General features: G+C 71.7%; 39 protein-coding genes, 1 pseudogene and 1 riboswitch. Of the genes and pseudogenes, 27 read left to right on the top strand and 13 right to left on the bottom strand.

Annotated elements, in window-relative coordinates; genetic code table 11:
• The first annotated feature begins 1,205 nt into the window (after positions 1–1,205).
• On the top strand, positions 1,206–2,453 hold the full coding sequence (locus RM704_RS41490) for a hypothetical protein (RefSeq protein ID WP_157856679.1): 1,248 nt from the start codon (positions 1,206–1,208) through the stop codon (positions 2,451–2,453).
• 294 nt (positions 2,454–2,747) lie between these two features.
• On the opposite strand, the gene RM704_RS41485 is transcribed toward RM704_RS41490, so the two are convergent.
• The 4 genes from RM704_RS41485 to RM704_RS41470 all read right to left on the bottom strand — a co-directional run bounded on the left by RM704_RS41485 (position 2,748) and on the right by RM704_RS41470 (position 5,611).
• Positions 2,748–2,906, bottom strand: coding sequence for a DUF6760 family protein (locus RM704_RS41485; RefSeq protein ID WP_086786782.1), 159 nt, complete (start codon positions 2,904–2,906; stop codon positions 2,748–2,750).
• Positions 2,903–3,478: a hypothetical protein gene (locus tag RM704_RS41480; protein WP_033526821.1), complete on the bottom strand. Its 576-nt coding sequence runs from the start codon at positions 3,476–3,478 to the stop codon at positions 2,903–2,905. Before RM704_RS41480 ends, RM704_RS41485 begins: the two co-directional genes overlap by 4 nt.
• On the bottom strand, positions 3,478–3,921 hold the full coding sequence (locus tag RM704_RS41475) for a phage tail protein (protein ID WP_033526822.1): 444 nt from the start codon (positions 3,919–3,921) through the stop codon (positions 3,478–3,480). The genes RM704_RS41480 and RM704_RS41475 overlap by 1 nt, the downstream gene beginning before the upstream one ends.
• Positions 3,922–4,033: 112 nt before the next feature.
• Complete coding sequence (locus tag RM704_RS41470; protein ID WP_033526823.1) at positions 4,034–5,611, bottom strand: phage tail sheath subtilisin-like domain-containing protein; 1,578 nt, start codon at positions 5,609–5,611, stop codon at positions 4,034–4,036.
• 533 nt (positions 5,612–6,144) lie between these two features.
• Here RM704_RS41470 and RM704_RS45675 point away from each other — a divergent pair.
• From RM704_RS45675 to RM704_RS41455, 3 genes are all read left to right on the top strand, one after another.
• Positions 6,145–7,995 (top strand): eCIS core domain-containing protein, encoded by a 1,851-nt coding sequence (locus RM704_RS45675; RefSeq protein ID WP_052145980.1) that lies wholly within the window; start codon positions 6,145–6,147, stop codon positions 7,993–7,995.
• A gap of 109 nt (positions 7,996–8,104) precedes the next feature.
• Entirely contained in the window at positions 8,105–9,559 is a 1,455-nt protein-coding gene (locus tag RM704_RS41460; RefSeq protein WP_033526824.1) for a hydrolase, read from the top strand.
• 96 nt (positions 9,560–9,655) lie between these two features.
• Complete coding sequence (locus RM704_RS41455; RefSeq protein ID WP_033526825.1) at positions 9,656–11,074, top strand: ricin-type beta-trefoil lectin domain protein; 1,419 nt, start codon at positions 9,656–9,658, stop codon at positions 11,072–11,074.
• A 627-nt stretch (positions 11,075–11,701) separates the two neighbouring features.
• Here RM704_RS41455 and RM704_RS41450 read toward each other — a convergent pair.
• From RM704_RS41450 to RM704_RS41440, 3 genes are all read right to left on the bottom strand, one after another.
• Positions 11,702–13,756: an ATP-binding protein gene (locus tag RM704_RS41450; RefSeq protein ID WP_033526826.1), complete on the bottom strand. Its 2,055-nt coding sequence runs from the start codon at positions 13,754–13,756 to the stop codon at positions 11,702–11,704.
• Positions 13,753–14,409 carry a Pvc16 family protein gene (locus tag RM704_RS41445; protein WP_033526827.1) on the bottom strand — a complete coding sequence of 219 codons (657 nt, stop codon included), beginning with the start codon at positions 14,407–14,409 and terminating at the stop codon, positions 13,753–13,755. Before RM704_RS41445 ends, RM704_RS41450 begins: the two co-directional genes overlap by 4 nt.
• 240 nt (positions 14,410–14,649) lie before the next feature.
• Positions 14,650–15,363 carry a helix-turn-helix transcriptional regulator gene (locus RM704_RS41440; RefSeq protein ID WP_033526828.1) on the bottom strand — a complete coding sequence of 238 codons (714 nt, stop codon included), beginning with the start codon at positions 15,361–15,363 and terminating at the stop codon, positions 14,650–14,652.
• A gap of 271 nt (positions 15,364–15,634) precedes the next feature.
• On the opposite strand from RM704_RS41440, the gene RM704_RS41435 reads away from it, so the two are divergent.
• Together RM704_RS41435 and RM704_RS41430 are read left to right on the top strand one after the other, a co-directional pair.
• The gene (locus RM704_RS41435; RefSeq protein WP_033526829.1) at positions 15,635–18,892 is read left to right on the top strand and encodes a LuxR family transcriptional regulator; all 3,258 of its coding nucleotides are present in this window, start codon (positions 15,635–15,637) and stop codon (positions 18,890–18,892) included.
• A gap of 161 nt (positions 18,893–19,053) precedes the next feature.
• On the top strand, positions 19,054–19,491 hold the full coding sequence (locus tag RM704_RS41430; RefSeq protein WP_078937075.1) for a DoxX family protein: 438 nt from the start codon (positions 19,054–19,056) through the stop codon (positions 19,489–19,491).
• Between the two features lie 64 nt (positions 19,492–19,555).
• On the opposite strand, the gene RM704_RS41425 is transcribed toward RM704_RS41430, so the two are convergent.
• The 4 genes from RM704_RS41425 to gcvT form a co-directional block, all read right to left on the bottom strand.
• Positions 19,556–20,923, bottom strand: a complete 1,368-nt coding sequence (locus RM704_RS41425; protein ID WP_033526830.1) for an L-serine ammonia-lyase — start codon at positions 20,921–20,923, stop codon at positions 19,556–19,558.
• 109 nt (positions 20,924–21,032) lie between these two features.
• Positions 21,033–22,298, bottom strand: coding sequence for a serine hydroxymethyltransferase (glyA, locus tag RM704_RS41420; RefSeq protein WP_033526831.1), 1,266 nt, complete (start codon positions 22,296–22,298; stop codon positions 21,033–21,035).
• A gap of 18 nt (positions 22,299–22,316) precedes the next feature.
• Entirely contained in the window at positions 22,317–22,694 is a 378-nt protein-coding gene (gene gcvH / locus RM704_RS41415; RefSeq protein ID WP_033526832.1) for a glycine cleavage system protein GcvH, read from the bottom strand.
• Between the two features lie 118 nt (positions 22,695–22,812).
• On the bottom strand, positions 22,813–23,940 hold the full coding sequence (gene gcvT / locus RM704_RS41410; protein ID WP_033527011.1) for a glycine cleavage system aminomethyltransferase GcvT: 1,128 nt from the start codon (positions 23,938–23,940) through the stop codon (positions 22,813–22,815).
• A gap of 167 nt (positions 23,941–24,107) precedes the next feature.
• Positions 24,108–24,206: riboswitch (glycine riboswitch) on the bottom strand.
• Between the two features lie 218 nt (positions 24,207–24,424).
• On the opposite strand from gcvT, the gene RM704_RS41405 reads away from it, so the two are divergent.
• The 11 genes from RM704_RS41405 to RM704_RS41355 all read left to right on the top strand — a co-directional run bounded on the left by RM704_RS41405 (position 24,425) and on the right by RM704_RS41355 (position 35,635).
• Positions 24,425–25,096, top strand: a complete 672-nt coding sequence (locus RM704_RS41405; RefSeq protein ID WP_107072272.1) for an AAA family ATPase — start codon at positions 24,425–24,427, stop codon at positions 25,094–25,096.
• A 72-nt stretch (positions 25,097–25,168) separates the two neighbouring features.
• Entirely contained in the window at positions 25,169–25,945 is a 777-nt protein-coding gene (locus tag RM704_RS41400) for an enhanced serine sensitivity protein SseB (RefSeq protein ID WP_033526833.1), read from the top strand.
• A gap of 187 nt (positions 25,946–26,132) precedes the next feature.
• Positions 26,133–26,882 carry an enhanced serine sensitivity protein SseB C-terminal domain-containing protein gene (locus RM704_RS41395; RefSeq protein ID WP_052145987.1) on the top strand — a complete coding sequence of 250 codons (750 nt, stop codon included), beginning with the start codon at positions 26,133–26,135 and terminating at the stop codon, positions 26,880–26,882.
• Positions 26,883–27,199: 317 nt separating this feature from the next.
• Positions 27,200–28,198 (top strand): ABC transporter permease, encoded by a 999-nt coding sequence (locus RM704_RS41390; RefSeq protein WP_033526835.1) that lies wholly within the window; start codon positions 27,200–27,202, stop codon positions 28,196–28,198.
• A gap of 56 nt (positions 28,199–28,254) precedes the next feature.
• Positions 28,255–30,009, top strand: a complete 1,755-nt coding sequence (locus tag RM704_RS41385; RefSeq protein ID WP_192829632.1) for an ABC transporter substrate-binding protein — start codon at positions 28,255–28,257, stop codon at positions 30,007–30,009.
• Positions 30,010–30,078: 69 nt separating this feature from the next.
• Positions 30,079–31,086 carry an ABC transporter permease gene (locus RM704_RS41380; protein WP_033526837.1) on the top strand — a complete coding sequence of 336 codons (1,008 nt, stop codon included), beginning with the start codon at positions 30,079–30,081 and terminating at the stop codon, positions 31,084–31,086.
• The gene (locus RM704_RS41375; RefSeq protein ID WP_033526838.1) at positions 31,083–32,177 is read left to right on the top strand and encodes an ABC transporter ATP-binding protein; all 1,095 of its coding nucleotides are present in this window, start codon (positions 31,083–31,085) and stop codon (positions 32,175–32,177) included. The genes RM704_RS41380 and RM704_RS41375 overlap by 4 nt, the downstream gene beginning before the upstream one ends.
• Positions 32,174–33,481: an ABC transporter ATP-binding protein gene (locus RM704_RS41370; protein ID WP_033526839.1), complete on the top strand. Its 1,308-nt coding sequence runs from the start codon at positions 32,174–32,176 to the stop codon at positions 33,479–33,481. The genes RM704_RS41375 and RM704_RS41370 overlap by 4 nt, the downstream gene beginning before the upstream one ends.
• A 62-nt stretch (positions 33,482–33,543) precedes the next feature.
• Positions 33,544–34,179: a trimeric intracellular cation channel family protein gene (locus RM704_RS41365; RefSeq protein ID WP_033526840.1), complete on the top strand. Its 636-nt coding sequence runs from the start codon at positions 33,544–33,546 to the stop codon at positions 34,177–34,179.
• Between the two features lie 46 nt (positions 34,180–34,225).
• Positions 34,226–35,080, top strand: coding sequence for a thioesterase family protein (locus RM704_RS41360; RefSeq protein ID WP_033526841.1), 855 nt, complete (start codon positions 34,226–34,228; stop codon positions 35,078–35,080).
• A 174-nt stretch (positions 35,081–35,254) separates the two neighbouring features.
• On the top strand, positions 35,255–35,635 hold the full coding sequence (locus RM704_RS41355; RefSeq protein WP_078937076.1) for a hypothetical protein: 381 nt from the start codon (positions 35,255–35,257) through the stop codon (positions 35,633–35,635).
• Positions 35,636–35,733: 98 nt separating this feature from the next.
• Here RM704_RS41355 and RM704_RS41350 read toward each other — a convergent pair whose 3' ends face one another.
• Positions 35,734–36,360 (bottom strand): TetR family transcriptional regulator, encoded by a 627-nt coding sequence (locus RM704_RS41350; protein ID WP_033526842.1) that lies wholly within the window; start codon positions 36,358–36,360, stop codon positions 35,734–35,736.
• A gap of 120 nt (positions 36,361–36,480) precedes the next feature.
• Here RM704_RS41350 and RM704_RS41345 point away from each other — a divergent pair, with 120 nt between their 5' ends.
• The 3 genes from RM704_RS41345 to RM704_RS41335 all read left to right on the top strand — a co-directional run bounded on the left by RM704_RS41345 (position 36,481) and on the right by RM704_RS41335 (position 38,258).
• A complete protein-coding gene (locus RM704_RS41345) occupies positions 36,481–36,645 on the top strand; it encodes a hypothetical protein (RefSeq protein ID WP_033526843.1) in 165 nt (54 codons plus the stop codon).
• Between the two features lie 60 nt (positions 36,646–36,705).
• On the top strand, positions 36,706–36,990 hold the full coding sequence (locus RM704_RS41340; protein ID WP_033526844.1) for a hypothetical protein: 285 nt from the start codon (positions 36,706–36,708) through the stop codon (positions 36,988–36,990).
• 98 nt (positions 36,991–37,088) lie between these two features.
• Positions 37,089–38,258, top strand: a complete 1,170-nt coding sequence (locus RM704_RS41335; protein WP_033526845.1) for a cysteine desulfurase family protein — start codon at positions 37,089–37,091, stop codon at positions 38,256–38,258.
• A gap of 561 nt (positions 38,259–38,819) precedes the next feature.
• Here the strand turns inward: RM704_RS41335 and RM704_RS41330 are convergent.
• Complete coding sequence (locus RM704_RS41330; protein WP_033526846.1) at positions 38,820–39,533, bottom strand: N-acetylmuramoyl-L-alanine amidase; 714 nt, start codon at positions 39,531–39,533, stop codon at positions 38,820–38,822.
• A gap of 60 nt (positions 39,534–39,593) precedes the next feature.
• On the opposite strand from RM704_RS41330, the gene mnmA reads away from it, so the two are divergent.
• The 7 genes and pseudogenes from mnmA (at position 39,594) to RM704_RS41295 (ending at position 49,373) form a co-directional block, all read left to right on the top strand.
• Entirely contained in the window at positions 39,594–40,724 is a 1,131-nt protein-coding gene (gene mnmA, locus RM704_RS41325; RefSeq protein ID WP_033526847.1) for a tRNA 2-thiouridine(34) synthase MnmA, read from the top strand.
• Positions 40,725–41,335: 611 nt separating this feature from the next.
• Positions 41,336–42,097 (top strand): class I SAM-dependent methyltransferase, encoded by a 762-nt coding sequence (locus RM704_RS41320; protein WP_033527013.1) that lies wholly within the window; start codon positions 41,336–41,338, stop codon positions 42,095–42,097.
• Positions 42,098–42,106: 9 nt separating this feature from the next.
• The gene (locus RM704_RS41315) at positions 42,107–42,646 is read left to right on the top strand and encodes an LOG family protein (RefSeq protein WP_033526848.1); all 540 of its coding nucleotides are present in this window, start codon (positions 42,107–42,109) and stop codon (positions 42,644–42,646) included.
• 40 nt (positions 42,647–42,686) lie between these two features.
• Positions 42,687–43,374: pseudogene (locus tag RM704_RS41310) on the top strand (SDR family oxidoreductase).
• Between the two features lie 130 nt (positions 43,375–43,504).
• A complete protein-coding gene (locus RM704_RS41305) occupies positions 43,505–44,521 on the top strand; it encodes a methionine synthase (protein ID WP_033526849.1) in 1,017 nt (338 codons plus the stop codon).
• A 14-nt stretch (positions 44,522–44,535) separates the two neighbouring features.
• Complete coding sequence (gene ligA / locus RM704_RS41300) at positions 44,536–46,755, top strand: NAD-dependent DNA ligase LigA (protein WP_033527014.1); 2,220 nt, start codon at positions 44,536–44,538, stop codon at positions 46,753–46,755.
• Positions 46,756–46,982: 227 nt separating this feature from the next.
• Positions 46,983–49,373, top strand: a complete 2,391-nt coding sequence (locus tag RM704_RS41295) for a putative bifunctional diguanylate cyclase/phosphodiesterase (RefSeq protein ID WP_033526850.1) — start codon at positions 46,983–46,985, stop codon at positions 49,371–49,373.
• Positions 49,374–49,472: the final 99 nt, after the last annotated feature.

The raw sequence follows: 49,472 nt of genomic DNA, 5'->3' as shown, positions 1-49,472 counted from the left end.
CCGGGGATGCGGGTGTGGTGGGCGGCACGGGGCCGGAGGTGGGGGTGCCGAGGCCCATGCGCCGCGTGCTGGCGGAGGTGCTCCGCTGCACGGGGGGTTGGTTGGGGCTGGACGCGGTCCGCTGTGGCTGCGCGGAGCTGCCGGGGGTACCGGAGTCGGTACCCGTACCCGTACGGGCGCCGGAGCCGGGTGAGGGGTTGGTAGCGGCGTCGGCGGGGGTTGGGCTGGCGCCGTGCGTCGGGCCGGGGGGGGGGGTGGGGGCCGCGCCACGGGGGCTGGCCGTTGTCCGTTGGACGGTGTCGGCCGCGCTGCGGGTGGGCGGGGCGGCAGCGGTCGCGGAGGGTGCTACCGACGGGCCAACTGCCGTGCCGCCGAGGTCGGTTGCCGTTGCACTGCGATCGTGTGGAGCCGAGGCGCCGACTCCGGGTGGCGTGGCTGCCGTACGGCTGGGGACGGCCGTCACTGGCCGCACGCCGGAGGGCCCGGTCGCGGCGGGCCCGGAGGCGGGCGCCGTTGCCCCGGGGGCCGAACGCGGGTGGGCAGGGTTGCCGGCGCCGGGTGTGGCCGGTGCGCCCGTGGGGCCGGTCGCCGAGCGCTGAACGTCGACGGACGGGGTGCCGGGGATGGGGGCCCGTGCGGCAGGGCCGCTGGGGGTCGTGCCGGGAGTCGTCGATGTCCGGGGCGTGGCGACCGCCGGGTTGCCGAGAGCGGCCCTGGACGGTCGGGCGTCAGCCGTCGCGTCGCCGGTTCCGGGCGCCGTGCCACCGGGGATGGCGGACGCTGCGTGAGCGCCGTCCGCTGCTGCGGTGGGGTTGGTGTTCGCCGCAGTACGGCTGGAACCGGTCGCCGCCCGTTGGACGGTGAGCCCGGAAGGCCCGGGGGCGGCCGTGGTGTGGGCAGGGTCGGTACGGGTGTCCGTGGAGCCGGCTGAAGTGGGGCTGGAACCGGTCACCGTCCGTTGGAGGTCGACGTCCGCGTGCCGAGGCGTGACCGGGATGCGGGAACGGTTGGTGCGCGTGTCAGTGGGGCCGGTCGTCGTACCGGCGGGGTCGGCTGCCGCGGCGCTGTTCTCGGTCGTCGCCCGCTGGACGTGCCTCTCGCCGTGCCCGGAGCCGCGACCGGGGTCGGATTCCGTGGCGACGGGGTCGCCTGCTGCGGCGCCGACCCCGGGGACTGCCCGCCGACCGGACCTGCCCCGTTCGGGGGTGGCAGGGGCGGCGCCAGTCCGCACGGGGCTGCCTGACGCGGCGCCGGCTGACGTCGTCGCCCGCTGGACGCTGACCTCGCCCCGCCCGGAGGGGGTGGGGCCGCCCGCGGACCGGCTGCCCGTGGCGTCGGACGGGGGCGCGATCCCGGCCGTTTCGCCCGCAGCGCTACGGGGGCTCGCCGGCGCACTGGCGGAATCCGGCGCCGTAGCGGCGGAATTCGCCGTCACGCCGCCGGAGTTCGTCGGTGCCGTGGCCGAGTTCGACGTCGCGCGGGCGGGCGGCGTCGTGGTGCCGGCGGAGTTCGTCGTACGGCTGGACTTCGTCACCGCGCCGGCGGAGGGCGACGTCGTACGGTCGGGGCTCGTCGCCGCGCCCGCCGGGTTCGACACCGTACGGTCGGGGTTCGCCGACGTTCGGCCGGAGTTCGACGTCGTACGGGCGGCGGTGTCGGGCGTCGTCGTCCGCTGGATGGCCAGCCCCGCGCGGGCGGGGTCGGCGGTGGCGTTGCCGGAGGCGACGTCGGCTGAGGCGCCCGACGCGCCGGCCGGGCCCATACCCGACTTCGCGGAGCCCGCTCCGCTCCCCGCCGATGCCGTACGCGCCGGACCGGCGGCCGGCGCCGGACTCGGTGACGTGGAGCCACCGGACGTCATGTGCCCGGACGACGAGCCGTCCGCCGCGGCCCGCCCGGGCGACGTAGCCCTCGGTGTCGTCGGCCCGGGCACCGTACGCCCGGACGAGGCACCGCTCGAAGTCGTCGGCCCCGTGGCCGTGCCCTCCGGTGCCCCGGCGGGCCCGGAGGCCTGTGGCCGCGCCGTCGGCAGTGTCCGGCGCTGGACGGCCGGTGAGGCCGGGGCCTTGGTCAACGGTGCCGGCCGGGTGGCGTGGGGCGGTGCGGGGGTGACCCGGGGGCCGGTCGGACGGGTCGGCGTGACCCGGTACGGGGCTCGCTGCACGGGCCGAGGGTCGACCGACGCGGAAGTGGAGGTGGGAGGGGACGGGGACGTGGACGCGGAGGCCGGGGCCTCTGGCTCGGCGCTCGCCACCGGCAGGGTGCGCGAAGGCAGTTCCAGGCCGGCGACGGGTGCCGCCGACGTGGTGAGGACGTTCCTGACCAGCCCACCCGGCGCGCCGGGCAGGACGGCGTGGGACAGGGTCCCGGTGAAGGACGGGTTCTGCCAGGTGCTCAACCGCCCGCTGAACCCGGCGTCCGCGACAGCGGCCCGCCCCCCGGTGGCCCGCTGAATCGGACCCAGACCCTCCCAACCACCGCCGGAACCACCGCGACCGCCGGAAGCAACCCCACCGACCGAAACCGCCCCGTCGACCGAGGCACCCGAGGTACCCGAACCGGTCACGGCATCCGAACCGATCACGGGACCCGAACCGGTCAAGGCACCCGTGTCGGCCCCGGCACTCGCGTCGCCCCCGGCACCCGAACCGCCCCCGGCCCCGCCGGCCGACGCACCGCCGTCAACCCCACCCCGGCGCGCCGCCGACCCGGCGGCGCCCCGCAGGCGATCCATGAAGCCCACGTGTTCAGCCCTCCGACCCGCCCCGTGTCACGAGGGACGCGATCTGTTCGGTGTAGCGGCGGCGGTCGTGGTGTTCGAGGTCGAGGATCTCCTCGAAGCTCCAGTGGAAGTGGAAGGCGACGTACGCGATCTCCTCGTGCAGCCGGTCGGTCGCGTACGTCACGATTCCCCCAGGCGGCTCCCGCCGAGTTCGACCTCGAAGGGCTCGGAGCAGTGGGGGCACTCCACGGCCGCGCGGGTGTGGCCCTCCGCGTTGACCTGCCGGTAGAAGTCCTGGAGGAACGCGAGGTCGGACGCGAACATGTTCTCCACGATCCCGTCGTGGACCATCGGCAGATTGCCCAGCCGGGTGATGACCCGGCCGAGCAGCACGACCGACAGATACGCCGGGTTCTCCTGGACCCGGACGTCGCGGAGCGGGATCAACTCGTCCCGGGCGGTGGCGAGACGCATCACGCCCTCCCGGTGGACGTTCCCCGCCTCGTCGACGTAGCCGCGCGGCAGTTCGAACGGGAACTCCGTCCGCAGCCGCTGCGCCACCGGCGCGACAGCCGGGGCCGGGGCAGGCGCCGGGGCAGGACCAGGAGTCGGTCCCTGCCCCGGCGCGACGGGAGCGAAGGCGGCGGGCGCCGGAGCCCCCGCCCCCTCCGGTCCCGTCACCGAACCCACCGCCGGGCCCGCACCCGGTACGTCCACGATCGAGCCCGCGCCCGCCCTGCCAGCCGTGCGCCGCATTACTCGATGACCAGTTCTTCGAAGACGATGGTCACGGTCTCGGTGAGCGCGGACGCCTCGCCGGCCTTCAGGGTGCTCGCGTCGATCTTGCTGCACCAGGCGTTGCGCATGTTGTACCGCTTCACCGGGTTGTTCTGGTAATCCATCATGATGATCGACGCGTTCTTCCGCGCCGAGCCCATCTGACCGTTGATCGAGTCGTTGATCCACGTGTTGAACGCGGCCGACTGCGTCATACCGCGGACCACGGTGCACTGCCCGTTCTTCTGCACACCGGGCAGAAGATTGACCTCGGGCCGGCCCTGGGCCGAGTTCTGCTGGTACGTGATGACGTCCTGTTCGAGGGTGAGGCCGCTGACCTCCGCGAGGTACTCGACCATCACCCCGTCGATCTGCAGGCCGAAATTGTGTGAAGTAAGGGCGTCACCCGGCGCGAGACTCATCTGTTCTGTGTCCTTCTAAGGGGCGGGGGCAAGGGGCTTGCGGAACGGCTGGTGCACGGACGCGGCTGGGCGCGGTCCGTACGAACGCGGCTGGGCGCGGGCCGGGAGCGGCCTACTCCTCCAACTCGCCGCTGCCGCTGGAGAACTGGGCCAGCCGGAAGATCACGAACTCGGCGGGCTTCACCGGGGCGATACCGATCTCGCAGATGACCCGGCCGAGGTCGACCGACTCCGGCGGGTTGGTCTCCTCGTCGCACTTGACGTAGTACGCGTCCTCGGGACGCTGGCCGAACAGGGCGCCCTGGCGCCACTCGTTGACCAGGAACGCGGAGACGTTGCGCCGGATCCGGGCCCACAGCGCGTGATCGTTCGGCTCGAACACCACCCACTGGGTGCCGATCAGGATCGACTCCTCCAGGTAGTTGAAGTACCGGCGGATGTTGAGGTAGCGCCACGCCGGGTCCGAGGACATGGTGCGGGCGCCCCAGACGCGGATGCCACGGCCCGGGAAGGCGCGGATGCAGTTGACGCCGATGGGGTTGAGCAGGTCCTGCTCGCCCCGGGTGATCTGGAGTTCGAGGTCCACCGCGCCGCGTACGACCTCGTTGGCGGGCGCCTTGTGCACCCCGCGCTCGAAGTCGTTGCGGGCCCAGACACCGGCCACGTGACCGCTCGGCGGGATCACCCTCGACTGACCGCTGGCCGGGTCGAAGACCTTGATCCAGGGGTAGTACAGGGCGGCGTACTTGGAGTCGTAGCCGGCGGTCTCCTGGCGCCAGACCCGGATCTGCCGGGCGTTGAGGCCGGGCGGCGGGTCGATGACGGCGACCCGGTCGCCCATCAGCTCGCAGTGCGCGATCAGACCGAGCTGGACCGCCTTGACGGCCTCCAGGTCGATCGCGCCCCGCTGGTAGGCGGCCATCAGGTCGGGCACCGCGACCATGGAGATCTCGTCCACGGCCTCCAGGCCGCCGAAACCGGTGCGGTCGGCGGAGTCACCGAGGTACTCGGCCGGGCCGGGGTGGGCGTCGTCGTTCCCGGCGGGCGCGACGGCGGCCGGGGCGGCGGGGGCCGCCAGGGCCACGGTCTGGTTGTCGGGGCGCGCGAGCTGCGCGGCCGGCGCCGTCTCCGTGACCGTGATGAGCTTGGAGCGCTCCTTGACCTGGGTGACGACGTAGTTGCGGCCGCCCTTCTTGGCGGTCACGTCGAAGGTCTCGACCGGCTTGTCGCCGTCCTTGACGATCAGTTTGAAGCGCTCGGCGGGGCCCTCGCCCTCCGGGTCGGCGACCTCGACGCTGAGGGAACCGCCCGCGATGGCGGTCACACTGAACGTGCCCAGCTGCTTCGGCTCGCCCGGCGGGAGCGCGGCGGGCGCGGCGGCCCCCGTCACGGCGGCCGGAGAACCGGCGGACGCGCTGTCCTGGGCCGTGCCGCCCACCCGGACGACGTACGCGGCGCTGCCGCCGTTGTTGAAGAACCCGTACACCGAGTGGGCGAGGTAGTAGCCGTCGGTGAACTCGCCGAAGGCCGCGACGAACTGGGACCAGTTGGTCACCAGGGTCGGCTCGTTCAGCGGACCGGTCGGGGCCAGGCCGACGAAGGCGGCCACCGAGGTGCCCACACCCTCGATGGGACGCGAGCCGCTGGCCACCTCCTCGACGTAGACGCCCGGCGACAGGTAGGACGGCATGCTCTGCTCTCCTTGGGGTACGAGACAGGTCGCCTCTCACCCTCACGCGCGAAGCGCGTCCCTCGAAACGTCCCGGAGGGCCGGGACGGGGGCAGTGCCGTTGCCCGCAGGGGCACACATGGGGGCAACGGCGGCTCTCCCTGCCCTCAGGACTGCCCCCGAGTACCTTCCGGGGCGGGGGCCGGTCCGGTAAGCCTGGTCGCCCGGAGCAGCTGTCGTCGAGCCGAGGAGCACCGGTGCGCGCGCGGAACGGAGCGAACGACAGGGAGCTAGTGCCGCGACAGGCAACGTTCGCCCCGTCGCGACGCCCGGCACGCCCTCTCGCCGCACCGGCCGAAAACCCAAGTACGTCCAGTACGAGGGCTTTCAGCCGGCACACCGAGAGCACGCACCGGACGCCGCTCCTCAACGGGCAAACGTCGCCTGCCGCGGCACTAGGCCGGACGGGAGACGAGCGGAGGCCTGGTCGCGTCCCGCCACCGGGGCCAGCCGCCGCGCTCCTGGCCCTGCAACGCGCCGCGGGCAACGCGGCGGTGGCCCGCGCCGTCGAGGAGCAGCGCCACCGGCACAGCGCGGACCGCGGATCCGACGCCCCGGTGCAGCGCTCCGCCGTGCACCAGGTCCTGCGCACCTCGGGACAGCCGCTGGACCCGTCGCTGCGCAGGGAGATGGAGGGCCGGTTCGACGGCGAGGACTTCAGCGGCGTACGCGTCCACACCGACACCGTGGCCCAACGGTCCGCGGCGGAGATCGGGGCGCGGGCGTACACCTCCGGCTCCCATGTGGTGTGGGACGGCCGGGACAAGCACACCCTCGCCCATGAACTGGACCACGTCCGCCAGCAGCGGCGCGGCGCGGTGCCCGGTACGGACGACGGTTCCGGCCTGCGTGTCTCCGACCCCTCCGACTGGGCCGAGAAGGAGGCGGAGGCCACCGCCCGGCGGGTCATGGGCGGGCCCGGACCCGTCCAGCGCGCGACGGACGGCCCGCGGCGCGCGGGAGCACCGGGTGTGTCGGGGGCGCCGGCCGGGCCCGCGGTCCAGCGCAAGGGGCACGAGACGCTGGAGAGTGTGGCGAACGCCCCCGCGAAGTCGCTGACCGGTCGGCTCGCCGGCTGGATCAAGGACAAGCCCGTCTCCGAGGCGGTGGCACCGGTGAAGGAGGCCGTCCTCGACTACGACCGGTCCACGGTCCGCGACCCGATGCACTGCATGACCGAGCTGGCGAACCTCCAGCTGCTCGCCCTGCCGATGCGTGAGGGCGCGCTCCCCGGTGACCTGCGCTATCTGGAGCAGGTGCTCGCCGCCGTCCGCGCCGAGATGGACGTCGTGGGCAAGCAGGTCGATCGCGACGGGCGCATGCCGGAAGCGGCGGCGGCGCCGTACAAGGCCATGACCGACCGGGGCACCATGTGGAAGGACCCCCAGTTCGCCCAGAGCACGGTGAACTTCCGCATGTCCGGCTTCGGTTACGTCCGGGAGATGTCGGAGCTGAACCGCGCGGAGCTCACGAAGGAGATCGGCGGCGCGGGCGGCAAGGCGTGGGTCAAGGACGTCAGGGCCAAGCTGGAGAACGAGCTGAACAACAGCGTGCTCGCCCACTACACCCAGCAGGAGCGGGCCGACGCGATGCTCGCCTCGGAGAAGAAGCTGAAGCCCAAGTCGGAGCTGGGCGACGCCGAGAACAACACCATGAACGTCGACGAGTTGGTGCTCGGCAACGACGGCTTCGTCTTCTTCTACATCGAACCCAGGGGCAAGACGGACCGCGCTCCCCGCTTCGGCGAGATCCGGCTGGAGCTCGGCATCGACCGGCTGGTGAGCGAGGGCTGGATCATGCTGAGCGACTTCATCCAGCGCGACTACCCCAAACTCGTCGCCCCCGCGAACCGGCCGGACCTGCCGGAGCACAAGGCGAAGTCGGGTCAGCGGGAACTGGCGCAGCGGCAGGCCGGGCACAAGCCGGTGCGCGAGTTCAAGCGGGGCGAGATCGAGGGGGACGCCCTGATGGGCATGGTCACCGCCTTCTCGGACATCGAGGACTCGGAGGAGCAGCAGGCGCACATGTTCGCGCGGCAGCTCGCGCTCACGGTGCCCGGGGACGAGATGGTCTACGGCCCGGAGAAGGAGCTCAAGCGGCCCGAACTCCTGCACAAGAACATCCTCGCCGGCTCGGACATCGTCCCCGGTCTGGTCGAGCGCGCGATCGTGGAGATCATCCGCTTCGAGCAGGCCAATCCGCCGCTGGCCCAGCGACTCAAGGCCATGAGCGGCGCCGAGCTGATGGACTTCCTGCTCCGGGACCTGCTGCGCCCGCAGGCGATGCTGCCCAACTCCGTCGACATCTCCGACGCCACGGTCACGAAGGTCAAGGGCAAGGGCTGACCGCCGTCCCAGGTCCGCCGGGGAACCGGTACGGAGGCTGCCCCTTGAGGCACGGAAGGCTGCCCCGGCGTCTCTGACCCGCCGCCGGGCACTGCCGTAGCGTCCCGGTGTGAGCCTTTGGACTTCCCTCGAACCCGCCTCCGCGACCGTCGACCCGGGGAGCAGTACGACCGTACGGCTGCGCCTGCGCAACACCGGTGACGTGGTCGACGAGTACCGCTTCGAGCCGGTCGGTGACATCGCGCCGTGGACGACCGTGGAGCCGCAGACGCTCCGGTTGTACCCGGGGACCACGGGGTCGGTGGAGCTGACGTTCGCCCCTCCGCGCACCCCGGACGCGACGGCCGGCCCGAACGCGTACGCGGTGCGGATCATGCCGACCGAGCATCCGGAGGCGACGACCGTTCCCGAGGGGAACCTGACGATCACGCCGTTCACGGAGGTGCGGGCGGAACTCGTGCCGCCGACGGTCAAGGGACGGTTCCGGGGGCGGCCGAAGCTCGCCGTGGACAACCTGGGCAACACCAAGGTCACCGCGTCGGTCAGCGGCAGCGACAACGGCGATCAGCTGTCGTACGACATCCACCCGAGCAACGTGCAGATCGAGCCCGGCCGTGCCGCGTTCGTGAAGGCCACGCTGAAGCCCCGGCAGATCATCTGGTTCGGGTCGAAGGAGGAGCGGCCCTACACCTTCGCGGTGAAGCGGTCGGGGGTGACACCGCTCGACGTCGAGGGCACCTATGTGCAGCGGAGCTTCCTGCCCGGCTGGCTCGCCACCTGCCTCGGCATCCTCCTGGCGCTCGCCATCACGTTCCTGACGCTGTGGCTCGCCTACTCGCCGAGGGTCGTCAGCGCCACCACGGAGCTGCGGGAGGCCGGCGTCAGTACGCTGCCGCCCTCCCCCTCGCCGAGCCTGTCGGCCCCCGCACCGCCCACGCCCACCCCGCCGCCCGTCTCCTCGGCACCGCCGCAGACGGAGGAGCCGAAGAGCGACGGCGCCGGCGGGAGCGGAAGCGGCGACGGGGGCGGCGGCTCCGGCGGCGGGGGCGAGGAGCAGCCGAAGAAGGCGCCGACCGCCGCGACCGCCGTGCGGCAGCTCGCCGCGTCCGACCCGGGCGGCCGGCACATCTGCTACCGCGCCTTCGTGAAGGGCAAGGGCTGGACGTCCCCGGAGTGCGACGGCGACACGGCCGGCACGGTGGGCCAGGCCACGCCGCTCACGGCCCTCAACATCGCGGTGTCCGGCGTCAGCGGCACCGCCAGCGCCGCCTTCGTCCACAACCCCGACTCGACGAACGGTCAGGGGCATTACGTGGAGCCCTGGTCGGGCGCGCCCGACGGCCTGGACAACTACATCGGCGACTCCAAGAAGGACGCCCCGGCCATGCTGGGCTTCACCATCAACGTCGACGACGGCGCCCGAGGGGTCTGCCAGTCGGTCCACCAGAAGGACAGGGGCTGGCAGAACCTGGCCTGCGACAAGCCCGGCGAAGGAGAGCACTACATCTTCGGCGGCACCCTGGACAACGGCATCTGGCTCGAAGCCGTCAAGTTCACCGTGTGACAAGGCCGTTGGGGCCGGGACCAGGTGGCCGTCGGGGCAGCCGGTCCTGCCCCGACGACTCCTGACCGCACACGTCCGGTCGCGTAGCGTCCCTCTGTGAGCCTTTGGACTTCGCTCGAACCCGCCTCCGCGACCGTGGACCCGGGGAGCAGTACGACCGTTCGACTGCGGCTGCGCAACACCGGTGACGTGGTCGATGAGTACCGGTTCGAGCCCGTCGGTGACATCGCGCCGTGGACGACCGTGGAGCCGCAGACCCTGCGGCTCTACCCGGGGACGACGGGCACGGTCGAGCTGACGTTCGCCCCGCCGCGCACCCCGGACGCGACGGCCGGGCCCAACCCGTACGCGGTACGGATCACGCCGACACAGCACCCCGAGGCGACCACCGTCCCCGAGGGCAACCTGACGATCACGCCGTTCACGGAGGTGCGGGCGGAACTCGTCCCGCCGACCGTGAAGGGACGCCTGCGGGGCCGGCCGCAGCTCGCCATCGACAACCTGGGCAACACGAAGGTCACCGCGTCGGTCAGCGGCAGCGACAACGGCGATCAGCTGTCGTACGACATCCACCCGAGCAACGTGCAGATCGAGCCCGGCCGTGCCGCGTTCGTGAAGGCCACGCTGAAGCCCCGGCAGATCATCTGGTTCGGGTCCAAGGAGGAGAGACCGTACGCGCTCGCCGTCCAACGGTCGGGCGTGGCACCGCAGTCCGTCGACGGCACCTACGTCCAGCGGGGGTTCCTGCCGGGCTGGCTCGCCACCTGCCTCGGGGTGGCCGTGGCGTTGGCGATCACCTTCGTGACCCTGTGGTTCGCCTACCAGCCCAAGGTCGTCAGCGCCGCGAGCGACCTCCAGCAGGCCGGTACGACCGCCCTGCCGAGCGCCAGCCCGTCCGCGATGGCCCCGGCGCCCACCGTCTCCGCGGCGCCCCTGCCCTCCGAGACGCCCGAGGCGCCCCAGCAGGAGGAGCAGCCCGAGAAGGAGGATCCACGTCCCGACTCCGGTTCGGATGCGGACTCCGGCTCGGGTTCCGGTTCCGGTTCCGGTTCCGGCGGATCGGGCTCCGGGTCGGACCAGGAACCGGACACCAAGGAGACGACGAAGAAGCCGTCCGCCGCCAAGGGGTTCTCGATCATCGGCCGGGGCTCGAACCGCTGCGTCGACGTCACGGACGCGGAGAACGGCAAGGGCAAGGACGGCACCCCGCTCCAGATCTGGGACTGCGCCGGCTCGGCCAACCAGAAGTGGGACTTCCGGGGAGACGGCACCGTGCGCTCCCTCGGCCTGTGCATGGACGTGGCGTGGGGCTCCCGGGACGACGGCGCGGTCATCCAGCTGGCCAGGTGCAGCGGCAACCCCGCCCAGCAGTTCGTGCTCAGCACCGAGGGCGACCTGGTCAACCCGCAGGCCGACAAGTGCGTCGACGTGAAGGACAACGCCACCCGCAACGGCGCCGACCTCCAGCTGTGGACGTGCGCGGGCACACCGAACCAGAAGTGGCGCGTGAAGTAGGCAGGGGCTGTCAGGTGGGGGGCGCAGCCGGGGGGCCGCCCCCCACTGGTCTCCGCCGGGCCGCTGCCCGCTGCCTTCGCCGGGTATCAGCCGTCCGGCGGGGCGGCGTAGGCGGCGGTGATGACGGTATTGCGGATGGAACCGTGGGTCGGCTCGAGGTCGCGGGTGACCGCCGCCGGGGCCGTTGTGGGCTGTCAGGGCGCCTTTGATGGATCTCCGCGGCGTCGCGACGCCCGGCACGCCGAGAGCACGCACCGGACGCCGCTCCGTCTCCCGCGGAGATCCATCAGAAGCGCCCCAGCGGGGACACCGGCCGGAAGCGGCGCGTGACGTAGGCGCGGGCCGTCCGGCAGGGGCGCAACCGGGGGGCGCCCCCAAGGGCCTCCACCGGGCGCTACCCGTTGCCTTCACCAGGTGCCAGCCGTCCGGCGGCGGCGTAGGCGGCTGTGACGAGCGCGCTGTGGATGGAACCGTGGGTCGGCTCGAAGTCGTGGGTGACCACCGTCGGGGCCGTTGTGGGGGTGGGCGGGGGCACCGGCCAGTAGTGGCGCGTGACGTAGGCGCGGGCCGTCCGGTAGGCGCCCCCACCGGACGGTCCGCGCCCACCGGTCTCCGCCGGGCCGCCCGCTACCAGTTGCCCTCGCCCGGCACCAGCCGTCCGGCCTTGCGGTACTCGCGTTCCGCGCCTTCCCGCAGGTCGGCGGTGGTGACGAGCCCGTCGCGTCCGGCGGCGGCGTAGGCGGCGGTGACGACCGCGCTGCGGATGGAACCGCCGGCCAGCTCGAAGTCGCGGGCGACCGCCGCCGGGTCCGTGTCGTCGGCGCGGGGCACGGCGGCCAGGCTGTGCCGCCACAGGGCCAGCCGCTGGGCGGTGTCCGGGAACGGGAAGTCGACCACCAGATCCAGCCGCCGGGTGAACGCCTCGTCGATGTTGGCCCGCAGATTCGTGGTCAGCAGGGCGATCCCGTCGAAGGACTCCAGTCGCTGGAGCAGATAGGCGCTCTCCATGTTGGCGTACTTGTCGTGCGAGTCCTTGACCTCCGAGCGCTTGCCGAACACGGCGTCGGCCTCGTCGAAGAGCAGCACGGCGTCGGTGCGGTCGGCCTCGGTGAAGATCCGTTCCAGGTTCTTCTCGGTCTCGCCGACGTACTTGTCGACCACCGAGGAGAGCTGCACGACATAGAGGTCCAGGCCGAGTTCCGCCGCCACGACCTCCGCCGACAGCGTCTTGCCGGTGCCCGACTCGCCCGCGAAGAGCCCGAGCACCCCACGGCCCCGGCCGCCCCCGGCACTCAGCCGCCAGTCGCCGAGCACCCGGTCGCGATGCCGGGCGCGCAGGGCGAGCTCCCGCAGCTGGGCGAGGGGCTTGTCGGGCAGCACGAGGTCGCCCCAGCCGACGTCGGGACGGATCCGGCGGGCGTGCCGCTCCAGACCGGAGGCGGACTGCAGGCGCGCCGCGAGCCGCAGATGGGCCGCGGTCACCTCGGTGCCGTCGAACGCCGCGAGGTCCACGGCCGCACGGGCCGCCCGCTCGATCCGGTCACCGCCGAGCCGGTACGGGGCGACCGTGGCCGCCAGGTCGAACCCCGGCCCGTCCACCCCGGCGTCGAGCGCCGCCGACCAGGCCTCCACCGCGCCCGCGGGCGGCCGGGGCACGTCGAGGACCAGCGGATCCCGGTCACACCACTGCGGGTCGTACGGTTGCGGCCCCGCGAACAGCACGGACACGTCGGCCGCCGTCAACGCCCGGAACAGCGGCCCCGGCTTCTCCGGCAACGGCGACACCACGACCGCGCACCCGCGCAGCCGGGCCTCGCGCAGCAGGCGGGGCAGGAGCGCGGAGAGCTCGTCCTCGGCCGCCGGGGGTGTGAAGTGCAGCGCCCGCGTCCCGGCGGCGCGCAGGGCGGCACCCGCGCGCAGCAGGCCGTCGCCCTCGCGGTGCTCCCGCAGATGCACGGTGACCGGAGCGGCGGCGAGCCGGGCGGCCAGCCGGGCCGTGAACCCGCCATCCTCCACGGACGAGGGCGCGGCCGGAGCCACCGCCGACGGCGACGCGAGCGGACGGACATGTCCGACGAGCGCCGCGTCCATCGTGTCGTCGCCGAGCAGATGCGCGACCAGCCGGTCCGGCACCCGCAAACCCCGCCCGAGGAACGGGCGTTCGGGGTCCTCGACGGTCAGCAGTCCGAGCGCGCTCAGCGGTGCCGAGGGCGTGAACCGGGCCCGCGCCCGCGACAGATGCACGGGCAGCCCGCACAGATCGAGCGCGAGCCCGACCGTGGCCCGACGCCTGCTCACGTCGTCGTTCAGATACCCGTACAACTGCTCGTAGGAGCGGTCGAGCTCGGGGGCCAGGGCGATGAGCAGGATCCGTGTGTCCAGTTCGGTCAGCCCCAGCCGCCCCGCGAGCCGCTCCAACGGACCGTCCACGGCGGTCTCCCGGTCCGGTTCCGGTTCCGGTTCCGGAGCCGGTTCCAGGTCGGGGAAGACGGACGGGTACGGCTCCGCCGACGGCTCCAGCAGACGCCGTACGCCCTCCTCGGACAGGTACAGCCCCCGCAGCGGATCACTCGCCGTCGGATCCCCGGCACCGCGCTCGGCCACCAACTCGGCCACGCGCTCGCGCAGCCGGGCGAGCCGGAGCAGGAGCGCATCGGTGTCCCCGGTGACGTGCACGGTCACCGCTGCCGCTCCCCGGTGATCGGCCCGGACGCCAACTGCCCCGGCCGGTGGGCGCGTTCCTCCGAGCCTTCCAGGGAGCCGTCGATGCCGCGCACCCGGATGGCGGCACCCTCGGTGACCGGGGGACCGGCGTCGTACTCGGGGTAGGCCGGGAAGGGCGCGGTGACCACGAGGTCGAGGGACGGCTTCAGTTCGCCGCCCAGCGCGGACCAGATCTCGGCGAGGGACCGCGACTCGGTGTGCAGCCCCGCGACGGAGACCGGCACGGAAAGACCCAGTGCGCCGAGCGCCCCCGGGAGTTCGCTCGGGGGCAGCAGTTCGCGCGGCAGCAGATTGGCCAGCACCGCGGAGAGCAGCCGGTGTTCGTCCTGGGGCTGCTTGGTCCAGGCGGTCACCAGGTACGACAGCCGGAACCAGCGGGGCGGCTGCCGGCGGCGCACGACGATGTCGCGCTCGTCGCGGACCGGCATGTGGCCGCGCTGGCGGCGCGAGACGTCCTCACGGATGTCGTACAGGTAGGTGTTGACGGCGGGCGCGTTGCGCCGGGCCGCCCAGTCGCGGGTCGGGGCCTCGAAGGAGACGTCGATGCCGGAGCCGGCCAGGGCACCACCGCCGATCAGTCCCTTGAGGACCTCGTCCACCTCGTGGATCACGGTCGTGCTCCTGCTGTGATGCGGTCGGATGTCTGTCCGCTGCCGTGGCGGATGTCTGTCGGCTGTCTGTCGGCTGCCGTGGCGGATGTCTGTCGGCGCAGTGTCGGACGCCGGTCCGCCGTCGTGTCGGACGTCTGTCCGTCGATCCTGCCCGGCGCGGACGCCGCACCCGTAGACGCGTCGGGGACGACCCCCGGGCAGAGTGGGTGCCCAAGTAGCCGGATGCGACTGCCCGTTCGATCAGATGTAGCCTTCACGGAGGGCATAGGCCACCGCGTGTGCCCGGTTGCGGAGATGCAGCCGGGTGGTGAGCCCGTGCATCACGTTCTTGACGGTGCGTTCGGAGTAGGAGAGCTTGCTCGCGATCTCACCGGTGTCCATCCCCTCGGCCACCAGCCGGAGGACGTCGATCTCCCTCGGCACCAGGCCGGACAGTGGCGCCCCGGTGCGCCCGGCCACCGAACGCTGCAACGTCCCCACCTGGTTGATCAGCCGGCCGAGCAGATCGGCGGGCAGGTCGCCGTCCCCGCGCGAGGCCGCGAGCACCGCCTGCGCCAGCCGGTGCGCGGTCGCCTCGTGGCGCCACACGATGGCCCCGACCCCGCATTCGATGACATCGAGCAGCTCAGTCTCGCGGATCATGCTCACCACCAGCACGGCCCGCGCCCCCTCGCTGCGCACCAGACGGCGCAGCGCGGAGAGCAGCGGCTCGTCCGGGGAGTCACCGACGAGCACGGCCACGGTGCCCGTCCGTACCTCGGTGTCGTCCACGAGGTCGATCACCGGGTGCCCCCGCAGCTGGCTGAGCACGCCGGCGCGGGAGAGCGGGTCGAGGGTGTGGACCAGGACCGGGATGCGACGCCGGGTCTCCTGGGGCTCGGACGCGACGGTGGCCGCGACCGGGGCGGTGGCCGTGGCCGTCACCGTGTCCGTGGTCCGGAATGTGCTGCGCAACCGTTTCTCCCGTATGCACGAAATCGCCGCTCCCGTGAGGGGAGTGGCCGATGGGCTCGATTCACACTTCTGTGTGTCGTGTGCGCTGCGCAATCGTGGAGGACCACGAGATACACCACGAGATCACCGCGGGACCGACCACGGGACCGACCGCGGTACCACCGAGGATCGGCCACGGCGTTTTCACGCCGACCGTCCGCGAACGGTGCACCCCGGCGGGCCCTGCCCCGTCTACGGAAGCGGAAAACCACCTTCCACGAAGGAGACAGCGATGTGCCCGCCGGAACCGCTTCTCGAACGCCGTGAGGCCCTGGAGCTGCTGACCGCGGAGGCAGCTCGCGCCCGGTCCGGCTCGGGCCGCCTGGTGCTGCTCCGGGGCGCCACCGGCACCGGCCGCACCGCACTCCTGGAGTCCGCGGCCGACCACGCGGCGGCGAGCGGCATGCGGGTCCTGCGGGCCCGCTGCTCGCCCGAGCACACCTCCGTACCGTTCGACACGGTCTTCCAACTCCTGGCCAACGGACCGGAGTTCGACCTGGTCGCAGGCGAGGCGCCGGACCCGCCGGGCACTCCGCCGCACCGGGGCAGGCCCGCCCGGCTGTGGCGCCTGCTGCGTTCCTACGCGGCCGAGTCCCCCCTCCTCGTCGCCGTGGACGACGCGCACTTCGCCGACCCCGCGTCCCGCCGCTGGCTCGTCGAGGCCGTCCGCCGCATCGACCGTCTGCCGGTCCTCCTGGTGGTCACCGAGCGCGCCCAGTACGACATAGAGCCCCCGGCGGACGGTCTCGCGCACGCCCTCTCGCCTGCCCTCGTGCACACCCGCACCCTTGCCCCACTGAGCCCGGACGCCGCCGCACGCCTGGTCCGTTCCGTCCACGCCGATGCCCCGCCGGAATGGGTCGACGCCTGCTTACGCGCGGGCGCGGGCAACCCGCTGTTGCTGCGCGCCCTGCTGTCCGACCTCCGCAACACCCACCCCGGGGCCTTCCCGGCTGCCCTTCCGGACACCTGCGCGGCGCTCTATCCGGGCAACTACGCCGCCGCGGTGTCCTGGTGGCTGGACAGCGCCGGGCCCGCGACCGTCGCGGTCACCCGCGCACTCGCCGCGCTCGACGACGAGCACGCACCCGTACCGGTCGACGCCGACCTGCTCGCCCGCACGGCCGACGTCGACCCCGCCCGCGTCCCCGGCTGGCTCACCGCGATGACCGGACTCGGCCTGCTGCGCCCCGACGCCGAGGGCCGGCCGCGCTACGCCCACCCGCTGCTGCGGGACGCCGTGCTCGGCGGCTGGGCCGGCGCCGACCGGCAGACCGCCCACCGCCGGGCCGCCGAGGCGATGCTGCACCGCGGTGACAGCGCGGCGGCCGTGGCCGGACAACTGCTGCGCTGCGGCCCCGTGGGCGAGGCCTGGGCGACCGGTGCCCTGCTCGACGCCGCCGACCTCGCCGTCCGCGACGACCGCAGCGACGACGCGCTCGCCCTGCTGCGCCGCGCCCTCGACGAACCGATGCCGGCCGCCCGCCGCACGGTGGTCCTCACCGAACTGGGCTCCCTGGAGTACGCCACCGTGCGGTCCGGCGCGGGCATCCCCCGGCTCGTCGAGGCGATGCGCCGGCCGGGCCCACCGCGCGAGCGCGTCCAGGCGGCGGTCGCCCTCGGCACCGCCCTGGCGCGGCGCGGCGAGGCCCGCGCCGCCGTCGACGTGCTGCGCGGGCTGCGCGACGAGCACCTGACGGGCCATCCGGACCTGATCCGCACGGTGCAGACGGCCTCGGCGCTGCTCTCCGACCACGACCAGGGCGTACGGCAGGAGGTCTACCGCTGGCTGCGGGAGACCGCCGAGGAGACCCCCCACCTGGTCGGCTCGGCGGGACAGGCCCTGCTGGTGCGCCACGAGGCAACCGCCGGTCTGACCTCGGCGGCCACCGCGATGGACCGCGTCCGGGCCCTGCTCTCCCAGCCGGCCGACCCGACGGACGAGGTCTTCCTGCTGGGCACGGCGGCCGCGGTCGCCCAGTGGGCCGACCAGCTCGACGAGGCCGAACGGCTGGTCCACCGCGGCCTCAGCGGCCGGCGGACCTCCCTGCTGCACCCCATGTATCTGGCCCTCCGTAACGTCCGCGTCGACATCATCGCCGCGCGCGGCGCGCACGAGGACGTCCTCGCCGACCCCGAGGTCACGCGCGCGGTCGCCGGCCGTCCCGAGTCCGCCAACGCGCTGGCCCACGCGGTCATCGCCCTCGTGGAGACCGACCGCGCGGACGAGGCGGAGCGCCTGGCCGACGCCTTCGACCTCCAGAACGCCCATGACTCCTGGGAGTTGAACCGCTTCCTCTACGCCCGTGGCCTCCTCCGTGCCGCCACCGGCGACCCGGCGGCCGCCCTCGACGACTTCCTGGAATGCGGCCGACGCCAGTCGGCACGGGACGTGACGAGCCCCGTCGTCACCCCCTGGCGCACCGCCGCCGCGGAGTGCCACCTCGCCCTCGGCCGCCCTCACGAGGCCCTCGCCCTGGCCGAACAGGAACTCGCGCTGGCCACCGTCTGGAACACCCCCCGAGTCGTCGGCCGCGCCCTCACCACCCTGGCCACGGCCACCCGCGGCCGCCGCGGCCTGCACCTGGCCGACCGGGCGGTACACCTCCTGCGCCGGGGCATCGACGACGACACACGTGAGGTGTCCGAAACCCCGGAGGAGGCCGGGGCCGTGGTCGCGGCCGCCGGGCGAGCCGCCTCGAACGCGTGGCCGACGGTCTGGGGTGCCGAGTCGGCGGGCGGCGGTTCGACGATGTGGGCTGCCGGAGCCGTGAGCGGAGGAGCGTGGCTCTGGGGTGCCACGGCGTCGGGAGGCGCGCCCGCGAGGGTGACGGCGATGCGGGGCTGGGCGCTGGGCGGGGGCCCCGGGCGAGCGGTGAGCTCCTGGACGGCGGAGGGAGCGTCCACGGCCTCGTCGATCGGTGGCCGGGCCGCGTCGTCGGCCGGAGACGGGTCCGCACTGCCGGACGGTGGCCGGACCGGGGCGCCGGGCGGAGGCAGGACCGTATGGCCGGTCGGCGACCGGAAGGCGCAGGGCGGTGGCGGGCCGGCGTCCGTCGGGCGGCGCGGCACGGAGTCGGGCGGTGGTGCGCCGGTCGAGGCGGAGTTGATACCGGCGCTCCTGGCACAGGGGCGGGGGCTCGCCGCCGCCGGGGAGCGGGCGCGGGCCCGGGAAGCCTTCCGGGAGGCGGCCGAACGCGCCGAACGCCTGGGCGCGCACCGCCTGCGCGCGATCGCGGAGTCGGCGCTGCGCGAGGGCGGTGCCCGCCGCACGGCGACCGCCCTCACCGGCCCCGCCGCCCTGACCGCAGGAGAGCGCCGCATCGCCGAACTCGCCGCCCAGAACCGCACGAACGCCGAGATAGGAGAACTCCTCCACCTGGCCCGCCGCACCGTCGAGACCCATCTCACCAGCACCTACCGCAAGCTCGGCATCCGCCGCAGGTCGGAGCTGGGCGCGGCCCTCGCGAACACCGGCGAGACCCCCTGACCCACCTCGAACGGACGCCCCGTCACGGCCGCCGAAGCCTGTGTCGGAGTCCGTGTCGGAGTCTGTGCCGGATTCCGCACCGGATTCCGTGAACCGGAGGCCGGGCGGACGCGTACGAAACGGGAGCACCCACACGTAGCCGACACACCCGAGGAGTACCCGTGAGCAGCCCTTCGCGCCTGGACGACTGGCTGACGACCCGCCGGCCCCTCGTCCTGGGCCTGTTCCGCATCGTCCTGGGCCTGCTGTTCACCAGCGAGGGCGCGGCCACGGTCTTCGGCATCCTGGACCGCAAGGCGAGCCCGGTCGGCGACTGGCCCTTCTGGTACGCCGGAGTCATCGAACTGACCTGCGGCGTCCTCGTCCTCCTCGGCGCGGCGACGCGCGGTGCCGCGTTCCTCAGCTCGGGCATCATGGCCTTCGCGTACTTCACGGAACACCAGAAGGACGGCCTGTTCCCCCTCCAGAACGGCGGCCTCGCCCCCGTCCTCTTCTGCTGGGGCTTCCTCCTCCTGGTCTTCACCGGCCCGGGCGCCCTGGCCCTGTCGGGCCTCACCGGCCGCGAGGCCGGCACCCGCCCTCTGCGTGAGACCGCGTAACCGGCCACGGAGCCTCACCGAGCGATGACCCGCCGAGGCACCGGTCAGGCCGGGAACGTCCGGTTCAGCACTCGATGATGTTGACCGCCAGCCCGCCCCGGGCCGTCTCCTTGTACTTGACGCTCATGTCCGCGCCGGTCTCCTTCATCGTCTTGATCACCTTGTCGAGGGACACCTTGTGGGTGCCGTCGCCGCGCATCGCCATACGGGCCGCGGTGACGGCCTTCACCGCGGCCATGCCGTTGCGTTCGATGCAGGGGATCTGGACGAGGCCGCCCACGGGGTCGCAGGTGAGGCCGAGGTTGTGTTCCATACCGATCTCGGCCGCGTTCTCGACCTGTTCGGGGGAGCCGCCCAACACCTCCGCGAGCGCGCCCGCCGCCATGGAGCAGGCCGAGCCGACCTCGCCCTGGCAGCCGACCTCGGCGCCGGAGATGGAGGCGTTCTCCTTGAAGAGCATGCCGATGGCGCCGGCCGCGAGCAGGAACCGCACGACACCGTCCTCGTCCGCGCCCGGCACGAAGTTGATGTAGTAGTGCAGGACGGCGGGGATGATGCCGGCCGCGCCGTTCGTCGGGGCCGTGACGACCCGGCCCCCGGCGGCGTTCTCCTCGTTCACGGCCATCGCGTAGAGCGTGATCCACTCCATGGCATGGGCCAACGGGTCGCCCTCGGCACGCAGTTGACGTGCGGAGACGGCCGCCCGGCGACGGACCTTCAGACCGCCGGGGAGGATGCCCTCACGGGTCATGCCCCGGGAGACGCAGGCCTGCATCACCCCCCAGATGTCCAGGAGTCCGGAGCGGATCTCCTCCTCCGTGCGCCAGGCCCGTTCGTTCTCCAGCATCAGCGCGGAGATGGACAGGCCGGTCTCCCTGGTCAGGCGCAGCAGCTCGTCGCCCGTGCGGAAGGGGTACTTCAGGACCGTGTCGTCGAGTTTGATGCGGTCCGCCCCCACCGCCTCCTCGTCGACGACGAAGCCGCCGCCGACCGAGTAGTACGTCTTCGACAACAGCTCGGCGCCGTCGGCGTCGTGGGCCCAGATCGTCATGCCGTTGGCGTGGTAGGGCAACGTCTTGCGGCGGTGGAGGACCAGGTTCTTGTCGAAGTCGAAGGGGATCTCGTGGTCACCGAGGAGACGGATTCGGCCCGACTCCTTGATCGACTCCACCCGGTCGTCGGCCGACTCGACGTCCACCGTGCGCGGTGAGGCGCCCTCCAGACCCAGGAGCACCGCCTTGGGGGTGCCGTGGCCGTGGCCGGTCGCGCCCAGTGAGCCGTACAGCTCGACTCGTACCGACGCGACGCCCGCGAGCAGTTCCTCGTTGCGCAGCCGGCGGGCGAACATCCGGGCGGCCCGCATCGGGCCGACCGTGTGGGAGCTGGACGGGCCGATGCCGATCGAGAACAGGTCGAAGACCGAGATGGCCACGGTGACTCCTCAGAACGGGGGAGGTTGTGCAGGGGGTGGGGCACCGCGCTCACTGCCCAGTGTGCGCGGTACCCCGGACAAGCGGGACTACGGACCGGTGAACCCCGGGTTACTTCCCCAGCCCCGGGTAGAGCGGGTGCTTGTCGGCGAGTGCCTTGACGCGGGTCTTCAGCGCCTCCGCGTCGTAGGCGGGCTTCAGTGCCTCGGCGATGACGTCCGCGACCTCGGTGAAGTCCTCGGCGGTGAAACCGCGCGTGGCCAGGGCGGGCGTGCCGATGCGCAGGCCGGAGGTGACCATCGGCGGGCGCGGGTCGTTGGGGACGGCGTTGCGGTTGACCGTGATGCCGACCTCGTGGAGGCGGTCCTCGGCCTGCTGCCCGTCCAGTTCGGAGTTGCGCAGGTCGACGAGGATGAGGTGCACGTCGGTGCCGCCGGACAGGACGTCGACGCCGGCCGCGCGGGCGTCCGGTGCGGTCAGCCGCTCGGCGAGGATCCGCGCGCCCTCGACGGTGCGCCGCTGGCGCTCCTTGAACTCCTCGCTCGCCGCGACCTTGAAGGACACCGCCTTGGCCGCGATGACGTGCTCCAGCGGACCGCCCTGGAAGCCCGGGAAGACGGACGAGTTCAGCTTCTTCGCGAACTCCTTCTTCGCCAGGATGATGCCGCCGCGCGGCCCGCCGAGCGTCTTGTGGGTGGTGGAGGTGACGACGTCGGCGTACGGCACCGGGTTGGGGTGCAGCCCGGCCGCGACCAGACCCGCGAAGTGCGCCATGTCCACCCACAGGCGGGCGCCGACCTCGTCGGCGATCCGGCGGAACTCCGCGAAGTCCAGCTGACGCGGGTACGCCGACCAGCCCGCGATGATCACCTTGGGCCGGTGCTCCTTGGCGAGGCTCTCCAGCTCCGCCATGTCGACCAGACCGGTCGCGGTGTCCACGTGGTAGGCGACGACCTCGAACTGCTTGCCGGAGAAGTTCAGCCGCATCCCGTGGGTGAGGTGGCCGCCGTGCGCCAGGTCCAGGCCGAGGATGGTGTCGCCGGGCTGGGCCAGGGCGAACAGGGCCGCCTGGTTGGCGGAGGCGCCGGAGTGCGGCTGGACGTTGGCGTACTCGGCGCCGAACAGGTCCTTGACCCGGTCGATGGCGATCTGCTCGGCGACGTCGACGTGCTCACAGCCGCCGTAGTAGCGGCGGCCCGGGTAGCCCTCGGCGTACTTGTTGGTCAGCACCGAGCCCTGGGCCTCCATGACCGCCACCGGAGCGAAGTTCTCCGAGGCGATCATCTCCAGGGTGGACTGCTGACGGTGCAGCTCGGCGTCGACGGCGGCGGCGACGTCCGGGTCCAGCTCGTGCAGGGGCGTGTTCAGAAGCGACATGCGTACGACCTCGTCTTCTCAGCCGGCGGTGTGGGCGACGTACTCGTCGGCGGAGAGCAGGTCGTCCGGCTCCTCCGCGACGCGTACCTTGAACAGCCACCCGCCCTCGAACGGGGCGGTGTTCACCAGCGACGGGTCGTTGACGACGTCCTCGTTGATCTCGGTGATCTCACCGGAGACCGGCGAGTACAGGTCGCTGACCGACTTCGTGGACTCCAGTTCGCCACAGGTCTCGCCCGCGGTCACGGTGGAGCCCACCTCGGGGAGCTGGGCGTAGACGACATCGCCGAGCGCGTTCGCCGCGAACTCCGTGATGCCGACCGTCGAGACGCCGTCCTCGGCGACCGACAGCCACTCGTGCTCCTTGCTGTAGCGCAGCTGCTGGGGGTTGCTCATGGCCTGAATTCTCCTGTACGCGAGGGAGTGGTGATGAATGGGGGACTGCTGAAACCGCTGTTGAGCAGCGCGGATGTGCCCAGTGTCACGTCGGGGCGGGCGACCTCGCGCCCAGTGTCTACTTCTGCCGCTTGTAGAACGGCAGCGCCACGACCTCGTACGGCTCGTGACTGCCCCGGATGTCCACGCCCACACCGGCGGTGCCCGGCGCCGAGTGCTCGGCGTCGACGTACGCCATCGCGAGGGGCTTCCCGAGGGTGGGGGAGGGGGCGCCCGAGGTGACCTCGCCGATCACCTTGCCGTCGGCGACCACCGGGTACCCGGCGCGCGGGACCCGGCGGCCCTCGGCGATCAGGCCGACGAGGACGCGCGGCGGGGCGGAGGCAGCGCGCTCGGCGGCCTCGGCGAGCGCCGCACGCCCGACGAAGTCGCCCTCCTTCTCGAACTTCACGACCCGGCCGAGGCCGGCGTCGAAGGGCGTCAGCGCGGTCGACAGCTCGTGCCCGTACAGCGGCATGCCCGCCTCCAGGCGCAGCGTGTCCCGGCAGGACAGCCCGCAGGGCACCAGCCCGGCGCCCTCGCCCGCCTTGGTCAGCGCCTGCCACAGCTCGACGGCGTGCTCCGGCTTCACGAACAGCTCGAAGCCGTCCTCACCGGTGTACCCGGTGCGCGCGATCAGCGCGGGAACCCCGGCGACCGTGCCCGGCAGCCCCGCGTAGTACTTCAGACCGTCGAGATCGGCGTCGGTGAGCGAGGCCAGGATCCCGGGCGACTGCGGGCCCTGCACGGCCAGCAGCGCGTAGGCGTCCCGGTCGTCCCGCACCTCGGCGTCGAACCCGGCGGAACGCTCCACGAGCGCGTCCAGCACCACCTGGGCGTTGGAGGCGTTCGCGACGACCAGGTACTCCGTGTCCGCCAGCCGGTAGACGATCAGGTCGTCGAGAATGCCGCCGTCCTCGCGGCAGATCATGGTGTAGCGGGCGCGGGCGGTCTTCACGCCGCCGATGTTGCCGACGAGCGCGTGGTCCAGCAGCGCGGCGGCCTGCGGGCCGGTGACGGTGATCTCACCCATGTGGGACAGGTCGAAGAGGCCGGCCCTGGTGCGGACGGCGAGGTGCTCGTCCCGCTCGGAGCCGTAGCGCAGGGGCATGTCCCAGCCCGCGAAGTCGGTCATCGTCGCACCGAGCGAGCGGTGCAGGGCATCGAGCGCGGTCCGGCGCGGTCCGGTGGTGGGGCTGCTGCTCATCGGATTCTGCTCCCAGGGCATGACAGGCGACAGGCGAGGTAAGTCCTCCCCATCTGTCATCGGAACCTGAGAGGTTCACCACGACCGTACGTACCGGTGGTCGTGACTTGCACCGTGGGTGGAGCCGCCCCCGCGGAAGGGGGGTACGGCCCGCTTTTCAGATGTGCCTCGCCCACGCGGTATCTGGGCCTGAGAGATTCAAGGGAGGGACTTGCTCCTTCGGCGCCCCAGCGATCGACTGCTGGGAGCTCTCCCGCGCGGATTCAAGCGGCCGGTATGCAGTTGGCGGGCTCATCATTGCACGCATCGACGCGGGGCGGCAGGGGGACCTTTCAGAGGTGGGGAACGACGGAGCACAGGCAGACACAGCGGTCCGTAGCACTCTTGTGGCAGTACGAGGACTGAATCAGGAGGGATCGGGCATTACCTTTTCTTTACGGTCTGTGGGGATGGGACCTCCATGCCCCTGGGGAGGACGATCACGGTGAACAGGACCACGGCGTACGCGACGACCTCGGGCATCGCGATGCCCAAGCAGCCCGTCGCACCGGCCGGTGCGACGTGCGGCCCGTTCCCGAGGGCGGTCGTCCGCGACCTCCGGGCGCGTTCCGGGCGCAGTCCCCACGAGCTGTCCTTCGGGCCGGACGACTTGGTGGTCGTCACCGGGCTGCCGGGCAGCGGCAAGTCGACACTGATGCGGCGGGCCGTGCCCGGCGTCCGCATCGACTCCCAGGACACGCGCGACCGCTTCGACGCCCGCTTCGCCCGTCATCTGCCGTACGCGATGTACCGCCCCTTCGTGCGCCTCGCGCACTACGCGGGGCTGCGACGCGCCCTCCGCTCGGGGGAGGGTGTCGTCGTGCACGACTGCGGGACGCAGGCGTGGGTACGAAGTTGGCTCGCCCGCGAAGCCCGCCGCCGGGGCGGCACCCTTCACCTGCTGTTGCTCGACGTCACTCCCGGTGAGGCCCGCGACGGGCAGCGGGAGCGCGGCCGGGGCGTCTCCCGCTACGCGTTCGCGCGGCACCGGGGGGCCATGACCCGGTTGCTGAGTGCGGTGGAGAAGGGGAGGCTGCCGCAGGGGTGCGGGGCGGCCGTGCTCATCGACCGGTCCGCCGCCGACGTCCTGAAGCGGATCGACTTCCCGCGCTCCTGAAGGGCGCGCCCGCCCCGGGAGCAATTAAGGTGCAGGGACAACAGCATCACGGAGCAAAGCGGTAGGCAGCAGATGGACTTCCCGGCGGACTTCCCGGCACAGGCGTATCCCCATGGGCACGGCGGATGGCCCGGCAACGAGCTGGAGGAGGTGCTGTCCGCCTCGCTCGGGGTGCCCCAGGCCGGGGCGCGGATCGTGGAGGTGCTGGCCCGCAGCTTCGTCTGGGTGCCGCTGCCGGAGGGCGGCAGCCCGCAGAGCGGTCAGCTCGACCTGCCGACGATGGAGTTCGACGGGCAGGCGTACGTGCCGGTCTTCAGCTCCGAGGAGCAGTTCCGTCAGGTCGTCGGCAACCACATGTCGTACACGATCGCCCCCGCCGTCGAGTTCGCGCGGGGCCTGCCCCCGCAGATCGGGCTCGCCCTGAACCCCGACGGCGTCGTGGGCATCCCGCTGCCGCCGCCCGCGGTGGCCGAGCTGTGCCGGGCCGGCCGGACCCCGCTGGACGGATCGGCGAGCGGTGCCCGCGTGCGCCTCTTCGAACCGGACTGGCAGGACGACCCGGTGGACTTCCTGGCCGCGGCCTCCGCCGAGTTCGCCGGAACCGGAGTCGTCCTCTCGGCCCGTCGTTGCCTCGCCATCATCGAGACCGCCGACCCCGTCATGTTCATCGGCGTCGAACTGGCCTCCTGGGAGGCCGACCGCGCCCTCCCCCTCGCCGCCCTCGGCCGGGCCCTCGCCAAGGCCCCCGTCCCCTGGCCGGTCAACATGGTCTTCCTGGACGTGGCCCAGGACCCGGTCGGCGACTGGCTCCGCGAAAAGGTCCGGCCCTTCTACCAACAGGGCTACTGACCGGCCCCGACAGGGGCGCGGGGAGCTGCGCGACCAACCACACACGACCCGTAGTCCGCAGATCACCGCACCCCCGAGCCCTGACCGGCTCGACCGGCACACCACCTAAGCTGTCTCCTATAACCAGGGTCCAACACGAAGGACGGCCAACGTGAGCGGCAGCATCGCCACCGGGCAGGTCGAGCACATGCTGCGCCAGGTGACGCCCGGGCGTTACGACGCCTACGAGGCGCTGCTGCGTGCCCTGGCCACCCCGTCCTCCGGCCAGATCTGGATGCTGCTCTGGCACGGCCAGGCAGGCTCCCCGGACGCCCAGTACGGGAACATGGAGGTCGACGGGTTCAACTACGCCCCGTGCGTGACCTCGGCCCAGGAGCTCTCCGCCAGTGGCTGGAACCGCAGTTACGAGGTGGTCGACGGCCTCGACGTGGCCCGCACCCTCTACCCCGACCACTACGGCCTCTGGCTCAACCCGCACGCGCCGGGCGGCGGCGTCGGCATCCCCTGGCTCGACCTGCGCCGTATCGCCACCGGCCTGGAACGACAGCCCGCGGGGCCGCTCAGGCTGTCCGAGCCGGCCATCGAGATCCCGCAGTTCTACGCCCTGCTGACGCAGAACGCCCACCGGACGCCCGCCGTGCGCTCACTGCGCCGCGCCTGGGTGCAGCCCGCGCTCGGCGCACCGTACCTGGCCATCGGCCTCGACGTGTACGACACCTCGCCGCCGGCGGTCGACTCGGTGCGGGCGATGATGCAGCAGTCCATCGGCGCGGTCCCGGACGGTCTGCCCGTCTCCACCGTCGCCATGTCCGACGAGTACGACCCGGTCGCCATGTGGCTGCGCGCGGGCGCCCGCCCCTTCTACGACCGCGAGGCCCACGCGGCGCCCGCCCAGGCGCCGGCGGCGGGCGGATACGGCTACCCGGGCGGCTACTGAGCCGGGTGAGCGTGGTTTCCACCGCTCAACAGAGCGTCACGTCCGCATAGCGGAACCCTGCTGGCCACATCACGGTTGCGCATACATTCGCCGCCAAGTCTGGTGCCTGATCGCGCGACCGTTGAAGACTCCCCCAGAGCAGTGGGGGGATCCGGCGAACACGCTGTTCATGCGGTGAAGTTCGGTGCCGTACCTCCCTCTCGTACCCAGCAGTAGTCACAGAGCAAGAGAGCAGCAGTGGTGACGGACCGCACCGCAGACCCGGGCGGCCGCCAGGCACAGTCGGCAACCACCGGCACGGGCAAGCACGAGGGACGATGACCGCACCCATTGAGACGACCGGATCGCAGGCAGAGGCACAGCCCGAGGCCGTGCTGAAAGGTGTCGAGGCCAAGAAGATCGAGGGCCGTTCGCTCGGCCAGATCGCCTGGACCCGCTTCAAGCGCGACAAGGTGGCGGTCGCCGGCGGCATCATCGTCGTCCTGCTGATCCTGATCGCGGCCCTCTCCCGGCCGCTGCAGTCGATGCTGGGGCTCGACCCCAACACCTTCAACCAGGATCTGATCGACGCCAACACCTCCCTGCCCAAAGGCGACTTCGGCGGGATGAGCTGGGACCACCCGCTCGGGGTCGACCCCAAGTTCGGCCGCGACATCCTCGCCCGCATTCTCGAGGGCTCCTGGGTCTCCCTGGTCGTGGCCTTCGGCGCGACGATCCTGTCCAACGCCATCGGCGTGGTGCTCGGGCTGGTCGCCGGTTACTACGGCGGCCGAGTGGACACGATCGTGAGCCGGCTGATGGACACCTTCCTGGCGTTCCCGCTGCTGCTCTTCGCCATCGCCATCTCCGCGACGCTCCAGGGCGGCGCCTTCGGTCTCAAAGGGCTGCCGCTGCACATCACGGTGCTCATCTTCGTCATCGGTTTCTTCAACTGGCCGTACATGGGACGCATCGTGCGCGGTCAGACCCTGGCGCTGCGCGAGCGGGAGTTCATCGACGCCTCGCGCGGGATGGGGGCGGGCGGCCCGTACGTCCTGTTCAAGGAACTGCTGCCCAACCTCGTCGCGCCGATCATCGTCTACTCGACCCTGCTCATCCCGACCAACATCATCTTCGAGGCGTCGCTCAGCTTCCTCGGGGTCGGGATCCAGCCGCCGCAGGCCTCCTGGGGCGGAATGCTCAACGACGCGGTCGACTTCTTCCAGGTCGACCCGCAGTACATGATCGTTCCCGGCCTCGCGATCTTCATCACGGTGCTGGCCTTCAACCTCCTCGGTGACGGCCTCCGGGACGCCCTCGACCCCCGCAGCCGCTGACGTCTGCGGCCGTCGTCCCACACAACTGTCCAACTACGAAGGGGAAACCGACCATCATGCGAAGGTCAGCAATGGCCGCTGTCGCGGTTGTGAGCAGCGCCGGCCTGCTCCTGTCCGCCTGCAGCAAGGCGGAAGACGGTACGGACACCCCCAAGGGCGCCGGCGCCAACGCCGCGACCAAGGGTGTCGTCAACGAGTCGACCCACAAGGGCGGCACGGTCACGTACGCCAGCTCCGACGCCCCGGAGTCCCTCGACCCGGGCAACATGTACTACGCGTACGGCTTCAACTTCAGCCGCCTCTACGCGCGTCCGCTGATGACGTTCAAGCCCGGTGCGGGCGAGGCGGGCAACGAGCTCGTCCCCGACCTGGCGGAGAGCGCGGGCACGCCCAGCGACGGCGGCAAGACCTGGACGTACAAGATCCGTCAGGGCGTGAAGTACGAGGACGGCACCCCGGTCACGTCCAAGGACGTCAAGTACGCCGTGGAGCGTTCGAACTTCGCGCGTGACGTGCTCTCGCTCGGTCCGAACTACTTCCAGCAGATGCTGGACGACCCGAAGAAGTACAAGGGCCCCTACGCCGACAAGAGCGACAAGGGCATCTCCTCCATAGAGACGCCGGACGACCACACGATCGTCTTCAAGCTGAACAAGGCGTTCTCGGAGTTCGACTACCTGGCGAGCATGCCGCAGACGGCTCCGGTGCCGAAGGCCAAGGACACCGGCGTCGACTACACCAAGAAGGTCGTCTCCACCGGCTCGTACAAGTTCGAGAAGTACGAAGAGGGCAAGCAGATCGTCCTCGTCCGCAACACGGAGTGGGACGCCAAGACGGACCCGCTGCGCAAGCAGTACCCGGACAAGATCGTGGTGAACCTGAAGGTCAACAAGGCCACCATCGACAAGGACGTCATGGCCGGCGACACCATGATCGACATCCAGGGCACCGGTGTCGACGCCCAGACCCAGGCCCAGGTCCTCAAGGACAAGGACCAGATGGCCAACACCGACAACGCGCTCGGTGGCCGTCTCGTCTACACGGCGATCAACACCAAGGTGGCGCCGTTCGACAACGTCGAGTGCCGCAAGGCCGTCGAGTACGCGATCGACAAGACCGCCGTGCAGACCGCCATGGGCGGCCCGATCCGCGGTGACATCGCCTCCACCGTCCTGCCCACCGACGTCTCGGGCTACGCCAAGGACGACCTGTACGCCACCGAGGGCAACAAGGGTGACGTCGCCAAGGCCAAGGAGCACCTGAAGGCCTGCGGCAAGGAGGGCGGCTTCAAGACCTCCATCTCCGCCCGCACCGACCGTCAGGGCGAGGTCGACGCGGCCACCGCGATCGTCGAGGCGCTGAAGAAGGTCGGCATCGAGGCCGACATCAAGCAGTACCCGTCGGGCAAGTACTTCTCCGACTACGCGGGTGTGCCGTCGTTCAACAAGAAGAACAACATCGGCCTGATCATGATGCAGTGGGGTGCCGACTGGCCCACCGGCTACGGCTTCCTGCAGCAGATCGTGCACGGCAAGGCCATCGGCCAGTCCGGCAACACCAACCTGTCCGAGCTGGACGACCCCGCGATCAACAAGCTGCTCGACGAGGCGATCGGCAACACCGACGAGGCCGCCCGCACCGCCGCGTACACCGAGGTCGACAAGAAGGTCATGGAGCAGGCCGCCATCGTGCCGCTGACCTACTTCAAGGTCCTGCTGTACCGCTCGCCGTACGCCACCAACCTGGTGTCGTCCTCGGCCTTCAGCGGTCAGTACGACTACCTCAACATCGGTACCACGGAAAAGAAGTAGCCCCGGAAGGCAGGTGAAGGCATTGGCGCCCGCGGGTGAGCACACCCGCGGGCGCCGGCGCCGGTCCTCGTGATCTCGTACATCATCCGCCGGACGATCGCGGCGGTGATCCTGCTGCTCGTCGTCACCGCGGTCACCTTCGGCATCTTCTTCATCCTGCCGAAGCTCGCCGGACAGAGCGTCGACCAGCTGGCACAGCAGTACATCGGCAAGAACCCCACGCCCGAGGACATCGCGGCGGTCAAGCGGAACCTCGGTCTGGACCAGCCGGTCTACGAGCAGTACTGGAACTTCCTCAAGGGGATCGTCTCCGGTGCCACGTACGACCTCGGACCCACCACGGTCCGCTGCGACGCGCCCTGCTTCGGCTACTCCTTCAAGGACCACCTGGAGGTCTGGCCGCAGCTCACCAGCCGCCTGCCGGTGACCATCTCGCTCGCCGCCGGCGCCGCAGTGCTGTGGCTGGTCGGCGGTATCACGGCCGGTGTCATCTCGGCCCTGAAGCCCGGGTCGATCTTCGACCGGTCCGCGATGGGCGTGGCGCTCGCGGGCGTCTCCCTGCCCATGTTCTTCACCGGTCAGCTGGCCCTGCTGCTGTTCAGCTACCAGCTGGAGATCTTCGGCAGGACCTACGTCCCCTTCACCGAGAACCCCTCGCAGTGGGCCAACACCCTCTTCCTGCCCTGGTGTTCGCTGGCACTCCTCTACTCGGCCATCTACGCCCGGCTCACCCGCTCGGGCATGCTGGAGACGATGAACGAGGACTACATCCGCACCGCGCGGGCCAAGGGTCTACGGGAGCGCAAGGTCGTCGTCAAGCACGGCCTGCGGGCCGCGCTGACCCCGCTGGTGACCGTCTTCGGCATGGACGTCGGTCTGCTCCTCGGCGGCGCCCTCATCACCGAGACCGTGTTCTCCCTGCACGGCATCGGCGAGTACGCGGTCCAGTCGATCACCACCAACGACCTGCCCCCGATTCTCGGGGTGACCCTGCTCGCGGCGTTCTTCGTCGTCTTCATGAACCTTGTGGTGGACCTGCTGTACGCCACGATCGACCCGCGGGTGAGGCTCTCGTGACCGAACTGTCCAAGACCGGTGCCGCCGTCGGCGAGCCCGCACGCGCCGGGGACGCCCCCGAGGCGTTCCTCGAAGTGCGCGACCTCAAGGTCCACTTCCCCACCGACGACGGTCTGGTCAAGTCCGTCGACGGCCTCTCCTTCCAACTGGAGAAGGGCAAGACCCTCGGCATCGTGGGCGAGTCCGGCTCCGGCAAGTCGGTCACCTCGCTGGCGATCATGGGCCTGCACCGGCTCGGGGCACGCGGCAAGAACGTCCGGATGTCCGGCGAGATCTGGCTCGACGGAAAGGAACTCGTCGGGGCGAGCCCCGACGAGGTGCGCCGGCTGCGCGGCCGCGACATGGCGATGATCTTCCAGGACCCGCTGTCCGCCATGCACCCGTACTACAAGGTCGGCAGCCAGATCGTGGAGGCCTACCGGGTCCACCACGACGTCAGCAAGAAGGTCGCCCGCAAGCGGGCCATCGAGCTGCTCGACCGTGTCGGCATCCCGGAGCCCCACAAGCGGGTCGACGGCTACCCGCACGAGTTCTCCGGCGGTATGCGCCAGCGCGCCATGATCGCCATGGCCCTGGTCAACAACCCGGAACTGCTGATCGCCGACGAGCCCACCACCGCGCTCGACGTGACCGTGCAGGCGCAGATCCTGGACCTGATCCGGAACCTGCAGAAGGAGTTCGGCTCCGCGGTCATCATCATCACGCACGACCTCGGCGTGGTCGCCGAGATCGCCGACGACATCCTCGTGATGTACGGCGGCCGTTGCGTGGAGCGTGGCCCGGTCGACGACATCTTCCACCAGCCGCAGCACCCCTACACCTGGGGCCTGCTCGGCTCGATGCCGCGCATCGACCGCGCCCAGACCGACCGGCTCATCCCGGTCAAGGGCCAGCCGCCGAGCCTCATCAACGTCCCCTCGGGCTGCGCCTTCAACCCGCGCTGCCCCTACGCGGACGTCCCCAAGGACAACATCACCCGCACCGAGCGCCCCGAACTGCGCGAGGTCGGCGGCCGGCACTTCACCGCCTGCCACCTGTCGCAGGAGGACCGTACGCGGATCTGGACCGAAGAGATTGCGCCGAAGCTGTGAGCGAGACTGAGACCAGGGCCGCCGTGCCGGCCCCGCGCGCCGACGCCGACGAGAAACCGCTGCTCAGGGTCGAGGGCCTGGTCAAGCACTTCCCCATCAAGAAGGGCCTGCTCCAGCGGCAGGTCGGGGCGGTCAAGGCCGTCGACGGCATCGACTTCGAGGTCCGCCGCGGCGAGACCCTCGGCGTCGTCGGCGAGTCCGGCTGCGGCAAGTCGACCATGGGCCGGCTCATCACCCGCCTCCTCGAACCCTCCGGTGGGAAGGTCGAGTTCGACGGCACGGACATCACGCACCTGAAGACCGCCGGCATGCGCCCGCTGCGCCGCGACATCCAGATGATCTTCCAGGACCCGTACGGTTCGCTGAACCCCCGGCACACCATCGGCACCATCGTCTCGGCGCCCTTCAAGCTCCAGGGCGTGGAGCCCGAGGGCGGGGTGAAGAAGGAGGTCCAGCGCCTCCTGGAGCTCGTGGGCCTGAGCCCCGAGCACTACAACCGCTACCCGCACGAATTCTCCGGCGGCCAGCGCCAGCGCATCGGCATCGCCCGCGCGCTCGCCCTCAAGCCCCGGATGGTCGTCGCGGACGAGCCGGTCTCCGCGCTCGACGTGTCGATCCAGGCCCAGGTCGTCAACCTGATGGACGACCTCCAGGACGAGCTCGGCCTGACGTACGTGATCATCGCGCACGACCTCTCCGTCGTCCGCCACGTCTCCGACCGCATCGCCGTGATGTACCTCGGCAAGATCGTCGAGCTGGCCGACCGGGACTCGCTGTACGCGGCGCCGATGCACCCGTACACCAAGGCGCTGCTGTCGGCGGTGCCGATCCCGGACCCGTCGCGCCGGGGGGCCAAGAGCGAGCGCATCCTGCTCAAGGGCGACGTGCCCTCGCCGATATCACCGCCGAGCGGCTGCCGCTTCCACACCCGGTGCTGGAAGGCCACCCAGGTCTGCAAGACCACCGAGCCGCCGCTCGCCGAGTTGAGGCCCGGCCAGCGGGTCGCCTGCCACCACCCGGAGAACTTCGAGGACCAGCAGCCGCAGGACGTCGTCCTGCTGACGGCCGCGAAGGAAGCGGGCGAACTGGTGCCGGACACGGTGAAGAAGGCGGAGACGCCCCAGGAGCCCGAAGCACCTGAGGTGCCCGAAGCGCCTGAGGTGCCCGAAACACCTGAGGTGCCCGAAACGCCTGAGGTGCCCGCAGAGCCTGAGGCGCCGGAGGTGCCCGAACAGCCCGGGGTCCCCGAGGAGCCGGAGGCGCCCAAGAAGCCTGAGGCCCCCGAGAAGCCCGGAAAGGACTGACGTCAGACGATGTGCGCCTTGCATTGCAAGGCGCACATCTGTTTGCGAGGCAGAATGTACGGGTGTCCCCCTACCCGCTCGACCTGATCGGCATCTTCGTCTTCGCCATCTCCGGCGCGCTGCTGGCCGTCCGCAAGAACTTCGACATCTTCGGCATCGCCGTCCTCGCCGAGGTCACCGCACTCGGCGGCGGGCTGTTCCGCGACCTGATCATCGGTGCCGTACCGCCGGCCGCCTTCACCGACCTCGGCTACTTCCTCACCCCGCTGCTGGCCGCCCTCCTGGTCTTCTTCCTCCATCCGCACGTGGAGCGCATCCAGACCGGCGTGAACGTCTTCGACGCGGCCGGCCTCGGCCTCTTCTGCGTCGCGGGCACGACGAAGGCGTACGAGTACGGGCTCGGCCTGACCGCCTCCGCCACCTTGGGCCTCGCCACGGCGGTCGGCGGCGGTGTGCTGCGGGACGTCCTCGCCAACGAGGTCCCCTCGCTGCTGCGCTGGGACCGCGACCTGTACGCCGTGCCCGCGATGGTCGGCAGCGGCCTGGTGGTCCTGTGCATCAGCCAGGAGGCACTCAACCCCGTCACCTCGGCCCTCGCCGCGGTCACCGCCTTCGTCCTGCGGCTGCTGGCGATGCGGTACCACTGGCGGGCGCCGCGCGCGTGGAACCGGCGGTCCGCCGCTGTCGAGGAGGCCTGAAGACATAAAGCTACCGCTTAGTAATTACCTGTTGTACCGTTCACCCATGCCCGAAGCAGCTTCCGTACAGGCCACCGTCGGCGACAGCGAGTTCGACCGGGACACCGCGCTCACCCGGCGGGCGCCCGGCGTCTACGACATCGACCTCTCCGCCGGCTGGACGATCATCGGCGCCGTCAACGGCGGGTATCTGCTGGCCGTCCTCGGCCGCGCCCTCGCCGACGCGCTCCCGCACGACGACCCGTTCACGATCTCCGCGTACTACCTGACCGCGTCCCAGCCCGGCCCCGCGGTCGTCCGCACGGACGTCGTCCGCACCGGCCGGACCCTCTCGACCGGCCAGGCCTCCCTCTTCCAGTACGACGACGAGGGCCGCGAGATCGAGCGGATCCGCGTCCTCGCCTCCTACGGCGACCTGGACTCCCTCCCGGACGACGTCCGGACGACGGCGAAGCCGCCCGCGATCCCGCCGATCGACCAGTGCTTCGGCCCTCAGGACGCTCCCGGCCCCGTACCCGGCGGCTCCGCCATCGCCGACCGGCTGTTCCTGAAGCTCGACCCCGCGACGCTGGGCTGGGCCCTCGGGGCGCCCTCCGGCAACGGCGAGATGCGGTCCTGGTTCGGGCTCGCCGACGGCCGTGACGCCGACCCGTTCTCCCTGCTTCTCGCGGTGGACGCACTGCCGCCCACCGCGTTCGAGATGGGCCTGAAGGGCTGGGTCCCGACGGTCGAGCTGACGGTGCACATCCGGTGCCGGCCGGCACCGGGACCACTCCGGGTCGCCATCACCACCCGCAATCTCGCCGGGGGCTTCCTGGAGGAGGACGCCGAGGTCTGGGACAGCGCCGACCGCCTGGTCGCCCAGTCGCGGCAGCTGGCGAGGGCCAGGCTGTCGGACTGAGACGCCGAGTGCCGGACACCGAGGGGCAGACGCCGAGGTCTGTGCGCCGAGGGGCCGTTGGTGATCGCTTTGCCGTTCACACAGGGAGGGCACAGCGCGAACCCGCGAGAGGGACAAGCCGCGCTGATTCGATGCGGCTCACGAACTCCCTCAGCGTTCTTGGAGTTGTCTCTCATGAAGCGTGCACGTCTCGTCCCCGCCGTCGCCCTGCTGGCGGCCGCACCCCTCTTCCTGGTGGCGTGCGGCTCCGGCGACTCGTCGTCGTCCACCTCGGACAACGGCAACTCGGGTCAGCCGCAGAGCTGTCAGCCACCCTCGGGCGCCCCCTCCGGCGCTCCCTCGGCCACCGGGCAGGCACCGTCCGGCGTTCCCTCGGGCGCCCCCTCCGGACAGCCGTCCGGCGCGCCCAGCGGTGCCCCGGGCGGCGGCGGTCAGGACGGCGGCCCCGGCGGCGGCTGCGGCGGTCCCGGTGGCGGTCAGCCCGGCCAAGGTGGCCAGGCGCCGAGCGGAGCGCCCAGTCAGGAGGCCTCGGCTTCGGCGTCCGAAGACGGCTGACCATCTGACCATCTGACCGGCTGAGTGGCTGAGTGGACGACAGGGGGGCGCGCCCGGACATCGGGCGCGCCCCCCCCTGTCGTGTGCGCGAAGGCTGTTCAGTCCAGCCAGTGGCGACAGCCGATGCTGATCAGCCGCATCCGGCGGCTCGCCAGCCGGGTCACCCGCAGGCGTTCCTCCTCCGACTCGTCCTGGGCCTTCAGGAAGAGCGAGGCGGTCATCAGCATCTGATCGACGTACAGGCCCGCGAGCATCAGCCGGTCGTCGTCGGTCCACCCCTCGGTCTCGGGCCGCTTGGCCAGCTCCCCGCGCACCTCTTCGGCGAACCGGGTCAGTTGCCCCTGGATGGCGTCCCGCACCGGCTGGACCCCGCTGTGCCGTTCGCGTGCGATGAACCGGACGTGTGCGGGGTACCCGTCGACATGGCGGGCGATCAGCTCGACGGCACGCTCGACGAGTTCGTCACTGTCGCCCACCGCCGACATCAGATCCCCGAGCACGGGGTGCAGACTGCCGAGCGCCTCCTCGACCAGCGCGACGCCGAGGTCCGCGGTCGACCGGAAGTGCCGGTAGAACGCGGTGGGAGCGACCCCCACGGCCCGGGTGACCTCGCGAAGTCCCAGGCTGCTGAGGCTCTGCTCCTCCAGCAGGGCCAGGGCGGCGTCCATGAGCGCCCGCCGGGTCTTCTGCTTCTGCACCTGCCGGACGCCGAAAGTGTGACTCATGCCATGCAGTTAACAACTGTTCTCCGTAATTGCAAAGCCGGGTGTCGCGCTAGACTTGGCAGTCAGTGAACAATTGTAACTACAACCGTTCACCCAACCGTAACGAGAGGGATTCCCGCGATGTTGTTCCTCGTCGCCGCACTTCTGCTGCTGGGCATCGTCCTGGGCACCGTGGCCCATGTGCCGCCGGCCGTCTCGACCGTCCTGGCCGTCGGTATCGCCCTCTGGCTGGCGATCTTCGCCTACCGCGAGCGCCACGCCCGCCGCGGCCGCGGCACGCACTGACCGTTCGCCGCGACCGTTCGAACGACCGTCACCCGATCGCACGTTGGGAGCAGACCGACCATGCAGCTCACCGCCGCACGTCAGCAGAACGGAACGACCGCCGCCCGCCCCCGAGGTCGTGACGCCGACGGCATGGCCGTCGCCTCCTTCGTCCTCGGCCTGCTGGGACTTCTCGTCCTCAACCTCTTCCTCGGCCCGATCGCGATCGTCCTCGCGGCGGTGGCCCTCAAGCGCGGGACGGCGCGACGGGGCCGCGCCTTCCTGGGCCTCGGTCTGGGCATCGCCGACCTGGTCGTCCTCGCCGCACTGATGCAGACGACGAACACGGTGTCCTGGAGCATCTGAGGGAACACGGTGTCCTGGAGCATCCGAGGCCGGAAATCCCTGCTCGCCCGGGAGCACCCCGAGGTCGCCCGAACACGGCCCCGTAGAATCGGCTCACCATGGCTTACCTCGACCACGCGGCGACCACCCCGATGCTCCCCGAGGCGGCAGAGGTCCTGACCGCCCAGCTGGGCGTCACCGGCAACGCCTCCTCGCTGCACGCCTCCGGCCGCCGAGCGCGGCGCACCGTCGAGGAGGCCCGCGAGACCCTCGCCGAGGCCCTCGGTGCCCGTCCCAGCGAGGTGGTTCTCACCTCGGGCGGCACCGAGGCCGACAACCTCGCCGTGAAGGGGCTGTACTGGTCCCGCCGCGACGCCGACCCGGCCCGCACCCGGGTCCTCGCCAGCCCCGTCGAACACCACGCGGTCCTCGACGCCGTCCACTGGCTCGGCGAACACGAGGGCGCCACCGTCGAGTACCTCCCGGTCGACCCGTACGGCCGAGTCCACCCCGAAGCCCTCCGCGAGGCCGTCGCCCGCAATCCCGACGACGTCGCCCTGGCCACCGTGATGTGGGCCAACAACGAGATCGGCACGATCATGCCGGTCCGTGAACTCGCGGACGTGGCAGCGGAGTTCGACATCCCGCTGCACGCCGACGCGGTCCAGGCCTTCGGTCAGGTTCCGGTCGACTTCGAGGCCTCCGGGCTCGCGGCGATGACCGTCTCCGGCCACAAGATCGGCGGCCCGTACGGCATCGGCGCGCTGCTGCTGGGCCGCGAGTACAGCCCCGTGCCCGTGCTGCACGGCGGAGGTCAGGAGCGCCATGTCCGCTCCGGCACCCTCGACGTCCCGGCCATCGCCTCCTTCGCGGTCGCCGGGCGGCTCGCCGCCGAGCAGCACGAGTGGTTCGCCCGGGAGATCGGCGCCCTGCGTGACGCCCTCGTCGAGGCGGTCCGTACGGCGGTGCCGGACGCCGTCCTGGGCGGTGATCCGTCCCCGGCGGGGCGCCTCCCGGCCAACGCGCACTTCACGTTCCCCGGTTGCGAGGGCGACTCCCTGCTGCTGCTGCTCGACGCCCAGGGCATCGAGTGCTCCACGGGTTCGGCCTGCACGGCCGGCGTCGCCCAGCCGAGCCACGTCCTGCTCGCCACCGGCACCGACCCCGACCTGGCCCGCGGCACTCTGCGCTTCTCCCTCGGCCACACCTCCACGGAGGCGGACGTCGAGGCGGTCGCGAAGGCGATCGGCCCGGTGGTGGAGCGCGCCCGCAACGCCGGCCTGACCTGAAGAGCGCTGTCCGTCCGGCAGCCGGGTCGACGGGCAGCGCGGCGGACGCCTCGGTCTCGTTCTCCACGATGATCAGACCGGCCAGTCCGTGCACGACCCGCTCGGCCGTGGTGCCGAGGGCGTGCGGGTGGTACCGGAGCGTCTTGGCCTCGTCGAGGATCTCGAAGGCGGGGCGCGCGGTGGCAGCGAGAACGTCGCCCAGGCCGCCGCCGGCCCGGCGCCCGCCATCACGCCGAGGAACGTGCCGCGATGCAGCCCCTTGCCCGTCCTGCTCCCCGTCTTGCTGACCTGCGGCTGCGCTTGCGCTCCGTGTTGTTCGTCATGAGCGGGGATGCTCGACCTGAGGGCTGTGCGAGCACCGGGGCGAAGACGGGAGCGGGCCGAGGGCGCTGTGAGCCGGCCGTGCGCGCCGAGCCGTCTCAACTTCCCTTCAGGGAAGAGGCGTTGAGGGACAGGCGACACTGGTACGCGCCGGCGTGATGCCGGTCACATATTCGACGGTCTGTGGGGCGCTGCCCCCGGCCCCTCGCACTCCTGCTCCTGTGGCCCGGCTGTCGCGACTCAGGCGGGCGTCGACGTCCCGGCCTTCGCCGCCGCGCGCACCAGCTTCATGTAGCGGTCCCAGTCCCAGCCCTCGCCGGGATCCGTGTGGTCCGTCCCGGGGACCTCGACATGGCCGAGGATGTGCTCGCGGTCGAGAGGAATGTCGTACCGGGCGCAGACCCGGGCCGTCAGCCTCGCGGAGGCCTCGTACATCTCGTCCGTGAAGTCCTCGGGCTTCTCGACGAAACCCTCGTGCTCGATGCCGACACTGCGCTCGTTGTAGTCGCGGTTGCCCGCGTGGTACGCCACGTCCAACTCGCGGATCATCTGCGTGACATGGCCGTCCTTGCGGACGATGTAGTGCGCGGCCGCGCCGTGCGCCGGGTCCTGGAAGACCTGCACCGCGCTGTCGAAGCTGCCCTGCGTGACATGGATGATCACCATGTCTATGCCGAAGTCGTCCGGCCGGTCCGCCAGCCGCCAGTTCGCGTCCGACGCCGCGACCCACTTCGCGCCCGTGTAGTCGACCTCACCGTCCTTGCGCGGCTTCGTGACCCCCGGCACCCGCCACCACGCGCGCGTCAGCTCGTCCCGCGCCACCACGGCCGTACCGACGGCGGCCACGGCCGTACCGATGAGCAGTGCCCGGCGGCCGACGCGGCGGCCCGCGTCGCTGCCGCCGGAGGCACTCGCGCCGTCGGAGCCGTTCTTCGAAGCCCTTCTCGTTCCCACGAGACCGTCAACGGATACTCGCGGGCTCCGGTTCCCGGCGACCCGTACCCTTGAAGGGTTATGACTGAGATCTCGCAGCGTTCCCGCCCCCTCCGTGTCCTCGCCGCCATGTCCGGCGGGGTCGACTCCGCCGTGGCCGCCGCCCGCGCGGCGGAAGCCGGGCACGACGTGACGGGCGTCCATCTGGCGCTGTCCGCGAACCCCCAGTCCTTCCGGACCGGGGCCCGCGGCTGCTGCACCATCGAGGACTCCCGGGACGCCCGCCGTGCCGCGGACGTCATCGGCATCCCCTTCTACGTCTGGGACCTCGCCGAGCGCTTCCGCGAGGACGTCGTCGAGGACTTCATCGCCGAGTACGAGGCCGGGCGCACCCCGAACCCCTGCCTGCGCTGCAACGAGAAGATCAAGTTCGCGGCCCTGCTCGACAAGGCCCTCGCCCTGGGCTTCGACGCGGTCTGCACCGGCCACTACGCCCAGGTGATCGTGCGCGAGGACGGCACCCGGGAGCTGCACCGCGCCTCCGACATGGCCAAGGACCAGTCGTACGTCCTGGGCGTCCTGGACGACAGGCAGCTCGCGCACGCGATGTTCCCGCTGGGCGACACGGTGACGACGAAGGACGAGATCCGCGCGGAGGCCGAGCGCAGGGGGCTGGCCGTCGCGAAGAAGCCCGACTCCCACGACATCTGCTTCATCGCCGACGGCGACACCCAGGGCTTCCTCGCCCACCGGCTGGGCCGCTCCGAGGGCGACATCCTCGACGAGTCCGGCAACGTCCTGGGCACCCACGAGGGCGCCTACGGCTACACCATCGGCCAGCGCAAGGGCCTGCGCATCGGCACGCCGGCACCCGACGGCAAGCCGCGCTACGTCCTCGACATCTCCCCGGTGGACAACACGGTGACGGTCGGCCCCGCCGCCGCCCTCGACGTCGACGCCCTCACCGCGATCCGCCCCCGCTGGTGCGGCGCGGCCCCCACCGGCCCCGGCACCTACACGGCCCAGCTGCGCGCCCACGGCGGCGAGACGGAGGCCCGGGCGGAGCTGGTCGACGGTGCCCTCCAGGTCCGCTTCACCGAGCCGGTCCGGGGTGTGGCCCCCGGGCAGGCGATCGTCCTGTACGACGGCACGCGCGTCGTGGGGTCGGCGACGATCGCTTCGACCACGCGCGCGCGGGCGGGCGTGGCGTAGGGCCACGGCCACGATCGTCCCTCCCTGGGTCCCCCCGGGTAGCCGTCCGCGCGTGCGCGGCGCAGGCTGCTTGGTGGGTTCTTCGAGCCCAGCCGGAGGCCCTGGCGGGCCGCACGGGGAATTGGGAGGCCGTGATGACAGCCATAGATCCGTCCGGGCAGGCCGACATACCGCCCGAGCAGCCCGGAAAGCCGCCCGAGCAGCCCGGCGTACCGTCCGGGCAGCTCGGCGAAGCGGCTGGGCAGGCCGCGGGCCCTTGGGGGCCGGGCGGGAGCATGTCCGAGCAGCCTGGCGAACCGGCCGGGCACGCCGGGAGATCATCCGAGCAGGCCGCGCATTCGTCCGGCCGAGCGTGGGACGGGGCTGAGCGGGCCGCGAACCCGTCGGGGCCGGGCGGAATGCCCTCGGGTGCGGGCGGGGGTGTGTCGGGGCCGGGCGGAAACCCCTCTGCCGGAGATCCCTCAGGTGCGGGCGGAGGCAGGTCCGGGCAGGGCGGAGACACAGCGGGACCGGGCGCGGCCAGGTCCAGGCGGGGTGGCAAGCGGGCGGGGAGGGAAACCGGCGCCGCTTCCCGGAACCGGCGGAGCCTCACCCACCGGGTCCGTTACGCGCTGCGCCACCCCCGGCGCGTGCCCGCGCACGCCCGGCGCGTGGCGCGGGACACCTGGCTGCAGCTCAAGCACCGCGACCACATCTCCTACTACCGCGCCGTCATGGCCGCCGACACGGCGCGCAGCCCGGAGGCCGCCGTCGGGCACAACCCGTCGGTCGAGAAGTGGGAACGCTTGGGCCGGATGCAGTTCGAGTACCTCCTGCGGCACGGCCTGGAGCCACGGCACCGGATGCTGGAGATCGGCTGCGGGAACCTGAGGGCCGGGCGGCTGTTCATCGACCACCTGGACACGGGGAACTACTACGGCATCGACATCTCCCCGGCCATCCTCATGGAGGCCCAGCGCACCCTCGCCCGGGAGGGCCTGCAGGCCAAACTCCCGCATCTGGCGCTCGTGGCCGACCTCACCTTCTCGTTCCTGCCCGCCGGGTACTTCGACGTCGTCCACGCGCACAGCGTGTTCTCCCACTCGCCGCCGCACGTCATCGAGCAGTGCCTCGCCCATGTGGGCCGCGTCCTCGCCCCCGGCGGCTTCTTCGACTTCACCTTCGGCCGCACCGAGGGTGCCGAACACCAGGTACTGCACGAGGACTTCTACTACCGGACCGAGACCCTCGTCGAACTCGCCCGGAAACACGGCTTGTCCGCCCGCCTCATGGACGACTGGGAGGATCTGCCGCACCGGCAGTCGAAGATCCGTGCGACGGTGGCCGAGGAAGCCGGTGGAGGAGCGGACCCCGATGTCGGTGCCGCCCCCTAACGTGAACCCATGAACATCTGTGTCTTCCTCTCCGCCGCCGACCTCGCCGACCGTTACACGCGCCCCGCGAAGGACTTCGCCAAGCTGATCGGCAAGGGCGGGCACACCCTGGTGTGGGGCGGTTCGGACGTCGGGCTGATGAAGGTGGTCGCCGACGGGGTGCAGGAGGCGGGCGGCAGACTGCTCGGTGTGTCGGTCGAGTTCCTGGCGGCCAAGGCCCGGCCCGGCACCGACGAGATGCTGGTCGCGCGGGACCTCGCCGAGCGCAAGCGGCTGCTCCTGGAGAAGGCCGACGCGGTCGTCATCATGGTCGGCGGCACCGGCACGCTCGACGAGGCCACGGAGATCCTGGAGCTGAAGAAGCACGGCCACACCGAGATGCCGGTGGTCCTGCTGAACACCGCCGGCTTCTACGACGGGCTGAAGGAACAGTTCCGGCGCATGGAGGACGAGGGCTTCCTGCCCCGCCCCCTGACCGACCTGGTCTTCTTCGCGGAGGAGCCGGTGGGGGCGATGGCGTATCTGGAGGAGAGCAGGGGCGTCGCCTGAGCCGTTTTCCGTCCCGCTCCGGTGATGCGAGCATGACCGCATGGCTACTCATGTGATCACCGGGGCGGGTTCCGGCATCGGCGCGGCCGTCGCCCGACGGCTGCACGAACGCGGGGACGAGCTCGTGCTCCACGCGCGACGCGGGGCGGGCGAAGGAACTGGCGGCGGAGTTCCCGGGGGCGAAGACGCTGGTCGGCGATCTGGCTGACCCGGACAAGCTGTCCTGGGCCTTCTCCCACCAGACGCTGCCCGACCGGGTGGACTCGCTGCTGCACATCGCGGGCGTGGTGGATCTCGGCTCGGTGGGCGACCTGACGCCGAAGTCGTGGCGACACCAGCTCAACGTCAACCTCGTCTCTCCCGCCGAGCTGACCCGTCACTTCCTGCCCCAACTGCGGGCCGCGCGAGGGCATGTGGTCTTCGTCAACTCGGGTGCGGGGCTCAACGCGCATGCCGACTGGTCGGCGTACGCGGCGTCGAAGCACGGGCTGAAGGCGCTGGCGGACTCCCTGCGCTGGGAGGAGCACGACAACGGGGTCCGGGTGACCACCGTCTACCCCGGGCGCACCGCCAGTCCCATGCAGGCGAAGGTCCACCAGCAGGAGGGCAAGGAGTACGACGCCTCGCGGTGGATCGCCCCCGAGTCGGTCGCCACGACGATCCTCATGGCGCTGGACCTGCCCCGCGACGCGGAGGTGAACGACCTGACGGTGCGGCCGGGTATCTGACCGGAGGGGACGCGGGTGCGTTGTCGGGCGCGAGAAGCCCCCATCGGACGGACGCCCGGGGGTCGAAGGGGCGCAGCCCCCGGGATGGGACGGTAGGGGCGGCGGGGGCGGGAAACGTAGGCTTCAGGGCGTGAGCGAAGACTTCAGTTTCGGCCCGGCCACCGGCGTGGGCTCCCTGCCGGGCGGGGACGCCCGAGAGGCCGCCAAGACCGTCACCGGCACCTTCGAGTGGCCGGCGACAGGAATGGCCCATCTCCCCGAACTCCCCGCCAGAGGCCCGGGCGCCGACATGATCGGCAGAACCGCCGGTCTGCTCGTCGAGCTGTACGCCCGCGTGGAACCCAGCGGCTGGCGCATCGGCGACCGACCGGGCCGGGACACCAAGCGGGCCAGGTCGTGGCTGGGCGAGGACCTGGACGCGCTGGAGGAGTTCACCCAGGGGTACGAGGGCCCGCTGAAGGTCCAGGCCGTCGGCCCCTGGACCCTCGCCGCCGCGCTGGAGCTGCGGAACGGAGAGGCCGCCCTCTCCGACCCCGGGGCCTGCCGCGACCTCGCCGGCTCGCTCGCCGAGGGCCTGCGCCAGCACCTCGCCGAGATCCAGCGGCGTATCCCGAGCGCCCGGATCGTGCTCCAGCTCGACGAGCCGTCCCTCATCGCCGTCCTGCGCGGCCAGGTCAAGAGCGCCAGCGGCTACCGCACGCACCGTGCCGTGGACCGCCAGCTCGTCGAGGCCACCCTCAGGGACGTCATCGGCGTGCACGCGGAGCACGGGGCGGTCGTCGTGCACTCCTGCGCCCCCGACGTACCCTTCGCCCTCCTGCGCCGCGCCGGTGCCACCGGTATCTCCTTCGACTTCACCTTGCTCACCGAGCGTGACGACGACACGATCGGGGAAGCGGTGGAGGCGGGCACGAAACTGCTCGCCGGCGTCGTGCCGACCACGGAGGGGGCATTGTCGGACCCTGCCGGTAGCGTCATGGGGGTCAGGACGTTGTGGCGCAGGCTGGGGCTGCATCCGGGGCTGCTCGCGGAGGCGGTCACGGTCACTCCGACGTGCGGGCTCGCGGGGGTCTCCCCGGCCTACGCACGCCGGGCGCTCGCCCACTGCGTCGAGGCGGCGAGATCCCTCGCGGACAACCCAGAGTGACGGAGGACAACACGGTGGCCGGCGACAAGGACGCACAGCCCACATCGGTACCCGCCGCGACAGCGGTGCCCGCCGAAGCACGCGAGAAGCACGCGCGGCTCGCCGAACAGATCGAGGAGCACCGCTTCCGGTACTACGTGAAGGACGACCCGATCGTCAGCGACGCGGAGTTCGACGAACTCCTTCGCACGCTGGAGGCGTTGGAGGACGAGTACAGCGAGCTGCGCACCCCGGACTCGCCGACGCAGAAGGTGGCCGTCGAGTACGAGACCGACCTCGCCGAGGTGGAGCACCGCGAGCGCATGCTCTCCCTCGACAACGTCTTCGACGACGAGGGCCTCGCCGCCTGGGCCGAGCGCGTCGCCAAGGAGGTCGGCACCTCGGACTACCACCTGCTGTGCGAGCTCAAGATCGACGGACTCGCGGTCAACCTGACGTACGAGGACGGCAGGCTCACCCGAGCCGCCACCCGGGGCACCGGTCGGACCGGCGAGGACATCACGCCCAACGTCATGACGATCGCCGAGATCCCGCACCGGCTGAAGGGCGACCGCGTCCCCCGGCTCGTCGAGATCCGGGGCGAGGTCTACTTCCCGATGGAGGCCTTCCAGGGCCTCAACGAACGCCGTGTGGCGGCCGGCGAGAAGCCCTACGCCAACCCCCGTAACTCCGCGTCGGGTTCACTGCGCCAGAAGGACCCCAAGGTCACCGCCACCCTGCCGCTGCACATGGTCGTCCACGGCATCGGCGCCCTGGAGGGCTTCGACGGCGGTTTCACGCGCCTGTCCCAGGCCTACGACCTCCTCAAGTCGTGGGGCCTGCCCACCGCCGAGCACAACAGGGTGGTCGACGACCTCGACGGAGTACGGGAGTTCATCGCCTACTACGGCGAACACCGCCACTCCGTGGCGCACGAGATCGACGGCGCGGTCGTCAAGCTCGACGAGATCCGGCTGCAGGGCCGCCTCGGATCGACGGCCCGCGCACCCCGCTGGGCGATCGCCTACAAGTACGCGCCGGAAGAGGTCAACACCAAGCTCATCGACATCAAGGTGGGCGTCGGCCGCACCGGCCGGGTCACGCCGTACGCCCAGGTCGAGCCGGTCACGGTGGCCGGCTCCGAGGTCGAGTTCGCCACCCTGCACAACCAGGAGGTCGTCAAGGCGAAGAACGTCCTCATCGGCGACACGGTCGTCATCCGCAAGGCCGGTGACGTCATCCCCGAGATCCTCGGGCCGGTCGTGGCGCTGCGCGACGAGAACGAGACGCGCCCCTTCGTGATGCCGACCGAGTGCCCGGAGTGCGGTGAGCCCCTGGCGCCCGCCAAGGAGGGCGACATCGACGTACGGTGCCTCAACTCCCGCAGTTGCCCCGCCCAGTTGCGCGAGCGGCTCTTCTACCTCGCCGGACGCAAGTGCCTCGACATCGAGCACTTCGGATACGTCGCCGCCGCCGCGCTCACCAAGCCGCTGGAGCCGTCCGAGCCGCCCCTCCATGACGAGGGCGACCTGTTCGACCTCACCATCGAGCAGCTGCTGCCCATCAAGGCCTACGTCCTCGACCAGGACAGCGGCCTGCCCAAGCGGGACCCGGAGACCGGCGAGGAGAAGGTCGCCATGGTCTTCGCCAACAAGGAGGGCGGGCCCAGGAAGAACGCGGTCGCGATGCTGGAGAACATCCAGGCGGCCAAGAACCGGCCGCTCGCCCGCATCCTGACCGGTCTGTCGATCCGGCACGTCGGCCCGGTGGCCGCCGAGGCGCTCGCGCGTGAATTCCGCTCCATCGACAGCATCAGGGAGGCGACCGAGGAACAGCTCGCCGCGACCGAGGGCGTCGGCCCGACCATCGCCGCTTCCCTGAAGGAGTGGTTCGCGGTGGGGTGGCATCAGGAGATTCTCCGCAAGTGGAAGGCCGCCGGTGTCCGCCTGGAGGAGGAGCGCTCCGGCGAGGACGAAGGCCCCAGGCCCCTCGAAGGACTGACGGTCGTCGTGACCGGGACACTCGAACACCACACGCGTGACGGGGCCAAGGAGGCGCTGCAGAGCCGGGGCGCCAAGGTCACCGGGTCGGTGTCGAAGAAGACCTCCTTCGTCGTGGTCGGCGAGAATCCGGGCTCCAAGTTCGACAAGGCGATGCAGCTCAAGGTGCCCGTCCTGAACGAGGACGGCTTCGCCGTCCTGCTCGAACAGGGGCCGGACGCAGCCGCGGAAGTCGCGCTCCCGATCGAGGAGTAGGGGTTGAAGGCCACCCGTTCGGCGCATACCAGATGCATACGGGTGGCCGGTCGCATTCGGGCAACCGACACCGACCGCTGCCCGTGGAAGCCTTGTGCGGCCTACTGTTGAGGTGGGCGCCTGCCGTGCCCGGACGCGTGGTGGGTTCTCGGACGCGGTGCCGCCCCGGTTGTTCGGGAGCAACGGGCCGCGTGGCGTGGGCACCGCCGGCTGTGAGAGGGACGGGAATGGAACCGACCGAGAGCGTCGCCCCGGACTCGCGGCTGCGCCTGCGCCGGGTCTCCGGGGCCTGGCGACGGGGACGCTCCCTGCTCATGGGAGGACGCCCGTTCGAGGGAAGCCGGGAGCCGGAGAACCAGGGGCCCGGAAGCCGGGAGCGGGACCCCGGTCGGACGACCGCCGCGGAGTCCAGGGCAGGGGCCGCCTGGCCGCCGGGCCGTGCGGGCGCGAGCGCACGCGGCCCGCTCGTACCGGGCCCGGCCCCGCTCACCTCCGCCACCGTGGTCGGCACGGGGGCGCCCGCCCTCACCGGCGCGCTCAGTGAGAGCCGCGGCCACGAACTCTCGGGCCACGACGCCGAACGGCACCTGACCTGGCCCGCGCTGCCCGCCATGATCGTCGGCCTCGCCGGTGCCATCCTGGGCGCCGGGTTCTACCGGGCGTTCGTCGGGCAGCACGCCCTCTTCCCGGCCGGAGCGGTCGGCTGGTCCCTCGCCCTGCTCACCGGCATCATCGTCGGCCACCTCGTCGCCATGGGCCGCGCCCGCTGGTGGGGCGGCACGGGCTCCGGCGCCGCCCTCACCCTCGCCGTCCTGCTGCTCTACGGCTGGGTGGCCGCCGGGATGGTCAGCCTCACGGTCGTGGTGCTCGTCGGCGTCGCCCGCCGGGGGCGCTGGCGCCAGGGGGTGCTGCACGGCGCGGTCGACATCCTCGGCATCGGCGCCGGCGCGCTCGTCCTGCGGGTCTTCGGCCGTGTCCCCTCGGTGGAGCGGCCCTGGGGCCCGGACAGCTGGAACCTCTACTCGGCGCCCCAGGTGGCCCTGGTCGCCATCGCCTACCTCGTGGTCAGCCGCGTCCTGCTCTGGCATCTGGCCGCACCGCGCGGCGGTCTGCCCACCGTCGCGCGCACCGCCCTGGTCAGACAGGGCCTCGTCGCCGTCGCGCTGCTCGGCATCGCCCCGCTCGTCTGCGTCGTCGCCCTCGCCCAGCCGCTGCTGCTGCCGCTCTTCGCCATCCCTCTCATCGCGCTCGACTCCACGCTGTGGATCGCCCGCGCCCGGGCCGAGGAACAGCTGCGCGACCCGCTCACCGGACTGCCGAACCGCCAGTGGCTGCTGGAACGTACCTGGACCGCCCTGGACGACGCCGAACGCATCGGGGCGAGGTCGGCGCTGATGCTGATCGACCTCGACCGCTTCCGGTCCGTCAACGACACGCTCGGGCATCTCGCGGGTGACCGGTTGCTGTTGCAGATAGCCGATCGGCTGCGGGTCGCCCTGCCACGCGGAGCGGAGGCCGCGCGGCTCGGCGGTGACGAGTTCGCCGTGCTGCTGCCCGTCGCCGACTCCACCACATCGGCCTCCCGCGTCGCCCGCAACCTCGTCGCCGCGCTCGGCTCACCGCTCGACCTCGACGGGCTCACCCTCGTCCTGGAGGCCAGCGCCGGGCTCGCCGTCTTCCCCGACCACGCGCTCGACGCGGAGGGGCTGCTGCGGCGGGCGGACGTGGCGATGTACCAGGCGAAGCGGGACCGCACGGGTGTCGAGGTCTACGAGCCCAAGCGGGACTCGAACACCCCGGACCGGCTCGGTCTCCTCGGTGACCTGCGGCGCGCGCTGGACGCCCAGGAGGTCGAGCTCCACTACCAGCCGAAGGTCCGCTTCGACGGGCAGGTCGCCGGTCTGGAGGCGCTGGTGCGGTGGGTGCATCCCGAACGGGGGAAGGTGCCGCCGGACGAGTTCATAGCGATCGCCGAGTCGTCCGGGCTGATGCCGCACCTGACGGAGTACGTCCTGGAGACGGCGCTCGGGCAGGTGGCGAGGTGGCGGGCGCAGGGGCTGCACGTGCCGGTCGCGGTGAACGTGTCCCCGCGCGACGTCCACACCCCCGGGTTCGCGGGGGCGGTGGCCGCGCGGCTGGCCCGGCACGGGGTGCCGGCCGGGGCGTTGCAGTTGGAGATAACGGAACACGTGCTGCTGGAGGACCCGCAGCGGGCCGCGGACACCCTTGCCGGGCTGACCGGGCACGGGGTGAAGATGTCGCTCGACGACTTCGGGACCGGGTACTCGTCACTGGTCCATCTGCGGCGGCTGCCGGTCAGCGAGCTGAAGATCGACCGTTCGTTCGTGGCACGGCTGGCGATCGACAACGAGGACGCGGAGATCGTGCGCTGCACGGTCGATCTCGCCCACTCGCTGGGACTGCTCGTCGTGGCGGAGGGGGTCGAGGACGACGAGACGTGGGAGCGGTTGCGGGATCTCGGGTGTGACGCGGTGCAGGGATGGCTCGTCGCTGCCGCGATGCCGCCGGAGGAGGCGACCGCGTGGCTGCGGGCGCGGGGGTCGCGGGGGTGGCAACGGCCCGCCGCGGCGTTGCCTGCGGCGAAGGTGGACGAGTAGGTCGGGGCCCAGTAGCTCGGGGCCCAGTAGCTCGGGGGTGGGGGTGCGTCGGCGGGGGCGGGTGGGGTGGGGGGTGGTCGCGCAGTTCCCCGCGCCCCC

Origin of the sequence: Streptomyces gottesmaniae (assembly GCF_031845845.1) — a bacterium.
GTDB lineage: Bacteria > Actinomycetota > Actinomycetes > Streptomycetales > Streptomycetaceae > Streptomyces > Streptomyces akebiae.
The sequence above is the reverse complement of the archived record's forward strand: the minus strand, read 5'-3'. Positions and strand labels throughout refer to the sequence as shown.

Excerpts from the sequence above, each read along its gene's own strand:
- RM704_RS41480 (WP_033526821.1), bottom strand. The coding sequence starts at position 3,478 with ATGCGGCGCACGGCTGGCAGGGCGGGCGCGGGCTCGATCGTGGACGTA.
- RM704_RS41475 (WP_033526822.1), bottom strand. The coding sequence starts at position 3,921 with ATGAGTCTCGCGCCGGGTGACGCCCTTACTTCACACAATTTCGGCCTG.
- RM704_RS41470 (WP_033526823.1), bottom strand. The coding sequence starts at position 5,611 with ATGCCGTCCTACCTGTCGCCGGGCGTCTACGTCGAGGAGGTGGCCAGC.
- RM704_RS41435 (WP_033526829.1), top strand. The coding sequence starts at position 15,635 with ATGTGCCCGCCGGAACCGCTTCTCGAACGCCGTGAGGCCCTGGAGCTG.
- glyA (WP_033526831.1), bottom strand. The coding sequence starts at position 22,298 with ATGTCGCTTCTGAACACGCCCCTGCACGAGCTGGACCCGGACGTCGCC.
- gcvH (WP_033526832.1), bottom strand. The coding sequence starts at position 22,694 with ATGAGCAACCCCCAGCAGCTGCGCTACAGCAAGGAGCACGAGTGGCTG.
- gcvT (WP_033527011.1), bottom strand. The coding sequence starts at position 23,940 with ATGAGCAGCAGCCCCACCACCGGACCGCGCCGGACCGCGCTCGATGCC.
- RM704_RS41400 (WP_033526833.1), top strand. The coding sequence starts at position 25,169 with ATGGACTTCCCGGCGGACTTCCCGGCACAGGCGTATCCCCATGGGCAC.
- RM704_RS41395 (WP_052145987.1), top strand. The coding sequence starts at position 26,133 with ATGCTGCGCCAGGTGACGCCCGGGCGTTACGACGCCTACGAGGCGCTG.
- RM704_RS41390 (WP_033526835.1), top strand. The coding sequence starts at position 27,200 with ATGACCGCACCCATTGAGACGACCGGATCGCAGGCAGAGGCACAGCCC.
- RM704_RS41385 (WP_192829632.1), top strand. The coding sequence starts at position 28,255 with ATGCGAAGGTCAGCAATGGCCGCTGTCGCGGTTGTGAGCAGCGCCGGC.
- RM704_RS41360 (WP_033526841.1), top strand. The coding sequence starts at position 34,226 with ATGCCCGAAGCAGCTTCCGTACAGGCCACCGTCGGCGACAGCGAGTTC.
- RM704_RS41355 (WP_078937076.1), top strand. The coding sequence starts at position 35,255 with ATGAAGCGTGCACGTCTCGTCCCCGCCGTCGCCCTGCTGGCGGCCGCA.
- RM704_RS41350 (WP_033526842.1), bottom strand. The coding sequence starts at position 36,360 with ATGAGTCACACTTTCGGCGTCCGGCAGGTGCAGAAGCAGAAGACCCGG.
- RM704_RS41345 (WP_033526843.1), top strand. The coding sequence starts at position 36,481 with ATGTTGTTCCTCGTCGCCGCACTTCTGCTGCTGGGCATCGTCCTGGGC.
- RM704_RS41340 (WP_033526844.1), top strand. The coding sequence starts at position 36,706 with ATGCAGCTCACCGCCGCACGTCAGCAGAACGGAACGACCGCCGCCCGC.
- RM704_RS41335 (WP_033526845.1), top strand. The coding sequence starts at position 37,089 with ATGGCTTACCTCGACCACGCGGCGACCACCCCGATGCTCCCCGAGGCG.
- mnmA (WP_033526847.1), top strand. The coding sequence starts at position 39,594 with ATGACTGAGATCTCGCAGCGTTCCCGCCCCCTCCGTGTCCTCGCCGCC.
- RM704_RS41315 (WP_033526848.1), top strand. The coding sequence starts at position 42,107 with ATGAACATCTGTGTCTTCCTCTCCGCCGCCGACCTCGCCGACCGTTAC.
- RM704_RS41295 (WP_033526850.1), top strand. The coding sequence starts at position 46,983 with ATGGAACCGACCGAGAGCGTCGCCCCGGACTCGCGGCTGCGCCTGCGC.